Raw genomic sequence first — 41,504 nt, forward strand, 5'->3', positions numbered from 1 at the left:
CCGAGGGTGTAACCGAAGCCCGGCTCCAGCGGCTCGATCACGAACCGGGAACGGAACTCGTCGACGACCTCTTCGGTCAACGAGGGACGCTGAGCGATCAGCATGTGTGGATCAGATCCTTCTGTCGTGGACGCCCGCTATTTGACGCCCGACGGAAACCACGCCATGGAAAGCGTAGGTACTGCAAGGGTACGGGCGATACGCCCCCGAAGGGTCGTACCGCCCGGCTGTTTACCTGTGGGGGACGACCCCCACACCCCCGGCCAACGAGCGCCGGGGGTCAGCGAACCCGTGAAGCGCCAGGTCAGACGCGACGACGCTTCGGGGGACGGCAGCCGTTGTGCGGGGTGGGCGTGACGTCCTGGATGGAGCCGACCTCGAGACCGGTCGCCTGGAGCGAACGGATGGCCGTCTCACGACCCGAGCCCGGGCCCTTGACGAACACGTCGACCTTGCGCATGCCGTGCTCCTGCGCGCGACGGGCGGCCGACTCGGCGGCCATCTGCGCGGCGAACGGCGTGGACTTCCGGGAGCCCTTGAAGCCGACGTGGCCGGCGGAGGCCCAGGAGATCACGTTGCCCGAGGGGTCCGTGATCGAGACGATCGTGTTGTTGAACGTGCTCTTGATGTGCGCGTGGCCGTGAGCGACGTTCTTCTTTTCCTTGCGGCGCACCTTCTTGGCAGCGCCCTGACGACCCTTGGGGGGCATCTGTACTCCTACGGGAGGTGGTCGGTCCTACAGCGAAGACCGCTGGACGGCGAAGTCCGCTGTGGACTACTTCTTGCCCGGCTTCTTCTTACCGGCGATGGCGCGACGCGGGCCCTTGCGGGTGCGAGCGTTGGTGCTGGTGCGCTGACCGCGGACAGGCAGACCGCGACGGTGACGGAGACCCTGGTAGCAGCCGATCTCCACCTTGCGGCGGATGTCGGCCTGGATCTCGCGACGGAGGTCACCCTCGGTCTTGATGTTGTTGTCGACGTACTCACGAATCGCGACGAGCTGCTCCTCGGAGAGGTCGCGAACGCGGGTGTTCGGGTCGATGCCGGTCTCGGCCAGCGTCTGCTGGGAGAGGGTCCGGCCGATGCCGAACACGTAGGTGAGGGCGACCTCCACGCGCTTGTCGCGCGGGATGTCAACACCGGAAACGCGTGCCATTCAATGGCTCCTGGTGATCTTCGGAGGTCTTCCGCAGAACCGGCTCCCGGCCGCCGTACCAGGTACGAACCGGGTCCCCGGCCTCCGACCGGGGGTGTCAGGCACCTTCGGCGCCTGGGCCCTGCGTATGAACATATTCAGCTCGCGTCGCGCGAATCCCTGCGATATCGATGCAGAGGGAGCGGTCGAACGTGCGTCAGCCCTGGCGCTGCTTGTGGCGCGGGTTCTCGCAGATGACCATGACCCGACCGTGACGGCGGATCACCCTGCACTTGTCGCAGATCTTCTTGACGCTCGGCTTGACCTTCATTGGGTGAGGTTCTCCGGGTCAGTGCCACCACCCGCGTCCCGGAGACCGGGGCACGGAGTGCGGGCAAGATCTACTTGTAGCGGTAGACGATCCGGCCACGCGTCAGGTCGTACGGAGACAGCTCCACCACGACCCGGTCGTCAGGGAGGATGCGGATGTAGTGCATGCGCATCTTGCCGCTGATGTGTGCCAGGACCTGGTGGCCGTTCTGGAGCTCGACCTTGAACATGGCGTTCGGCAGAGACTCGACGACAGTGCCCTCGATCTCGATGGCACCTTGCTTCTTGGCCACGCTTCGCCCTTCGAATCGACTACCTTGATCGACTCTCCGCAACCGCATGAGGACACACGGGCACACGAGAGCCGACGAGTCAGTCTACGTCAGCGCCACCAGAAACACGAATTCGGTATGACTGCCCACTCCGGATGATCCTTATTCCGCCGCACGGCAGCGCCCCTTCGACGGGCCGGAAGCCGGTCGAAGGGGCCCTGGACCGCCGGCGTGGGGTTACCCAAGGGTTGTCCCGTGATCCGCGGTGGATCAGCGCACGGCGTCGGATGCCGGGGGCACGTCCCACGCCGTTCAGGCAGTGGGGCAGCATCGCAAGGCGGAGGGGCATCCGCCTGGATGTATGCGGACGTTCCGACAACGCGGCGAGGTGCCGTAGCCGGCGTCGTGCGCCCGCCGGGGATTACGGGACAGCCCTCAGGCGAGCGGGTCGGGCGCCACCGTGATGCCGTGCTCCGACAGCTTCGCCTTGCCGCCGTCGGGTGCCGTCAGCACCAGGGGCCCCTGCTCGGTCAGGGCCACCGAGTGCTCCCAGTGCGAGGACCACGTGCCGTCCGTCGTCACCACGGTCCAGTCGTCCGAGAGGACCTCCGTCCGCGGCGTGCCCAGGGACACCATCGGCTCGATCGCCAGGCAGAAGCCCGGCACCAGCTTCGGCCCCTTGCCGCGCCGCCGCTCGACGTAGTTCAGCAGATGCGGGTCCATGTGCATCTCCGTGCCGATGCCGTGGCCGCCGTAGTCCTCGACGATCCCGTACTTGCCGCCGCCCGGCTTCGGCTGCCGGCGGATGTACGTCTCGATGGCGCGGGAGATGTCGACGAGCCGGTTCCCCAGCCTCATCGCGGCGATCCCGGCCCACATGGACTCCTCGGTGACCCGCGACAGCTCGATCAGCTCGGGAGCGTGGCCCGAGCCCACGAACGCCGTGTACGCGGCGTCCCCGTGCCAGCCGTCGACGATGGCGCCGCAGTCGATGGAGATGATGTCGCCGTCCTTCAGGACGACGTCGTCGCTCGGGATGCCGTGCACGACGACCTCGTTGACCGACGTGCAGATGGTCGCGGGGAAGCCGCCGTACCCGAGGAAGTTCGACTTCGCGCCGTGCTCGGCGAGCACCTTGCGGGCCACGTCGTCGAGGTCCTTCGTGGAGGCGCCCGGCACGGCCGCCTCACGGGTGGCCGCGTGAATGGCGGCGACGACCAGCCCCGCCTCGCGCATCTTGGCGATCTGCTCGGGGCTCTTGATCTGCACCATGGGGTCCTGCGCTCTCCGTCTTCTCCGCCGTCGGGCGTCCACTGTGCCGCTGGGACCGTCCTCGGCCCACGGCTCGTCCTTCTCGGTGTTCTCGGGGTTCTCGGGGTTCTCGGCGTTGCCTACACAACAGTACGGCCGCGGCGCCCCTGACGGGCACCGCGGCCGACGTACCGCTGACGGCTACTGGCCGTCGTCCTCGCGCTTCAGCGCGTCCATCGCGCGCTGGGTGACCTCTTCCACCTTGCCGAGCGCCGAGATCGTCACCACGAGGCCCTGGGCCTTGTAGTAGTCGATGATCGGCTCGGTCTGGGTGTGGTAGACCTCCAGGCGCTTGCGGACGGTCTCCTCGGAGTCGTCGTCGCGCTGGTAGAGCTCGCCGCCGCAGGCGTCGCACACGCCGTCCTGCTGGGGCTTCTTGTACGTGACGTGGAAGACGTGCGCCGAGTCGTTCCGGCAGATGCGGCGGCCGGCGATCCGCTTGACGACCTCTTCCTCGGGGACCTCGAGGTCCAGCACCGCGTCCAGGGTCATGGACTCTTCCTGGAGCGTCACGTCCAGCGCCTCGGCCTGCGAGACGTTGCGCGGGAAGCCGTCGAGCAGGAAGCCGCCCACGGCGTCCGGCTGCTCCATGCGGTCCTTGGCCATCGCGATGGTGACCTCGTCCGGCACCAGTTCGCCCTTGTCCATGTAGGACTTCGCGAGTTTGCCGAGCTCCGTCTGCTTGCTGATGTTGGCCCGGAACAGGTCGCCCGTGGAGATGTGCGGGATGGACAGGTTCTTGGCGAGGAACGCGGCCTGCGTTCCCTTGCCCGCACCCGGCGGCCCGACGAGGACGATTCGCATCAGCGGAGGAACCCTTCGTAATTGCGCTGCTGGAGCTGGCTCTCGATCTGCTTCACCGTCTCCAGACCCACACCCACGATGATGAGGATGCTGGTACCGCCGAACGGGAAGTTCGCGTTCGCTCCGAAACCGGCCAACGCCATCGTCGGCACAAGAGCGATCAGACCCAAGTACAGCGAACCCGGCCAGGTGATCCGGTTGAGCACATAGGAGAGGTACTCAGCGGTCGGTCGGCCAGCCCGGATGCCCGGGATGAAGCCACCATACTTCTTCATGTTGTCCGCGACTTCCTCGGGGTTGAACGAGATGGCCACGTAGAAGAAGGCGAAGAAGACGATCAGGAAGAAGTAGATCGTGATGTGCACCGGTGCGTCCGGTTGCGCCAGGTTCTTCGTGACCCAGGCGGCCCAGCCGGCCGTCGATCCGGAGAACTGGACGATCAGCGCCGGGATGTAGAGCAGCGACGACGCGAAGATGACCGGGATCACACCCGCCTGGTTCACCTTCAGCGGGATGTACGTCGAGGTACCGCCGTAGGACCGGCGGCCGATCATGCGCTTCGCGTACTGCACCGGGATGCGGCGCTGGGCCTGCTCGACGAAGACCACCAGCGCGACCATCACGAAGCCGACCGCGATGACGGTGCCGAACTCGATCCAGCCGTCCGCCAGGTCGCCCTGCTCCTTGATGGCCCACAGCGCGGCCGGGAAGGTGGCGGCGATCGAGATGAACATCAGGATCGACATGCCGTTGCCGATGCCGCGGTCGGTGATGAGCTCACCGAGCCACATGACGAGCGCCGTGCCGGCGGTCATCGTGATGACCATGACGATGGTGGTGAAGATCGCCGGGTCCGGCACGACCTGCTGGGCCTGCGGGCAGTTCGGGAAGAGCGAACCGCTGCGGGCCGTGGCGACCAGGCCGGTGCCCTGAAGGATCGCCAGCGCCACGGTCAGGTACCGCGTGTACTGCGTGATCTTCGCCGTACCGGACTGACCCTCCTTCTTGAGGGCCTCGAGGCGCGGGATCACCACGGTCAGCAGCTGCAGGATGATGCTCGCGGTGATGTACGGCATGATGCCGAGCGCGAAGATCGTGATCTGCAGCAGCGCACCACCACTGAACATGTTGACCAGACCGAAGAGGCCCGTGGTGGACTTCTGCGCATCGATGCAGGCCTGGACAGCGGTGTAGTCGATACCGGGGATCGGGACGTGCGTGCCGATCCGGTAGATCACGATGATGCCGAGCGTGAAGAGCAGCTTCTTGCGCAGGTCGGGCGTCTTGAACGCCCGGGCGAACGCGGTGAGCACGGTTCCTCCTGCGACCCCCGCGACGCGCGCGGTAGGGACTAGTCGTTTCAACAGGGCCCGGTGGGCCGAACGATGTTTTCTACCACCCCGACACCGAACGGCTTTCCTCGCGCGGGCACAGGTGGACCTCACGGACTCTAACAGTGCCTGTGCAGCCAGGTGAAGTTCGCTTGCGCGGCGAGCAATTCGCGGTCACCCGCCGTCCACCGGATCCCGTCACGCGTTCGAACCCCGCACACCGGACGGGATCTTCCGCCGAGCGTCTCCCCCTGTCACCGACCACGACGGCGAACCGGAAGAAACGGCACAGATCACTCGCCGGGCTCCGCACTCGCCGCGCGGAAAGCTACCGCACAGTCACCACGATGTACGACGAATCCTCGTCCGCCGGAGTTCCCGGCCGGACGGCGCCGGGAGGGCCGACCGCGGCCATTTCGCGCCGGGTGAACGCCGAAGGCCGAGCGGCTCCCCCCGTGAGGGGAACCACCCGGCCTTCGTACGTGCTGCGCGGCGCGGCCGCCCGGGCTCAGATGAGCTCGGTGACGCTGCCGCCGGCGGCGGTGATCTTCTCCTTGGCGGAGCCGGAGACGGCGTCGACCGTCACCTGCAGCGCCACGGAGATCTCGCCCTGGCCGAGGACCTTGACGAGGCTGTTCTTGCGAACGGCACCCTTGGCCACCAGACCCTCGACGGTGACCTCGCCACCCTCGGGGTAGAGCGCGGCCAGCTTGTCGAGGTTCACGACCTGGAACTCGGTCTTGAACGGGTTCTTGAAGCCCTTCAGCTTCGGGAGACGCATGTGGAGGGGCATCTGGCCACCCTCGAAGCGCTCCGGAACCTGGTAGCGGGCCTTCGTGCCCTTGGTACCACGACCCGCCGTCTTACCCTTCGAGGCCTCACCACGACCGACACGGGTCTTGGCGGTCTTGGCGCCCGGGGCGGGACGGAGGTTGTGGATCTTGAGCGGGTTGTTCTCCGCCATGATCAGTCGACCTCCTCGACCGTCACGAGGTGGCGGACGGTGTGCACCATGCCGCGGAACTCGGGGCGGTCCTCCTTGACGACCTGCGTGTTGATGCCCTTGAGACCAAGGGAGCGCAGGGTGTCACGGTGGTTCTGCTTGCTGCCGATGTAGGACTTGACCTGCGTGATCTTGAGCTGCGCCATGATCACACACCCGCCCCGGCACGCGCACGGAGAAGAGCCGCGGGGGCGACGTCCTCGAGCGGCAGACCACGGCGGGCCGCGATCTCCTCGGGACGCTGCAGGCCCTTCAGGGCCTCCACGGTCGCGTGCACGATGTTGATCGCGTTGTCGGAGCCGAGCGACTTCGACAGCACGTCGTGGATACCGGCGCACTCGAGCACGGCACGCACCGGACCACCGGCGATAACACCGGTACCGGGGGACGCGGGCTTCAGCAGCACGACGCCGGCAGCCTTCTCACCCTGGATGGGGTGCGGGATGGTGCCCTGGATACGGGGGACCTTGAAGAAGTGCTTCTTGGCCTCCTCAACGCCCTTGGCGATGGCGGCCGGCACCTCCTTGGCCTTGCCGTAACCGACACCCACGGTGCCGTCACCGTCGCCCACCACGACCAGCGCGGTGAAGCTGAAGCGACGACCACCCTTCACAACCTTGGCGACGCGGTTGATCGCGACGACGCGCTCAACGTACGCGGTCTTCTCGGCGGCAGCAGCGCCGCCGTCACGGCCCTTCCGGTCCCGCCGCTCGCCGCCACCGGCACCGCTTCCGCGGCGCTGGGGTCCAGCCATTGGATTACCTCTCTCTTTCCGCTAGCTACAAGCGGCTCAGAACTTGAGCCCGGCTTCGCGGGCGGCGTCGGCCAGGGCCGCGATGCGACCCGCGTACCGGTTACCACCACGGTCGAACACGACGGCCTCGACACCAGCGGCCTTGGCACGCTCGGCGACCAGGGCGCCGACCTTGCCGGCCTGCGCCGACTTGTCGTCGTCGTTGCCACGGATCGACGCGTCCAGAGTGGAGGCCGACGCAAGGGTGTGACCCTTGAGGTCGTCGATCACCTGGGCCACGATGTGGCGGTTCGAGCGGGTCACGACCAGGCGGGGACGCTCAGCCGTACCGTTGACCTTCTTACGGATACGGATGTGGCGCCGCTTGATGGCAGCACGCTTGTAAGCGTCGCCCTTAGCGATCTTCGTGCCGTATGCCATGGCTTACTTACCCGCCTTTCCGACCTTGCGGCGGATGACTTCGCCCTCGTACTTGACGCCCTTGGCCTTGTACGGGTCGGGCTTGCGCAGCTTGCGGATGTTGGCCGCAACCTCGCCGACCTTCTGCTTGTCGATGCCCTCGACCTGGAAGCGGGTCGGGGTCTCCACCTTGAAGGTGATGCCCTCGGGCGCCTCGACGGTGATCGGGTGGCTGTAGCCGAGCGCGAACTCGAGGTTCGAGCCCTTGGCGGTCACGCGGTAACCGACACCGCTGATCTCGAGCTTCTTCACGTAACCCTGGGTCACGCCGGTGATCATGTTCGCCACCAGCGTGCGGGACAGGCCGTGCAGGGCCTTGCTCTGACGCTCGTCGTTGGGGCGGGTGACGTTCAGGACGCCGTCCTCACCCTTGGCGATCTCGATCGGCGACACGACGGTGTGGGTCAGCGTGCCCTTGGGGCCCTTGACCGAGACCGTCTGGCCGTCGATGGTGACGTCCACGCCGGCGGGAACCGTGATGGGGAGCTTGCCAATACGCGACATAGCTGTTTCCTCCGTTCCCTTCCGCTACCAGACGTAGGCGAGGACTTCCCCACCCACGCCCTTCTTGCCGGCCTGCTTGTCGGTGAGGAGCCCGTGGGACGTGGAGATGATCGCCACGCCGAGGCCGCCGAGCACCTTGGGCAGGTTGGTGGACTTCGCGTACACCCGGAGACCGGGCTTGGAGATCCGCTTGATGCCCGCGATGGAGCGCTCACGGTTGGGGCCGAACTTCAGCTCCAGGACGAGGTTCTTGCCGACCTCGGCGTCCTCGACCTTCCAGCCCGTGATGAAGCCCTCCTGCTGGAGGATCTCCGCGATGTGCGACTTGATCTTCGATGCCGGCATCGTCACGGAGTCGTGGTATGCCGAGTTCGCGTTCCGCAGACGCGTAAGCATGTCTGCGATCGGATCAGTCATGGTCATGAATTGGCCTTCGGCCTCTCTCGCCGGGGTTTCCTGGTGCGCCATCCCTCTCCCCGATCCGAGACGGGACGGGTGCGGCGCGGTGGACCTACGGCGTAGTAAGTCGTACGGGCGACTGTCAGGCGCCCAACCCTCCCAGCCTAAGCCATGGAGGGGAGGGCGCCTGACACGCCCAGTGCTTACCGAGAGCTTCCGGAATCCCTAAAAGGCGGGATTACCAGGAGCTCTTGGTCACGCCCGGCAGCTCGCCACGGTGAGCCATCTCACGGAGGCACACGCGGCACAGGCCGAACTTGCGGTACACGGAGTGCGGACGGCCACACCGCTGGCAGCGGGTGTAGCCGCGCACGGCGAACTTCGGCTTGCGGGCAGCCTTCGCGATCAGTGCCTTCTTCGCCATCTCGCTCACGCCTCCTTGAAGGGGAAGCCGAGGTGACGAAGGAGCGCGCGGCCCTCAGCGTCGTTGGTCGCCGTGGTCACCACGGTGATGTCCATACCCCGGGTGCGGTCGATCTTGTCCTGGTCGATCTCGTGGAACATGACCTGCTCGGTGAGACCGAAGGTGTAGTTGCCACGGCCGTCGAACTGCTTGGGGGACAGGCCGCGGAAGTCGCGGATGCGCGGGAGCGCGAGCGACAGGGTGCGGTCCAGGAACTCCCACATGCGGTCGCCACGGAGCGTGACGTGGGCACCGATCGGCTGGCCCTCACGCAGCTTGAACTGCGCGATGGACTTGCGGGCCTTGGTGACGGCCGGCTTCTGACCGGTGATCGTGGTGAGGTCGCGGATGGCGCCCTCGATCAGCTTGGAGTCGCGGGCGGCGTCGCCCACACCCATGTTGACCACGATCTTGACGAGGCCGGGGATCTGCATGACGTTCTCGTACTTGAACTCGTCACGCAGCTTGCCCGCGATCTCCTCGCGGTACTTCGTCTTCAGACGCGGAGTGGTGGTGGTAGCCATCAGATGTCCTCACCCGTCCGCTTGGCAACGCGGATCTTGTTGCCTTCGTCGTCGAAGCGGTAACCGACGCGGGTCACGACCTTCTTGCCGTCCTTCTCCACGACCAGCTGGACGTTGGAGACGTGGATCGGCGCCTCGGTGGTGACGATGCCGCCGGCCTGCGAACCGCGAGCCGTCGGACCGGCCTTGGTGTGCTTCTTGACCCGGTTGACACCCTCGACCAGGACGCGGTCCTCGCGGGGGAAGGCCGCGATGACCTTGCCCTGCTTGCCCTTGTCCTTACCGGTGATGACCTGGACCAGGTCGCCCTTCTTGATCTTCATGCTTACAGCACCTCCGGCGCGAGCGAGATGATCTTCATGAACTTCTTCTCGCGCAGCTCACGGCCGACGGGGCCGAAGATACGGGTGCCGCGAGGGTCGCCGTCGTTCTTCAGAATGACGGCGGCGTTCTCGTCGAAGCGGATGTACGAGCCGTCCGGACGGCGGCGCTCCTTGACGGTGCGAACGATGACCGCCTTGACGACGTCACCCTTCTTCACGTTGCCACCGGGGATCGCGTCCTTGACGGTGGCGACGATGACGTCACCGATGCCCGCGTAGCGGCGACCGGAGCCACCGAGCACACGGATGCAAAGGATTTCCTTCGCACCAGTGTTGTCGGCGACACGCAGTCGCGACTCCTGCTGGATCACGTCTATCTCCTGATTGTCTGCCGGTTCCCTCCGGGAGTTGGCCGGAGAGCCTGGCGGAACCGTCCTGCCGGGATACCCCCGCAGGAATTACGTGCCGGACCGGCCGGGGGGCGGTGAGCGGCTCTCGCGACGAGCGCGAGTGCTTCACGCACCTCGGCCGGGTTCCCGGCGGCGGCTCCGTAAGTCGTTTCACGGAGCTCGCCGGGCGGCGGTCTTCTGTTCGGTCTGGCGAAACCCGCGCCGGGAGCGACCCCTCGGACCGCAGTCCTGGGCCGGTCCCCCGGCGGGGCAGCGGGGCGAACCCCGCTTGATTACTTCGCCTTCTCGAGGATCTCGACGACGCGCCAGTGCTTCGTGGCGGACAGCGGCCGGGTCTCCATCAGGAGGACGCGGTCGCCGACGCCGGCGGCGTTCTGCTCGTCGTGCGCCTTGAGCTTGCTCGTGCTGCGGATGACCTTGCCGTACAGGGCGTGCTTCTTGCGGTCCTCGACGGCGACGACGACGGTCTTGTCCATCTTGTCGCTGACGACGATGCCCTCACGGGTCTTGCGGAAGCCCCGCGCCTCAGTGTTCGTCTCAGTCACGTTGTTCTCGCTCATCAGGCGTTCTCCACCGTTTCGATGCCCAGCTCACGCTCGCGCATCAGGGTGTAGATCCGCGCGATGTCCTTGCGGACCGCCTTCAGACGGCCGTGGTTCTCGAGCTGTCCGGTCGCCGCCTGGAAGCGGAGGTTGAACAGCTCTTCCTTGGCCTCGCGGAGCTTCGCCAGAAGCTCCTCGTTGCCCAGCTCGCGCAGCTCGGACGCCTTGGTACCGGCCGACATCACGCTTCACCTGCCTCGCGCTTGACGATCCGGCACTTCATCGGCAGCTTGTGGGCGGCGCGAGTCAGGGCCTCACGGGCGATCTTCTCGTTGGGGTACGACAGCTCGAACATCACGCGTCCGGGCTTGACGTTGGCGATCCACCACTCCGGAGAACCCTTACCGGAACCCATGCGGGTCTCGGCAGGCTTCTTGGTGAGGGGACGGTCCGGGTAGATGTTGATCCAGACCTTGCCACCACGCTTGATGTGACGCGTCATGGCGATACGAGCGGCCTCGATCTGGCGGTTCGTCACATACGCCGGGGTGAGCGCCTGGATGCCGTACTCGCCGAACGCAACCTGCGTGCCACCCTTGGCAGCGCCGTTGCGCTTGGGGTGGTGCTGCTTGCGGTGCTTGACCCTACGGGGGATCAGCATGTCGGTCAGGCCTCCGTTCCGGAGCTCTCAGACGGAGCAGTGGCGGCGGCAGCCGCCGAGGACTCCGTCTTGGGGGCCTCGGCGCCGGCAGCCTGCTGCGGCTTGCGACCGCGCCGCTCGCCACCGCGGCCACCACGGGCCGGGCGGTCGGCACCACCGCGGGCCGGGCGGTTACCCGCACGGGCAGCGGCGTTCTCGGCGCGGACCTCGGCGATGTTCTTGACGTCGCCCTTGTAGATCCAGACCTTCACACCGATGCGGCCGAAGGTCGTCTTGGCCTCGAAGAAGCCGTAGTCCACGTTCGCGCGGAGCGTGTGCAGGGGCACACGGCCCTCGCGGTAGAACTCCGAGCGGGACATCTCGGCGCCGCCGAGGCGGCCACCGCACTGGATCTTGATGCCCTTGGCGCCGGCCTTCATGGCGGACTGCATGCTCTTGCGCATGGCCCGACGGAAGGAGACGCGGGAGGACAGCTGCTCGGCGACGGCCTGAGCAACCAGCTGAGCGTCGGTCTCGGGGTTCTTGACCTCGAGGATGTTCAGCTGGACCTGCTTGCCCGTCAGCTTCTCCAGCTGACCGCGGATCTTGTCGGCCTCCGCGCCGCGGCGGCCGATGACGATGCCCGGACGCGCGGTGTGGATGTCGACGCGGACACGGTCACGGGTGCGCTCGATCTCCACCTTGGAGATACCGGCGCGCTCCATGCCGGACGTCAGCATCCGACGGATGGCGACGTCTTCCTTGACGTAGTCCTTGTACAGCTTGTCGGCGTACCACCGGGACTTGAAGTCCGTGGTGACACCGAGCCGGAACCCATGCGGGTTAACCTTCTGGCCCATTACCGGGTTCCTTCCTTGCTGCTGACGACCACGGTGATGTGGCTGGTCCGCTTGCGGATCCGGTAGGCACGGCCCTGGGCGCGCGGCCGGAACCGCTTCAGGGTCGGACCCTCGTCGACGTACGCCTCGCTGATGAACAGCGAGTTGGCGTCCGTGTGGTCGTAGTTGTGCGCGGCGTTGGCAATGGCGCTGTCGAGCACCTTGCCGACGGGCACGGAGGCGGCCTGCGGAGCGAATCGCAGGACCGCCTGAGCCTCCGTGGCGTCCATGCCACGGATAAGGTCCACCACGCGGCGGGCCTTCATGGGCGTGACGCGGATGTACCGCGCCTGGGCCCTGGCTTCCATGGTTGTCCCTTCAGTTACTTACGTGTCTGAATGCGATCCGCTACTAGCGGCGCTTCGACTTCCGGTCTTCCTTGACGTGACCCCGGAAGGTGCGCGTCGGCGAGAACTCGCCGAGCTTGTGGCCGACCATCGACTCGGTGACGAACACCGGGATGTGGGTCTTGCCGTTGTGCACCGCGATCGTGTGGCCGAGCATGGCCGGGACGATCATCGAGCGACGGGACCAGGTCTTGATGACGTTCTTGGTGCCGGCTTCGTTCTGGGCGTCCACCTTCTTGATCAGGTGGTCGTCGACGAAGGGCCCCTTCTTGAGACTGCGCGGCATCTAAACCCGCTCCTAGCGCTTCTTGTTCGTCTTGCGGCGGCGGACGATGTACTTGTTCGACGCCTTCTTGGGCGAACGAGTACGACCTTCCTTCTGACCCCAGGGGCTGACCGGGTGGCGACCACCGGAGGTCTTGCCCTCACCACCACCGTGGGGGTGGTCAACCGGGTTCATCGCCACACCGCGAACGGTCGGGCGGACGCCCAGCCAGCGCTTGCGGCCGGCCTTGCCCCAGTTGATGTTGCTCTGCTCGGCGTTGCCGACCTCGCCGACGGTGGCGCGGCAGCGCACGTCGACCAGGCGGATCTCACCGGAGGGCATGCGGAGGTGGGCGTAGGCGCCCTCCTTCGCGAGCAGCTGCACGGAGGCACCGGCGGAGCGGGCGAACTTGGCACCGCCACCGGGACGGAGCTCGATCGCGTGGATCGTGGTACCGACCGGGATGTTGCGGAGGGCCAGGTTGTTGCCCGGCTTGATGTCGGCCCCGGGACCGTTCTCGACGCGGTCACCCTGCTGCAGGTTGCGCGGGGCGAGGATGTAGCGCTTCTCGCCGTCGGCGTAGTGCAGCAGCGCGATGCGCGCGGTGCGGTTGGGGTCGTACTCGATGTGCGCGACCTTCGCCGGCACGCCGTCCTTGTCGTGACGACGGAAGTCGATCACTCGGTAGGCGCGCTTGTGTCCGCCACCCTGGTGGCGAACGGTCACACGACCGGCGTTGTTACGGCCGCCCTTGCTGTGCAGGGGGCGGACCAGCGACTTCTCCGGCGTGGACCGCGTGATCTCGACGAAGTCGGCGACGCTGGAGCCACGGCGGCCCGGCGTAGTCGGCTTGTACTTGCGGATACCCATTGTCTCTCAGTCCTCGGAAGTTTCCGATTATCTGGACGCTCCGACCCGCTTACGCGGTCGGACCGCCGAAGATGTCGATACGGTCGCCCTCAGCGAGGGTCACGATCGCGCGCTTGCTGTCGGCACGCTTGCCGAAGCCCGTGCGGGTCCGCTTGCGCTTGCCCTGGCGGTTGATCGTGTTGACCCCGGTGACCTTGACCGAGAAGACCGACTGCACGGCCTCCTTGATCTGGGTCTTGTTGGCCCGCGGGTCGACGATGAACGTGTACTTGTTCTCGTCGAGGAGCGCGTAGCTCTTCTCGGACACGACCGGCTTGATCAGGACGTCACGGGGGTCCGTGTACGCCTTGCTCGCCGGGGTGACGACGGTGTTCTTGCCCTCGGTGGCGTGGCGGCGCGCCTTGGCGACGCGCGCGGCCTTGGCGGCCTTCGCAGCCTTGGAGGCAATGCTCGGGTGACGCGTAGCCATCAGGCCTCGCTCCCTTCGGTGTCGTTGGCCTTGTTCGGGCCGGACACGAAGGACTCCAGGGCGGCCTGGGTGAAGACCACATCGTCCGAGACGATCACGTCGTACGTGTTCAGCTGGCCCGGCTCCAGGATGTGGACCTGGGGCAGGTTACGGGCGGAGAGCCACGCGGCCTCGTCGGAGCGCTCGGCGACCAGGAGCAGGTTCTTGCGCTCCGAGATCTTGCCGAACAGGCTCTTGGCGGCCTTGGTGGACGGGGTCTCGCCCTCGATCACGCCGGAGACGACGTGGATGCGGTTGTGGCGGGCCCGGTCGGTGAGGGCGTGGCGCAGGGCCGCGGCCTTCATCTTCTTGGGGGTCCGCTGCGAGTAGTCACGCGGCACGGGACCGTGCACGACGCCACCACCGGCGAACTGAGGCGCGCGGGTCGAGCCCTGGCGCGCACGGCCGGTGCCCTTCTGACGGTAAGGCTTCTTACCGCCACCACGAACCTCGCCGCGGGTCTTGGTCTTGTGCGTGCCCTGACGGGCAGCCGCGTTCTGCGCGACGACGACCTGGTGGATCAGCGGGATGCTGACCTTCTCCACGCCGAAGATCTCCGCGGGGAGCTCGACGCTTCCGGTCTTCTCGCCGGCAGGCGAAAGGATGTCAACAGTGCTCATCGGTACCTCAGGCCCCCTTGGCCGCGGTGCGGACCAGGACGAGGCCGCCGTTCGGACCGGGAACCGCGCCCTTGATGAGCAGCAGACCCTTCTCCGCGTCAACGGCGTGGACGGTCAGGTTCTGGGTGGTGACCCGCTCGTTGCCCATGCGACCCGCCATGCGGAGGCCCTTGAACACACGGCCCGGGGTGGCGCAGCCACCGATGGAACCGGGCGAGCGGTGCTTGCGCTGGGTGCCGTGACCGGCGCCGAGGCCACCGAAGTTGTGACGCTTCATGACACCGGCGAAGCCCTTGCCCTTGCTCTTGCCGGTGACGTCGACCTTCACGCCGGCCTCGAACACCTCAGCGGTGATCTCCTGGCCCAGCGTGTACTCGGAGGCGTCCGCGGTGCGGATCTCGACGAGGTGGCGACGGGGGGTGACGTCGGCCTTGGCGAAGTGGCCCTTGAGGGGCTTGTTCACCTTGCGCGGGTCGATCTCGCCGAAGGCGATCTGGACCGACTCGTAGCCGTCGACGTCGTTGGTACGAACCTGGGTCACGACGTTGGGGCCGGCCTTGACGACGGTGACCGGAACAACACGGTTGTTCTCGTCCCACACCTGCGTCATGCCGAGCTTCTCGCCCAGGATGCCCTTGATCTGCTTAGCCATTCTCAGATCACCGCCCTCAGAGCTTGATCTCGATGTCGACACCGGCCGGGAGGTCGAGTCGCATCAGAGAGTCAACGGTCTTGGGGGTGGGGTCGAGAATGTCGATCAGGCGCTTGTGCGTGCGCATCTCGAAGTGCTCGCGCGAGTCCTTGTACTTGTGCGGCGACTTGATGACGCAGTACACGTTCTTCTCAGTGGGCAGCGGCACCGGGCCCGCGACCGACGCACCAGTGCGGGTCACCGTCTCGACGATCTTCTTCGCCGAGGAGTCGATGACCTCGTGGTCGTAGGCCTTGAGCCGGATGCGGATCTTCTGTCCCGCCATGGCTACTCAGTAGTCCTGTCTCTCTAACGCTCTGGAACCCGGTGTTCCCTTGTGCCGTCCTCCGACCCACGCGGTCGGGCGTGTCGCGCTTCCGCTGACACAGATGTCCCTTGTTCGAACATCCCTTGCGCGGGAACGCGGCCCTACCGGAACCGCGGACCGGGGGCGGAGGCCCACCGGGCGCCTGGCCGGTGCCGCGCCACACTTCCCGGAAGATTCCCGTACGTCCGCCCCAGCGCTGCCGTGAGGCAGTTAGAGCGACGAGTACTGTGGGACTCGCTTCCGGTCCCCCCGGCGGGAGGCGTGCAGCATCAACACTCGACCGAGCAACTCCGACAGTCTGCCATATGGGGCAGGCGCTCCGCCAATCGAGCCGGAGAGGTTACCCCGAGAGTGACCAAGGTCAAACACCGAACGGTATCGGCGGGATCCGGGGCGGGCACGTGGAGCGTTCGGGGAGATCCGGGGAGGTTCTGTACACGCCTTGCGACGGCGGCCGGAACCGCGCCACGTGGCGGGAATCCATCGTGTGAGGATCGTCGGTCGACGGACTCTTCGGGGGAGCACCACCAGACATGACCGGCTACTACAAGGTCGAGTTCGAGGCACTGGCCCGACTCGTCGTCGATCTCGCCGAGTGCGCGGACGGTATGCGGTCCGCGATGCGGAGGATGAAGGACATCGGCCCCAAGGGCGCCGGCTCCGCGGACCTCGAGGAGGCCTGCGACGACTTCCAGGACAAGTGGGACCACGGCATCGGCCTGATAGCCGACGCCACGAGCGGCATCGCGGAGAAGGCCGCCCTGTCGGGCCGTCTCTTCCAGGAACTGGAGGACGAGGTCACCGGCCTGGTGTCGGCCGTGAAGGTCGTCGACAAGTCCATGCGGGCCGGGGACCGGTGATGCGCGCTCCCGCCGAGAGGGCTGTTCAGGGGACGGCCGGCGCCGATGCCGTCCCGGTTGCCGCCGGCGCCGGCGACGCGCCGGCTGCGGTCCGCTTCCAGGTGCAGCGGGAATTCCACACCGTGCCGCTGGGCCTCGGTGCCGACGAGGGCGCCTTCGACGCGGACGTACGGCAGTTCGCGCGCGACTACTGGGGCGAGGACGAGGACCTGGAACCGCTGCGCAAGCTGACCACAGCCATGTACGCGGCGAACGCGCGGAACCTCATCGAGGGCGGCGTCGTCCACAACGCGCTCGGCGTCTTCCCCATCGGCGGCACCGCCGACGGCTCCGAGCCGCCCGAGCGCGTCAGCCGCGCCACCCTCACCGTCAGCGTGCGGGCCCTGGACAACCCCGACCCGCACCTCACCGCCGCGGGCATCACGGAGGCGCTGGACAAGGCGGGCGACGGCGGCGAGGTCCAGCTGGTGTCCCTTCCGGCCGGGCCGGCAGTGGTCCATGTCGCGGGGTCCCGCGCGGTGTGGCGGCTGCCGGAGGGAGGAGAGGCCCCGGAGCCGGACGGAGAAGAGGGCCCGGCAGGCGAACAGGAACGATTCTTCGTACGGATCGAGGTGTGGGTGCCGTTCCCCGGCGAGGACCGGCTGTTGCTGATCTCCCTGAGCACCGCCGACGTCCAGGACCTCTTCCGCTATCAGGCGATCCTCGCGGACATCGCCGACACGGTCGCCTTCGGCGAGGCGGAGGCGACCGCGCCCGCGCCCGCGGACCGGACCGCCCCGTCCTCCCCTCCCCCCTCCCCCTTCGGCTCCTACTGAACGCGTCGAGGAGATCACCCCATGAACCCGCAGACGACGGAGTCGTACGACGCGCTCGGCTTCGACCCCGCGCCAGGTGTCCCTGCCTCGGTGCACCTGTTGGTCACGGCGCTCAGCGGCGCGGGCAGGCAGCTCCACGACACCGAGGGGACGTTGAGGCGGCTCGGCCGGCCGGACGGGGCGTGGGTGGGCCGAGCGGCGTCCGCCTTCGCCGAGAAGACCGGCGTACTGCCGAAGTACCTGAAGGACGGACATGACTCGTTCATGGACGCGGCGCACGCGCTGCGTACCTGGGAGTCGCGGCTGACGGAGTTCCAGCAACTGGCACGGAACCACGAGCACGAGGCCGAGATCGCCAGGAAGAACCTGGACGAGGCCCGGAACGATCCGGACCTGGGGCTGGCGGGCCGGTTCTTCGACACGGACGAGGAACTGCGGAGCGCGCAGTCCCGCCTCGACAGGGCGACACGGCGGGTGAACGAGGCCCAGGAGGATCTGGACGCGATCATCAGGAAGGCCCGGGAGCTGTCGCAGGACCATCGGGCGGCGGCGCGGGCCGCCGCCGGTCTGATCCGCGAGGCGTCACAGGCCGCGCCGGACGAGTCCCTCCTGGACATGATCGTCGATGCGATCAAGGGCCTGGGCGAACGGATCAAGGGCCTCGCGAACGACCTCTGGGACTGGATCAAGAAGCACGCGGACACGATCTACGAGATCGGGGACTGGCTCGGCTACGCCAGCGCCCTCTGCGACGTCCTCGCGATCGTCTTCTCCGAGACCATCATCGGCGCCGTCGTGTTCGAAGCCATCGGCATGGTGCTCAACGGCGGCGCTCTCCTCTTCCACGGTGTCGGCTGGGCGGCCGGGGCGAAGAAAGGCAGCTGGACGGATATCGGACTGGACCTCGTGGGCTTCGTCCCGTTCGGCGACCTGCTGCGGCTGGGCAAGGTCGGCAAGGGGATGTTCACGGGCGTCAAGATCCCCATGGAGGTCATCGACTTCGGAGCGAAGGCCGCCGACTCCTGGAAGCGTGCGGAGGACATCGTCCAGCACGTGGGGCAGAGCGCGAGGCTCGGCTCCGACGAGGCGAAGTGGGCGATGCGGACCCTCTTCGGGACCAAGGCGGATGCGATCCACATCACCGCGGACACCCTCGCGGACCGCTTCAAGGTCGCCGTCGCCAAGGAGTTCGGTGATTTCAACCTGTACAAGCACGGCACCCGGATCACCGACATGGCCTTCCAGCGGGTGATGCCCGACCTGATCGAGAACACCCCGCTGAAGCACATCCCCGCGCTCGCGGACTCCGTACGGCCGATCGTCGACGACGCGGGCGAGACGGTCGGCCGCTACATCGACCCCCGGTCCTGGACGGCACGCGGCTACGAGGTGGCCGTCGGCTCGACGAACCTCGCGAAGGAGGGCGTACGGCTCGTCACCGAGGACGTGCAGTACGCGTCGGAGAAGGTCCAGGAGAACATCGACCAGGCCCGCCGGTCGGCGGGCGACGTCCTCGGCCGCCTGGCGGACGCCACCCCGTTGGGATGACACCGTGCACAACACCCCCACCTCGTACGCGCCGTTCTCGTTCCGGGTCTCCGTGGACCATCCCGTCCCGGTCGCCGACCCGCTCTCGCTGGGGCTGCCGCCCGACGCGGAGATGGCATCGACGATCCGGTTGCCGGCCGCGCGTGGTGCGCAGGACGCCCCGCTGGCCAGGGTCTTCGCGCCGCGCTCGGGGCTGCCGGGGGTCCGCGGGACCCCCTCGCCCTTCTGGATCTTCGACGGGCCGAGCGACGCGATGTGGTGCTCCGTCCACCCGGTGGCTCCGGACACCCACGACGTCCACGCCGCCGACGGGACCGTCCTGGCGAGGATCACCCGCCGCGCCGGCCGGGTGCTGCCCTGGCCGCGGCGGATCCGCTGGTCCGCGCGGCCGACGGTCGCACCGCTGTCGGTCACCGGCGAGGAGGGCACCTGGTACTCCTGGTTCCTCTACGTGACGACGTCCCCGCTCTGGGCTGTGTGTCTGCTGGTGATGAAGGTGTACGACTTCTTGAACGGCGAGGTGGACACATACGGTTTCCGGCCCACCCGGACCCGCTGGCGCGTCAAGGGCACCGGCACGGCTCTGGATTTCCGGGGCCTCGGTGAGAAGACCTTTCACGTGGACCCGCGACGCCTGGACATTCGCGTCGCCTACGCCCTGGCGGTCCTCCGGACCTGGCAGGACCGGGACCGGGCCGGTGCCGCACCGCCGGTCGTCCGGGGCAAGGGGTGGCGCGGCGGAGCCGAGCGGAAGATGACCAGGGAGGAGGCCGTCGCGGCGGGAGCCGGTTTTCTGAGGAGCGAGGGCTGTCCGGACCGGGCGGATTCCATCGTCATGCTTCCGGACACCGCTGTGGAATTCGCCTACGGATGGACCGTTCGGTTCGACTTCAGGGAACACATCGAGACGGGGGACCCGGCCCTGGCCCCGTTCAGCGCGGTCGTGGTCGTCCCCCGCGACGGAACGCAGGCCCACCTCGCGCCGACCTTCCCGCCCACCGAGACCTACATGATGTTGCGTGCCAAGGGCGCCTGGCCTCCCGCCTGAAGTCCCTTCCTCACGTGCGCGCTCAGCCCCGCACCGAGGTGCGCTCCGCCGGGGTCGCCCAGTGCGCCGTGCCCAGGCACAGGGCGAGCGCGGCGGGCAGGAGCAGGACGACCGCCGGGTCCACCGCCTCGTCGAGGAGCCAGGCGCCCAGCATGCCACCGGTGAACATCGCGCCGACCGACGCGAGACGGCGGCCCTCGTGGCGGGGGCCGGAGCCGATCCGGGTGTCGGCGGTCGGCGGGAGGCCGCTGAGGAGGGCGGTCAGAGTGCGGGTGGAGAGCGTGGTGGGCACGTCCGGGACCGACGCCCTGAGCGTGGTGACGTTGCGGAGGCCCATGGCCGCGGCCACCAGCGCGATCACCGTGAAGTAGCGGCCGGTCAGCGGCTCGCTCGACCCGGTCGGCGGGTGGATGCCGGCGCGCCACACGACCAGGACGCCCAGCCCCAGCAGCACCGCCTCGGTGAGCAGCGCGACCACGAACCAGCGGCGGCCCCGCCGGTCCACCTCCGACTCCAGCCGGGAACCGAGCACCGCGCCCACCGCGAAACCGGCGATGGAGACACCGGACGCGGCCGGGGACAGTTCGGCGGCACCGGTGACCGCGAAGGCGAGGAAGAGCAGGTTTCCCGTCTGCACCGCGGTGAACACCGGGCCCAGGACGAGAAAGCTCACGGCCTCGATCATGCCGGTCGTCAGCGTGAGCACCATCATCACCGAGGTGAGTGCGACACCCGCTCTGGGTTTCATGGCGGGACCCTAAGAGCTCCGAACAAAAGGGGAGCCCGGCTCGCGGCGTCTGGCACGCACGCTCGCCGCGTTGCCGAAAGCCCCTAGTAGCTCCGCTACGAGGAGCTTCCGGCGCCTTGCGATCGCACGCACCATACGCCGCAAGCTGATCGGACTCCCCTTTTGTTCGGAGCTCTAAGACCGGTTAATCCGTTGGCCCGCCGTCGCCACGCGCTCCTACGCTGATCAGGCACGCCGGCGCTGATCAGGCGCGCCGGCTCGGCGGTCAGGCGGCTGGTCGGAGGTTCCGAACGGCGATCGGGCGGGGGAACATCCATCATGCGTACGCACTACCCGCGGACCCGGCATCTGCCCTGGTCCCCCGGCGCGACCTCGGACGATCTCCGGGTCACGGACCTGTCCGGGCTGCGCGGGCGCGAGGTGGTCGTCACCGAGAAACTCGACGGCGAGAACACGACGCTGTACGCCGACGGCCTCCACGCCCGGTCGCTCGACTCCGCCCACCACCCCTCACGCACCTGGGTCAAGGCGCTCCAGGCGCGGGTCGGGCCGTCCATCCCGGAGGGCTGGCGGGTGTGCGGGGAGAACATGTTCGCCCGGCACTCACTCGCGTACGAAGACCTGGAGAGCTGGTTCTACGGCTTCTCGGTGTGGGACACCGAGGGCCGCTGCCTGGACTGGGACGGCACGGTCCGCTTTCTGCGCGGGCTGGGCATCCCGGTGCCGCGGGTGCTGTGGCGGGGCGAGTTCGACGAGCGGGCGCTGCGTGCGCTGCGGCTGGACCTCGGGCGGCAGGAGGGGTACGTCGTCCGGGTCGCGGACGGCTTCGGCGCGGCGGAATTCGGGGCACGCGTGGCCAAGTGGGTACGGGCCGGGCACGTCCGGACGGACACGCACTGGATGCACGCGGCGGTCGTCGAGAACGGGCTGGGGACGCGGGCCGCCCTGTGGGACGTCCGCTCGGGGGCCCGTGTCGACGCGGAGACGCTGGCGGAGGCGGCCGGACTGCCGGGGCAAGGGGACGCCGGGGCTCTGGCGCGGTTCGGCGCGGCCGGGTTCGCCGGGGACGACCGGCTCGTCGGGGCCCTCGCCGCACTGCTGCACGCCCGGCACGGGCAGCGGGGGTGGCTCGCGGCGCGGCTCGCCGGGGCCGTGGGCCTGCCGCTCGCACGGCGTGTGGCGGATCTCGTCGGGCTGCACCCGGCGCTGCACCGGCCGTATCCGGACGAGGACCGGCGGGCGGGGCTGGTGCGGATGTCGTATGCCGCCGACCTCGGGCTGCTGCACGCGGTCGCCCGGGCCACGGCGGAGACGGGCGAGGCCCGGGAACAGGTGGAGTGGTCCCTGCTGCACGCGGAGGAGATCGGCCGCCCGGAGTGGGCCGTGCTGCGGGGGGCCTTTGCCGACCTGCCGGACGACGCGGCCGTCCGCTGCCGGGCCGAGGCGCGGGAGGCGTATGCGCGGGGGCGGATCAGCGCGATCGCGGGGGACGGCGAAAGCGGCGGGAGCGGTGCCGCCGGCCGGCGCCGCGCGGTGTCCGAGGAGGCCGTGGCCGCGACCTGGCGGTGGCGTTCGGGGAGCTTCCCGAAGCTGATCCAGTTGGTGGGGCCGGCGGGCAGCGGCAAGAGCACGTTCGCACGGGACCTGCCGGGCGTGGACGTGTACGTCTCGCTGGACGACCTGCGCGCGGCCCGGGGTTCGCGCGCCGATCAGCGGGCCAACGGGGAGGTGCTGCGCGCCGGTCTGGACCGGCTGGACGCGGCACTGGCCGCCGGGGGGACGGTGGTGTGGGACGCCACGTCGCTCACCCGGCAGCAGCGTTCGCTCGTGCACGCGGTCGGCCACCGCCACGATGCCCTGCTCACCCACGCCGTGGTTCTCGTCGACGAGGACGAGCTGGTGCGGCGCAACGCCCGCCGGGAGCACCCGGTGCCGCCGGAGGTGCTCACCGCGCAGGTGCGCCGGTTCAGCCCGCCGTATCCGGGCGACGCCCATCGCACCTGGTACATCGGGGCGAGTGGGACCGTGGAGGAAGAGGTCTGAGAACGTGCGTACGAGCGAGGAGATCTACCACCGGGTGCGCTGGGACGCCCGCTTCGACCCGGCCCGCTTCGTGCTGGGCGTGATGCAGCGGGGCGCCGATCCCAAGCGGGTCCCGCTGCCCGCGTTCGTGCCGGGCGGCGAGATCCCGTGGCACCGGGTGCTGTTCGTCGAGGCCGACGGCGAGGTGGTGTGGGACCGGGCCACGGGCGTGGACCGCATCGACGCGACGGACGCCGGGCGCGTCCGGGAGGCACGACGGCTGCGGGCACCGTTCTTCACGCCTCGCACGCCCCACGTCTGGGACGACGCGGAGGAGGACTGGGTGCCCGCGCCACCGGCAGCCCCGGGCATCCCCCGCGAACCGCACAACGGCTCGCCGGCGCCGACCGGCGCCGTACACGTCCTGACCTGGAACACCCTCTGGGACCGGTACGACGCCGACCGCATCGACAGTGCCCGGCGGCGGCCGTTGCTGCTGCGGGCGCTGCGCGACGCCGACGCCGATGTGATCGCGCTGCAGGAGGTCGAGGCGGAGCTGCTGGCCATGCTGCTGCGGGAGCCCTGGCTCCGGGCGGGCTGGACGTTCGGCACGGACCCGCGCGGGCGTGACGTGGACGAGTGCGGTCTGCTGCTCCTGAGCCGGCTGCCGGTGCGTGAGGCGGCGCATCACGCACTGGGCCCGCACAAGGGGGTGACCGCCGTGGTCGTGGAGACGGACGGCGGGCCGCTGGCCGTGGCCGCGACCCACCTCAGCAGCGACCACTCCGAGGACGGGGCCGGTCGCCGTACGGCCGAACTCTCCCGTATCGCGGAGGGCTTGGCCGGTCTGGACGCCGAGCTGGTCCTCCTGGGCGACTTCAACGACGGCGGTGACACACCGCAGGTCACCCTCGGGATGCGGGACGCGTGGAGCGAGGCGCACGGCCCCGGGGACATGACGCCGACCTTCGACCCCGGCGCCAACCCCCTCGCCGCGATCTCCTCCCTGAGCGGCCGGGCCTCCCGGCTGGACCGGGTGCTTCTGCGCTCGGCGGGCGACGGTCTGCGCGTGTGCCGGGCCGAGCTGTACGGCGACCGGCCCACGGCGGAAGGGCTCCACATCTCCGACCACTACGGCGTACGGGTCGAGCTGGCGTGGAACACGTCCGTACCCGCCGCCGACGTCTGCGACATCACGCCGACGGCCCGTACGGCACTGGCGTGGCTGCCGCCCGACGATCTGTGGCCACCGTTGCAGGACATCCGCCGGGAGCACGACCCGCAGATCCACCGCTGGCCCCCGCACGTCAACGTGCTCTTCGGCTTCGTACCGGAACACGCCTTCGAGCAGGCGGCGGCCGTGCTGGCCGCGGCGCCGACGGCCGCGTTCGACGCCCGGCTGGAGGGCGTGCACTGGTTCGGTCACCGGGACGACGCGACCGTCTGGCTCGACCCGGCGGCGGCCGGCGAGGAACCGTGGGCCGAACTGCACCGCACCCTGGTGGGCCGCTTCCCCCGCTGCCGAGGCCGCCGCCACGGCTTCACCCCGCACCTCAGCCTGGGTCGCACCACCGACCCGAACGCCCTGGCCGCCGACTGCGCGGCCCGGCTGGCGCCGATGCCGGTCCGTGTCGGCGAACTGGCCCTGCTGTCCCGGCGCGGGGACGAGCCGATGCGGGTCAGGGGCACAGTGTCGCTGGGCACGGGCGAGGTCCGCTGGGCACGGGAGGAGAGCCGGTCCCCGGCTTACGGGTACGAGACCGACGACGCCGCCGTGGCCGACCGGGTCGTCCGCCGCGTCAGGGACGCGCTTGCCGACGGCGGCGTGCACGTCGTCGGTTCGCGGCGCATGGGCTGCGCGCTGCCCGGGGCGGATCTGGACCTGGTGGCGGCACTGCCTGGCCCTTTCGAACTCTCCTACCTGGCAGGGAAGTTGACGGAAGCCGTCCCTGAGGCGACCGACGTGCGGGAGGTGGTCGGGGCGCGCGTGCCCGGTCTGCGGCTGCGGCTCGGCGGGCTGGACGTGGACCTGGTGGTCGTGGCCACCGGCTCACTGGCCCCCGCCGAGGCGGTGGACCGCCGGGCCGAGCTGGGCGAGGCGGCGGCGATCGCGCTCAGCGCGGTGAGCGACGCCGAGGAGGTGCTCGCCTCGGTGGGCCCCCACCGGGGGGCCTTCGCCCGGCTGGCTGTGCGCGTCAAGGCGTGGGCGAAGGCCCGCGGCCTGGACTCGGCACCGTTCGGCGGCCTGCCGGGCCTGGCCTGGTCCGTCCTGGCGGCCCGCACGGCGCGCGAGGCCGGTGACCTGCCGCCGGCTGACCTCCTGCGGCACTTCTTCGCGACGTGGGCGGCGTGGGACTGGCGAGAGCCGGTGGGTGGCGGGTCGGAGCGCTCTCGCCTCCCCCTCACCATCGCCACCCCCTCGCCCCCGGTCCGTCCCTGCACGGATCAGGTCACGGCGGGCATGCGTGACCTGATCACGCAGGAGCTGTTCCGAGCCTGGGAGTTGCTCGAAGAGGGACACGCGTGGGCCGAACTCCTGGCCCCTCCCCCGCTCCACCGTCGCCACGCCGCATGGGCGATCGTGACGGTGGGCGAGGGGGCGGACGAGGGGCGGGTACGGGGCAGGATGCGGGCGCTGGTCGCCGACCTCGCCGAAGCGGCCCCCGGGTGCCATGCCTGGCCCCGCCCCTTCGGCGCGGCCCCCGCCCGCTTCGCCATCGGTCTGGGTCCGACCCCGCCGGCCGCCGAGACGCTGACCGCCGTGGCGGAACGCCGGCTACGCGGCCTGGCGGGGGTCACGCTCACACGGGCCGAGGGGGGCGAGGTCCCGACCCTGTCCTGAGGTGGTCAGAGCACGTCGACGTAGTCTGCCGCGCTGGTCGCGGTTCCGGTCGTCGAGTTGCCGTAGTACTTCCAGCGGTAGTACCCGTCGGTGGAGGCGGTGACCGTCGCCTTGAGGGAGCCGGTGCTGCCGCTGGTGACCTTCTTGACCGTCTGGAAGGTGTCGGTGCCCTTGGCGCGGAACTGGAGGCTGACCGTGCGGTCGCCGTAGGCGTCGTACGTCTTGGTGCTCCAGTTCGCCCGGGTCAGCCTGCCCGTGACGGTGATCGTGCCGCCCTTGGTGACCGGCTCCGGCGTGGCGTTGGCGGTCACTCTGGCCGCGCGCTTGAGCTGGGCTGTCTGGGACCGCGTCTCCAGCTCCCCGGTCTTGAGACCGCCATCGGCCTTCCACAGCCGCAGTGAGACACCGACCTTCCACGTCGTGGCGTCGCTGTTGGAGTCGACGTGCTCCTGACTCGGGTCCGGGTCGATGTAGAGGCTGCCCTCGCAGCGGGCGCGCTTGGAGTCGATCTCGTAGCAGGTGTAGCCGCCCGGCTGGATGAAGTTCTCCCCGGTGTCGGCCGCCGTCGTGATGGTGCCGCGGTAGAGGAAGGGGTACGCGTCGTAGCGGGACGGGTCGGCCGTGCTGTACCCGGTCGGCAGGGCGATGTTGAAGGAGATGGGCGGCTCCACCACCTGCGACGTGCCGACCACGATCGGCTTGCCCTTGTTGATGACGATGTCCGACACGGTGATACCGGTGTCCGCCGCGTTGGCCGTCGGCGTGTTCAGCACGGAGAGCGCCAACGCTCCCGCGAGCGTGGCCACCGCGACGGACCGTCTGTCTGTGTGCATGCACACCTCTTCGAAGGAGATGGATTCGGGAGGCGGCACGGTACCAATGACGTGCGCACGCCTCAGCGGGGCGTGGCACCCACCGGTACGTCACACTCGTCGCCTTCAGCAGCCGGTTGACATATTCGCGGAAGCGTTATATCAACCGGTCTTTCAGGAGGCTCGCATGTCCAGGACGCTTGTCGACATCGACGACGACATGCTGGCCTTCGCTCAGCAGCGACTCGGCACCAAGACCAAGCGGGACACCATCAATCGGGCACTGGCCATAGCGGCGGCGATCAGCACCGAAGACCGGGCGCGCGCGCTGCGCTGGCTCCAGACGAACGCCGACTCGTTCCTCAACTTCGACGTCCTCGAAGCCAGGGAGCGGGACGGGCTGTGACCTACCTGGCCGACACCTCTGCCGTGTGGCGTCTCCTGCGTGACCAACTCGAGGCTCCATGGCCCGACCGAGTGGCGCGCGGCCTTGTGGCCATCTGCTCTCCCGTCGAGTCCGAACTGATGCCCGGACTACGCGCCGACCGCGACCACGAGCCCTTCTTCACCATGCTCGGCCAGTCCTTCGGCCGGGTTCCCACGATCGACGACCCATGGCCAAAGATCATCGAGGTACAGCGGGACCTGGTGAAGATCGGTCACCATCGCGGCCCGTCTCCGCTGGACATCCTGATCGCACTCACCGCCGAACATCACGGCCTGACCCTGCTGCACGTCGACGACGACTTCGCCGCGATCGCGAAGGTCCGGCCCGATCTCTCCCTCGTCCGCGGACAGCAGCCGGCCCTCTGAGAGGTTCGCGGGGGTCAGCTACCGGACGCGTACGTCACGAAATCCGCCCATGCGTCCCGCGTGAGCGCGAGCTGAGGCCCGGTGAGGTTCTTTGAGTCGCGGACGTGGATGGTGCCGGGAGCCATGGCGACCTCGACGCAGGACTCGCCGTCGGTGCCGCCGCTGTAGCTGCTCTTGAACCAGACCAGTTCGGAGGCGTCCCCGGCGGAAGCCTTGCGCATCATGTCTCTCCCAGCAGTTGCTTGATGAAGGCCAGCGACTCCCGTGGAGGGAGGGCCTGCGCCCGGATGGTGCCATACCTCAACTCAAGGATGCGGAGCTGCCTTGGGTCCGAGACAGGCCGCCCGTTGAACTTGCCGTCGGAGCGCCCCACCGCCGTACCGTCCGGGAACTTCAGCAACTCGATCCTGCCGTCCAGCCCAGGATGCGCCTCAGTGTTCGTCGGCATGACCTGAAGCGTGACGTTGTTCAATCGCCCCACTTCCAGCAGACGTTCGAGCTGCTGTCGCCACACCATTGTGCCCCCGACCTGTCGGTGGAGCGGCGCCTCTTCCAGGACGAAGTGGATGGACGGAGCCGGGTCCCGTTCGAAGACCGACTGCCGGGCCATACGAGCGGCCACCATGCGATCCACATCGTCGAGCGAGTACGGCGGCTGTGCTGCCTCGATCACGGCCCTCGCGTGCTCCGGCGTCTGCAGCAAGCCAGCGATGATGTTGCACTCGTAGAGGCCGATCTCGACCGCCTTCGCCTCCATTTCCCCCAGTGCCCGCACCTTCTTCGGGTATCGGACCTTCTTCACGTCCTCCCAGGTCGCCGCGATGAGCCCGCCCGCGCCCAGCGCCTCGTCTGCCTTGTCCAGATACTCCTGGCGGGGAATCCGTTTCCCGCCCTCGATCTTGTAGACCAGGTCCTCCCCGTACCCGACCGCCCGCCCGAAGTCGGCCGCGCTCATCCCCACCGCCTCCCGCCGCAGCTTCAACTGCCGCCCGACCGTGGCGATGACCGCTACTCCCCACTCGTCGTCCGGGTCCACCTCCCAGCCCGGCTCGTCGGCCTCCGTCTTGAGCCGCCCCGCGTCGCCGTCCACCAACATCGCGCACCTCTCCGCCGTACCGTCGTGCCTCAACGCCCCCTACCCGTACGGCCCTTCCGGACAGGCCCGACACCACCGGACAACGTCCGGACAGTCACCGTACGTATCGGCGCAGTCACTGTGCACAGTAGGTGTGCGCCGCCACGCTGAGTGATGTGAATACGGAAACCGTCGGCCCCGACACCGAACACCGCAGCCCCATCCGCAACTTCAGCGTGCGGTTGTCCTCCACACCACGCGGGGCCCGCCTCGCCCGGCTGCTCGCGACCACGCAGCTGCGCACCTGGGGATTGCCACCCGACCCGGCGGAGCACATCGTCGCGGAGCTGGCGGCCAATGCTGCGACGCACGGGCGGGTACAGGGGCGCGATTTCGACGTGACGCTCTACGTCATCGGCGACACCCTCCGCATCGAGGTCACCGATACCCGCGCCGAACGACTTCCGTGCACCCGACGCCCCGCCTCCGACGACGAGTCCGGACGCGGCATGCTCCTGGTCGAGGCACTCGCAGACCGCTGGGGAACCGCGCCGGGGCGTCCCCCACGGAAGACCATCTGGGCGGAGGTCGACCTCCGCCCGGCACCGGCACCCAGCGGCCCGTGCTTCGGTGGCACGGGCTGTCTTTTCCAAGAAACTCACAGGTGAAAGAACCCCACCAAGCCCCACCCCTCCCGCCCACCGAGCGGCCTCACCCTCGCGAGTGAACATCGCCAACTCGGCTGGCGCCGGGACCGGTTGCGCGCCTTACTCTCAGCGCAACACAACCGCAGACATGCGACGGCCCCCGCCGGGACGGCAATCCCAGTGCGAGGGCCTGACCACCAAGGAAGACGAGACCTTCCCGATGGATACCCAGCACCTTAGCGCGCCCTCACGCGCCCACACCGGGCTTGCCGACAACAAGCACCCGAACCAGCAGAGCCACTCCGGCTCCAACCTCGGCGGCCTGGTCCACGACCACACCCGCCACACAACCCGCTTCACGGTGATCGGCAACCACCTCGCCCAGCATCCGGAGCTGTCCCTCCTGGCGATCGGGCTGGCCACGCACATCCAGTCGCTGCCGCAGAGCGCCCGCGTCGACATCAAGAGCCTCGCGGCCCGTTTCAAGGAGGGCGCGACCCGTATCGCGGCCGCGCTGCGCGAGCTGGAGGCGCACGGCTACCTGCGTCGCGAGCGCGTACGCACCCCCGGGGGCCGCATCGTCACCCGCACGATCTCCTGCAACCAGCCCGGTCGCGGCGGCCACGCGGAGACCGAGCCCGCACGCCACCCGCACCCCTCCCGCCCGGCGAAGAAGCCACCCCGCAAGCCCCTCCCCACCGTCCCCCAACCCGCCTACCGCTCCCCCACCCTCCTCCAGACCGCCACCGACCTCCTCGCCGACCTGCGCCGCACGGACCCCCGCCTCCTCCTCTCGGTCTGCGACACCGACCACCTCGCCCCGGGCGTGGCCGCCTGGCTGGAGCGCGACCTCAGCCCCACCGCCGTACGCCACGCCCTGGCGAAAGACCTCCCGTCGGAGCCGATCCACTGCCCGGCCGCCCTCCTGGCCCACCGCCTCACGGCCCAGCTGCCACCCCCGCCCCCGTTCAGGGCGCCCGCAAGACCACCCGCCGTCCAGTACCCCATGACGAACTGCGACGGCTGCGACCGCGGCTTCCGGGGACCGGAGGGCAGCCGTTGCCGCGACTGTCGGCCCAGCCCCACGCCCGACTGCATGGAGTCCACCTAGCATGAACGTGACGATCCTTGCCCCCGGGCACAGACGACGAGGAGCGAGCGCCATGACCATCGCCCCGGACGACGCACAGCACGGTTCCTCCCACGTCTACCAGGCCATGCGGGACTTCGTTCAGTCGATGGACGACACCCTCCCCGGCAAGTTCGAGATCACCAAGGAAGGGATCGTCCACGACATGATGTCTCCGGGAGGACCTCACGAAGTGACGGCAGCGCACGTCAGCCGCCGTCTGGAGAAACTCATGCCGGAGGAGTTGCTGGCCCACAACGGCACGCCCGACGTGGAGGACGAGCCGGAAGGCATCATGCGCCACCCCGATGTCATGGTGATCGCCTGGGATGATCTGAATGTCACGGGCTCCATCGACCCCCGGACACTCGTCGCCGCGATCGAGGTGGTCTCCCGCTCCAACCCCGAGAACGACTGGGTCGGCAAGATGCGCGACTACCCTCTGCTCGGCATCCCGGTGTACGCGGTCTTCGACCCCCGCACCGGCACGGGCGCCGTCCTCACGGACATCCACTCCACCCCGGACGGCCCCCGCTACGCGACCCGCAAGGACTTCGTCTACGGCGAGGACGTCACCATCGCCGACTGGACCATCTCCACGGAGAACCTGCCCCGCTACCCGGACAAGGGCTGAGGGCGGCTCCGGGTCACCGCCCGGCCTCCAGGGCTGAGGGCGACGCCGGTCACCTCCCCGCCGCCAGCCCCTCCCGCAGCGCCTCGTACGCCGGCTTCCGGCCGTACGTCTCGTCCATCGGCGTCGCCGAGCCCTCTCCGTCGAAGACGCCCGGCACCCAGGAGTACTTGTCCGTGAAGCCCCACACGGTGAACGACCTGCAGCTCCGGGCGCCCAGGCAGGCGTCCAGCAGACGGCGGTAGTAGCTCGCCTGGGTCGCCTGCTTCGTCTCGTCCACCGGCAGGATCATCCGCACGTCGACCTCGGTGAACGCGGTCTGCATGCCCAGCGCCCCGAAGCGGGCGAGATTCTCGGCGACCTGCCCCGGGAAGCCGTACTGGATGGCGAGGTGGCCCTGGATGCCGAAGCCCTGGACGGGGACACCCCTGGCGCGCAACCGCTTCGCGAGTTCGTAGTACGCCGTGGACTTCGCGTTGACGCCCTCGACGTTGTAGTCGTTGAGGAAGAGCCTGGCCTTCGGGTCGGCCGCGTGGGCCCAGCGGAACGCGTCCTCGATGTAGGAGGGGCCCAGCTCACGCAGCCAGATCGAGTTCCGCAGCGAACCGTCCTCCTCGAAGACCTCGTTCACCACGTCCCACTGCTGGATCTTCCCCTTGTACCGCTTCACCTCGGCGGTGATGTGCTCGCGGAGGATCTTCCGCAGTTCGTCCCGCTTGATCGAGCCGTCCTCCACCCCGCTGGTCAGCCAGGCCGGCAGCTGGCTGTGCCAGACCAGGGTGTGGCCCCGGACGACCTGCCCGTGCGCCCGGGCGAAGCGGACCAGGTCGTCGGCCGGCTTCCAGTTGTGGACGCCCCGCTCGGGCTCGACCGACTCCCACTTCATGACGTTCTCGGCGGTGACCGAGTTGTAGTCGCGGATCGTCGTCCTGCGGTACGTCCGGTCGTCCGCGAGCGCCGTCATGTCCACGGCTGTCCCGATGCGTACGCCCGCGCGATCGGCCAGCGCGCGCAGCGACGGCCCTTGTCCTCCCCCACTCGCCGTTGCCGGCTGCACGGCCACCACCGTGGACAGCAGTGTCCCGGCGGCCAGCGCGAGCGCGGGCATGCGGAAGCGGTTCATGTGCCTCATCCGTGGTTCCTCTCTCAGTTCCAGCTCTCAGCGCCGGCAGACGGATACGCCGACTCACAGCCCCGGCTCTCAGATCCGGCGGCTCTCCAGCGGCCCCAGATACGTCGGCGTCAGCCCACCCGTGTCGATCACCAGGCGCTGCAGGATCACCGTCGGGTCGACCATCCAGAACTTCAGGCGCCGCACCCCCGGCCCGGCGACCCTGTGCCGGGTCGCCGTCGCGTTCACGTTGTCGGAGGTGTTGCGCGCCCACTGCTTGTTCATGAGCCCGTCGTCGGCGCCGGTGACGGCGTTGATGTCGACGACCTGTGGTTCCGCGTCGTCGAAGGAGATCCCGTAGCGCAGTCCGCCCGTCGGGAGGGCGGGGTTCCTGGGCGAGACGTACGCCCACACCGTCACCTCGCCGCCCGCCGGCACCGACACCAGCCCGACCTCGTACTCCAGTCGCGGCCCGGCCCCGCCCGGTGTCTGCCGCGCCGCCGTCACCGGCCACGGGGTCATCCCCGCCCCCGTACGCCCGATCCGCTCGATCCGCCGCCACCGCACCCGGCCGCCGGACGACCCGACCGCCCGCGCGTGGTGCTCCGCGTCGATCGCGACGTACCCGCCCGCCTCGACGAAGCCCCGCAGCGCCCTCGCCTGCCGGGCCGACGGCTTCTCGGCGACCGCCTTCACGGTCACCGAGGCCCCCGCCCCGCTCACCGTCAGCGTCCCCTCGGCGCCGCCGGCCGGCACCCGCGCCCAGTCCACCCGCACCGCCACCCGCACCTGCTGGTCGACCCGGCCGCGCGACCGGTCGACGACCAGCCACGGCACCGATGGCTCGATGCGGTACGAGAAGGGTGTACGGCCCCGGTTGAAGATCTCGACGTACTGCCGGGGCCGGGTCTGGTACGGGCTGAACACCGGGAGCACGGCCGCCGCGCCGGACGCGCCGCCCGGCCACCACGCCCCCCGGTCGTCCGCCCCGTCGACCGCGACTCCCAGCTCCGCGGCCTCCGGGACCTCGATCCGCCGCACCTTGGGGAAGATCTCGTCCGGCAACGCCTGGTGGTCCTTCTCGGGCTGCTGCCATCCGGCGTTGGGGCCGTAGCGCTCGACGTCCCCGTACCCGATGTGCGGCTGGGTCTGGAAGCCGCGCCACTTACCGCCGGCGACCTCGGTGTTGAAGCGGTCGGCGAGGGCGAAGTCCCTGGCCAGGCCCGCCTCCGCGGCGGCCGCCCGGTCGTTGGTCGCCGCCCGCCCCTGCCGCGCGTACAGCAGGTTCTTGAACTCGTCCTCCCGTAACCCGTACAGGTTCGCCGTCGCCAGCACCGGGTAGCCGACCAGCTCGAACCACGCGTCCTGGACTCCGGCCGGCAGCTTCCGCCCCAGCCGCTCCGCCCGCCGGGCCAGCGCGCGCCACTCCTCGGTGACGCGTTCCAGCTCCCGGTGCCCGAAGAAGAAGGGCGTCTCCTTGTCGTCGTGGACGATCGCCCGCTCGTCCTTCGCCGGGTCCTTCGACGCGTCGAGGGTGATCCGCCGGTTCAGCAGCTCGGGCTTGCGGCGGGCCTGCAACTGCCCGTACGCGCCCAGCACCTCCGCGATCTCGGCGGCGAACCTCCCCCCGAAGTTCTGCCGGGCGAAGCCCCGCTCCCACTCCTCCAGGCTCTCCAGTCCCCAACGCCCCGGATTCCAGGCGTAGTTCAGGAAGAACTCCGTGGGCAGCTCGTTTCCCTTCAGGTCACCCACGTTCGCCACCCACAGGCCGTGATTGCCGTACGCGTCGGCCTCGTGGAGCTGCTCCCAGAGGTTGGCGAGGTTCGCCGTGTCGACCCACTTGTAGTTGCGGCCGACACCCACGTAGTCGAAGTGGTAGTACAACCCGTACCCCCCGGGGCGGGGCTCCCTCGGGTCGGGATGCTTACGGATGTTCCCCCAGTTGTCGTCCGTCAGGACGACCGTCACATCGTCGGGCGCCCTGAGTCCCCGGTCCCAGTACCGCTGGACCTCCTTGTAGAGGGTCCACACCTGCGGGGTCTCCTTCGCGGGCTTCCCGGTCACCTCCTCGATGATCCGGCGCTGCGTCGCGATGATCTCCGTCATCAGCTCGATGCCGTCGCCGTCGGGCAGGCTCGTGTCGCCGTTCCCCCGCATCCCGAGGGTGACGACGCCCTCGAAGTCCTCGTCCACCATGCGCCGGATGCCGTCCCGCCAGTAGGCCCTGATGGCCTGGGCGTTGCGCCGGTACGACCACTCCCCCGTGCCCCCGTAGGGGTCGCGGCCGGGAGTCACGATCGCCCCGGAGGAGTCCCTGACCGCAGGCACGGCATGGCGGTTCCACTCCTCGATCCCCCTCATCATGGGCGCCTCGTGCGACGTGCCCATGACAATCCCGTACTCCTTGGCGCGCGCGTGGTTCTCCGGGTCGTCCTCCGCGAAGGCCCGCCCCCACACCGCCGGCCAGACGTAGTTCCCCTTCAGCCGGAGCAGCACCTCGAAGACCTTGGCCCAGAAGTCGGCGGTGAACCCGCCGGGATAACCGGGCGCCTTGCCCGGGCCGAAGAACGCCGGCGCCCAGGTCCCGAGCGCCGGGTTCTCGTCGTTGATGAAGACCCCCCGGTACTTCACGGCGGGCGTGCCCTGGCTGTACCGGCCCGGCAGTACGTACACCTCGTCCCGGTGCACCGGCGGCACGTCGTCCCACCAGTACCAGGGGGAGACCCCGATGCCGTACGACACGTCGTACGCCCCGTAGATCGTGCCGCGCGGATCGCTGCCCGCGATGACGAACGCCCGCTTTACGCCGGGCATCGGCCGCTCCACGACCGTCTGCAACGAGGTCTCCCACTTCCCCCGCACCCCGCCGACGTCGAGCTTCCCCGCCCTCACCAGCCCGTCGATCAGCGGACTCCGGCCGAAGGTCCCGACCAGGACCACCTCCCGACCCATCGAGCTCCCCGGGCGCACCCCCGTCACCCGCTCGATGTCGTCCCGCAGGTCCCCCGCGACCCGTACGACTCCGGGGTGGTCCTCGGCACTCACCACGACCGGCGCACCGACCAGCGCAAACGCGCCGGGGGCCGGGGTGAAGGACAGGTACGCCCCCGAGTCGGACACCCGCAGCGCCCTACCCCCACCGCCGACCCCGCCCCCGACGCCGCCGCCGACCGTGGAACCGTCGTCCGCCGACGCGGCCCCCGGCAACGCGGGGCCAACGGCAAGCCCCGCGCCCACTCCCAGAACGGTTCTACGGCTGACGTCCGCGGACATGCCACACCCCTCGACCGATCGTCCCGAAGCCGGGATTTGCTCAGCGACATGACAAATGGTGGAGGGAGTGAAGCGAGGGGACAACGGGTCGAGCGCGTCGAATAGTTTCGAAGGCTGTCACCCGAGGAGCCCGCGCCGTCGGCGGCGTCCGGGCCCCTCGGCACGCTTCACTCCACGGACTCCTCGAAGCCGAGCGGCCCCTCCCAGGGCACTTCGCGGCAGGGCTTCACCTTCCCCTTGGTCGCGTACATGCTCGCGGCAGGGCTGACCGAGCCCTTGACCGGCTCCGGATCCTCGAAGACCAGGGTGTCGCCGGGACGCAGGACGTACGGGCGCTCCACCATGACGTCGCCCGACCCCTCGAAGCTCCAGATCGGCTGGTACATGTCGCCGCGCGGCTGCGCACAGACGAATCCGCTCCGGGGCCTGTCGAAGGTGACGTGGATGCCCTCGGCGCGCAGACGCTCCGCCAGTTCCCGCTTGTCGTCCCCGCTCAGGATGATCTCCTTCATGCTGAGCGTGACACTGCCGTCGTCGTTCCGTTCCACCGCGTACGCCTGCGACCCGCCGGTCGACGACGGCAGCGCGATCACGACCCCCGCCGCCACGGCACAAGCCGCGAGCGCGACCAGCGCCCGCCGAGGCGTGACCCGGCGCCGGAGCACCGGCTCCTCCTCCGTCCGGTCCGCCGCCCGCAGCGCGATCTCCCGCTGGAGTTCGCCCAGCAGCCGGTCCTCGAACGTGATTCCCGTCTTCGTCGTCATGCCTTTCCCCCTGCGTAGCTGAGCCCTGCCGTCTGCTCCGTCGCCGCCGCGGCGGACCGCAGCGCCTTGCGCGCCCGGTGCAGCCGCACCCTGGCCGTGACCTTGCGTATCCCCAGCGCCGTCGCGGCCTCCGTGACGCTGAGCTGGTCGACCGCGACGAGCTCGATCACCGCTCGTTCCCCGTCGGGCAGCCCCGCCAGGGCGGCCAGCGCACGTCGCCCGGCCTGCTCGGCGTCGAGCTTCTCCTCCAGCCGGTCGATGTCGTCGCCGTCGAGCAGCCGGCGGCCCGCGATACGGCTGCCGAGCACGGTCTGGCGGGCGCTGCGCCGGGCCTCCGCGGCCACGACGTTGCGCGCTATGCCGTACAGCCAGGCCGTCCGGCTCCCGAGGTCGGACCGGTAGGCGTGCGCGGAGTCGATGGCCGCGAGGAAGGTCTCGGCGGTGAGGTCGGCGACGGTGTGGGGATCGTCGACCCGCCGGGCCATGAAGCGGGTGACGGCGTCGACATGGCCGCGGTAGAAGTCCTCGAACGCCGCGGGATCGTACATCTCTCCCGGCGGACCGCCCCGGCTTCTGCTCTGCGGTGCCAAGGTGGGTACCTCCCGTCGTCGGTCATGCTGTCACCTGTACTTGGCCGGGGAAGGGGAAAGCGTTACCGGGCGGCAGCCCAGGAACAGCGAAAGGGCCCGTACGACCGAAGTCGTACGGGCCCCTTCTGGAGCTCGTGCTGGAGCTACCAGGTCAGATCAACGGACTTACTTGTTGATCTTGGTGACCTGGCCGGCGCCCACGGTCCGGCCACCCTCACGGATGGCGAACTTCAGGCCCTCTTCCATGGCGACGGGCTGGATGAGCTCGACCTTCATCTCGGTGTTGTCGCCCGGCATGACCATCTCCGTGCCCTCGGGGAGGGTCACAACACCGGTCACGTCAGTCGTACGGAAGTAGAACTGCGGACGGTAGTTGTTGAAGAACGGCGTGTGGCGGCCACCCTCGTCCTTGGACAGGATGTAGGCCTGGGCCTCGAACTCGGTGTGCGGGGTGACCGAACCCGGCTTGATGATGACCTGGCCGCGCTCGACGTCCTCGCGCTTGATGCCACGGAGGAGCAGACCGACGTTCTCACCGGCCTGGCCCTCGTCGAGCAGCTTGCGGAACATCTCGATGCCGGTGACCGTGGTGGTGGTCTTCTCGGTCTTGATGCCGATGATGTCGACGGTCTCGTTGACCTTGAGGACACCACGCTCGATACGGCCGGTGACGACCGTACCGCGACCGGTGATGGTGAAGACGTCCTCGATCGGCATCAGGAACGGCTTGTCGACGTCGCGCTCCGGCTCCGGGATGGCGGAGTCGACGGCGTCCATCAGGTCCAGGACCGACTGGCCCCACTCCTTGTCGCCCTCGAGCGCCTTGAGCGCCGAGACCTTGACGACCGGCAGGTCGTCGCCCGGGAACTCGTACTCGGAGAGGAGCTCACGGACCTCGAGCTCGACGAGCTCCAGGATCTCCTCGTCGTCCACCATGTCGGCCTTGTTCAGGGCGACGACGATGTACGGAACGCCGACCTGGCGGGCCAGGAGCACGTGCTCCTTGGTCTGCGGCATCGGGCCGTCGGTGGCGGCGACCACGAGGATGGCGCCGTCCATCTGGGCAGCACCGGTGATCATGTTCTTGATGTAGTCGGCGTGACCCGGGCAGTCGACGTGCGCGTAGTGACGCGACTCGGTCTGGTACTCGACGTGCGCGATGGAGATGGTGATACCGCGCTGGCGCTCCTCAGGAGCCTTGTCGATCTGGTCGAAGGCCGAGGCCTCGTTCAGGTCCGGGTACTTGTCGTGCAGCACCTTGGTAATGGCGGCCGTGAGGGTCGTCTTACCGTGGTCGATGTGACCGATGGTGCCGATGTTGACGTGGGGCTTAGTCCGCTCGAACTTCGCCTTCGCCACGGGGTCCTCCTGTGGAGTGGTTCTGAACGCCTTGCTTCATCGGCGCCAGGTGATCTTTGCTGGAAAGCCCGGGCCCCGGGGTCAAACATCCGCGTTCGCGGGGGTTTGACCCCGTAAGGCTCCGGAGTCAAGCCTAAAGGCTGGAACTCTGCTGAGTTACTCGCCCTTGGCCTTCGCGATGATCTCCTCGGCGACGTTCCGCGGAACCTCGGCGTAGGAGTCGAACTGCATGGAGTAGCTGGCGCGGCCGGACGTCTTGCTGCGCAGGTCGCCGACGTAGCCGAACATCTCCGAGAGGGGCACGAGGCCCTTCACGACACGGGCACCGGCCCGCTCCTCCATGGCCTGGATCTGGCCACGGCGGGAGTTGATGTCGCCGATGACCTCACCCATGTAGTCCTCGGGCGTGGTGACCTCGACGGCCATCATGGGCTCGAGCAGCACGGGGCTGGCCTTGCGGGCGGCCTCCTTGAAGGCCTGCGAACCGGCGATCTTGAACGCCAGCTCGGAGGAGTCGACCTCGTGGTAGGCACCGTCGAGAAGCGTGACGCGGACGCCCGTCATCTCGTACCCGGCGAGGATGCCGAACTGCATGGCCTCCTGCGCACCGGCGTCCACCGAAGGGATGTACTCCTTCGGGATACGGCCACCGGTCACCTTGTTCACGAACTCGTACGAGGCGTCGCCGCCCTCGATCGGCTCGATCGCGATCTGCACCTTGGCGAACTGGCCGGTACCACCAGTCTGCTTCTTGTGCGTGTAGTCGACGCGCTCGACGGCCTTGCGGATCGTCTCGCGGTAGGCGACCTGCGGCTTGCCGACGTTGGCCTCGACCTTGAACTCACGGCGCATACGGTCGACGAGCACCTCGAGGTGCAGCTCGCCCATACCGCCGATGATGGTCTGGCCGGTCTCCTCGTCGGAGTGGACCTGGAAGGAGGGGTCCTCCTCGGCCAGGCGCTGGATCGCGACGCCGAGCTTCTCCTGGTCGCCCTTCGACTTGGGCTCGATGGCGACCTGGATGACCGGGGCCGGGAAGTCCATGGACTCCAGGATCACCGGCTGCTTGTCGTCGGCCAGCGTCTCACCCGTGGTGGTCTGCTTCAGGCCCATGACGGCGACGATGTCGCCGGCGCCCACCGAGTCGATCTCCTCACGCTTGTTCGCGTGCATGCGGTAGATCTTGCCGATGCGCTCCTTCTTGCCCTTGACGGAGTTCAGCACGGCGGTGCCGGACTCCAGGCGACCGGAGTAGATCCGGACGAAGGTGAGCTTGCCGAGGTGCGGGTCGCTCATGATCTTGAACGCCAGCGCGGACAGCGGCTCGTCGTCGGACGGCTTGCGCTTGATGACCTCTTCCGGGTCGTTGACGGCGTGGCCCTCGATGGCCTCGACGTCAAGCGGCGTCGGGAGGTAGCGCACGACCGCGTCGAGCAGGGGCTGGACGCCCTTGTTCTTGAACGCGGTACCGCAGAACACCGGGGTCACCGTGGTGCCGGTGCCCTTGCCGGACGCGATGGTGATACGACGGATCGCCGCGTAGAGCTGCTCCTCGGTGGGCTCCTCGCCCTCCAGGTACAGCTCCATCAGCTCTTCGTCGTTCTCCGCGACGGCCTCGAGCAGCTTGCCGCGCCACTCCTCGGCGGCCTCGGTGTGCGTGGCCGGGATGTCGACGGTGTCGTACATCTCGCCCTTGGCGGCCTCGGCGGACCACACGAGCGCCTTCATGCGGACCAGGTCCACGACGCCCTTGAAGTCGGCCTCAGCACCGATGGGGAGCTGCATGACGAGCGGCTGGGCGCCCAGGCGGTCCGAGATCATGTCCACGCAGCGGTGGAACTCGGCGCCGGTGCGGTCCAGCTTGTTGACGAAGCAGATGCGGGGCACGCCGTAACGGTCGGCCTGACGCCACACCGTCTCGGACTGCGGCTCCACGCCGGCAACGCCGTCGAACACCGTCACGGCGCCGTCGAGAACGCGGAGCGAACGCTCCACCTCGACGGTGAAGTCGACGTGACCCGGGGTGTCGATGATGTTGATGGTGTGGTCGACACCCTCAAGCGGCCAGTGACAGGTGGTGGCAGCAGAGGTGATCGTGATGCCACGCTCCTGCTCCTGCTCCATCCAGTCCATGGTGGCGGCGCCGTCGTGGACCTCACCGATCTTGTAGCTGACGCCGGTGTAGAAGAGGATCCGCTCGGTGGTGGTCGTCTTGCCCGCGTCGATGTGGGCCATGATCCCGATATTGCGGACCCTGGCCAGGTCAAGTGAAGTGGTAGCCATAAGGCTTCAGTCTTCTCTCGGTCTCGATGGGGTCTGCGACTACCAGCGGTAGTGCGCGAAGGCCTTGTTGGACTCGGCCATCTTGTGGGTGTCCTCGCGCTTCTTCACGGCCGCACCGAGGCCGTTCGAGGCGTCGAGAAGCTCGTTGAGCAGACGCTCGGTCATGGTCTTCTCGCGACGGGCGCGGGAGTAACCGACCAGCCAGCGCAGCGCCAGGGTGTTGGCACGGCCGGGCTTGACCTCGACCGGGACCTGGTAGGTGGCGCCACCGACACGGCGGGACTTGACCTCGAGGGTCGGCTTGATGTTCTCGAGAGCGCGCTTCAGCGTGATGACCGGGTCGTTGCCGGTCTTGTCGCGCAGGCCCTCCATGGCACCGTAGACGATGCGCTCGGCGGTGGAGCGCTTGCCGTTCAGCAGCACCTTGTTGATGAGCGACGTGACAAGAGGAGAACCGTAGACCGGGTCGATGATGACCGGGCGCTTCGGGGCGGGGCCCTTACGAGGCATTCTTACTTCTCCTTCTTGGCGCCGTAGCGGCTGCGGGCCTGCTTGCGGTTCTTGACACCCTGGGTGTCGAGCGAACCGCGGATGATCTTGTAGCGAACACCCGGCAGGTCCTTCACACGGCCACCACGCACGAGCACGATGGAGTGCTCCTGCAGGTTGTGTCCCTCACCCGGAATGTAAGCGGTGACCTCGATCCCGCTGGTCAGACGCACACGCGCGACCTTACGCAGGGCCGAGTTCGGCTTCTTCGGGGTGGTCGTGAACACACGCGTGCAGACGCCGCGGCGCTGAGGGGAACCCTCGAGTGCGGGCGTCTTGTTCTTCTCGACCTTGTCCTGCCGGCCCTTACGGACCAGCTGCTGGATCGTAGGCACTACTTCTCCGGTTTCTGTGTGCCGAATGGTGAAGCTAACCCGGAACATCTCCGACCCACGCGGTCGGGTGTGTCGAATACTGCGGGTCCCGCCGCAAGGCAGAAGGGCGCAGATTACGGCGGCCGCTTACGGCTCCCACCTGTGCGGTTCAAGGCACGCACGAGAGCCAGGGCACACCCCAGGCACAAGGTCTGAGCGTACCTATCGCATTCGCTACGGTCAAAACAAATGGGTAGCCGCTGCGCTGGGCCTGGCCGGGGGCGCCCTGTCGCCATGGGACGAGGGGATGTCGGGCGACTGCGGGCTGTCGGTTACTGCTTGCCGTGGGGCGCGGCGCTGTCGGCGACTGCGGGGCCGTCGGCGACTGCCTGCCCTGAGACGCTGACGCTGCCGGCGACTGCAGGGCCGTCGGCGGCTGCCCGCCCTGAGACGCTGACGCTGCCGGCGACTGCAGGGCCGTCGGCGGCTGCCCGCCCTGAGACGCTGACGCTGCCGGCGACTGCAGGGCCGTCGGCGGT

The 41,504-nt window shown here is 68.8% G+C and carries 52 protein-coding genes and 1 pseudogene; 11 read left to right on the forward strand and 42 right to left on the reverse strand.

Annotated features, from left to right (window positions below):
• From ACZ43N_RS24380 to rpsJ, 29 genes and pseudogenes are all read right to left on the reverse strand, one after another.
• A pseudogene (locus ACZ43N_RS24380) lies at nucleotides 1-104 on the reverse strand (DNA-directed RNA polymerase subunit alpha); the annotation flags it as partial.
• 200 nt (nucleotides 105-304) lie between these two features.
• Complete coding sequence (rpsK, locus tag ACZ43N_RS24385) at nucleotides 305-709, reverse strand: 30S ribosomal protein S11 (protein WP_003956432.1); 405 nt, start codon at nucleotides 707-709, stop codon at nucleotides 305-307.
• A gap of 66 nt (nucleotides 710-775) precedes the next feature.
• A complete protein-coding gene (rpsM, locus tag ACZ43N_RS24390; protein ID WP_030571236.1) occupies nucleotides 776-1,156 on the reverse strand; it encodes a 30S ribosomal protein S13 in 381 nt (126 codons plus the stop codon).
• A 196-nt stretch (nucleotides 1,157-1,352) separates the two neighbouring features.
• Nucleotides 1,353-1,466, reverse strand: a complete 114-nt coding sequence (rpmJ, locus tag ACZ43N_RS24395) for a 50S ribosomal protein L36 (protein WP_003998809.1) — start codon at nucleotides 1,464-1,466, stop codon at nucleotides 1,353-1,355.
• A 70-nt stretch (nucleotides 1,467-1,536) separates the two neighbouring features.
• Nucleotides 1,537-1,758, reverse strand: coding sequence for a translation initiation factor IF-1 (gene infA / locus ACZ43N_RS24400; RefSeq protein ID WP_003948620.1), 222 nt, complete (start codon nucleotides 1,756-1,758; stop codon nucleotides 1,537-1,539).
• Between the two features lie 414 nt (nucleotides 1,759-2,172).
• Complete coding sequence (gene map, locus ACZ43N_RS24405; protein ID WP_468100352.1) at nucleotides 2,173-3,009, reverse strand: type I methionyl aminopeptidase; 837 nt, start codon at nucleotides 3,007-3,009, stop codon at nucleotides 2,173-2,175.
• A gap of 180 nt (nucleotides 3,010-3,189) precedes the next feature.
• Nucleotides 3,190-3,852 (reverse strand): adenylate kinase, encoded by a 663-nt coding sequence (locus tag ACZ43N_RS24410; protein WP_468100353.1) that lies wholly within the window; start codon nucleotides 3,850-3,852, stop codon nucleotides 3,190-3,192.
• Entirely contained in the window at nucleotides 3,852-5,165 is a 1,314-nt protein-coding gene (gene secY, locus ACZ43N_RS24415) for a preprotein translocase subunit SecY (protein WP_468100354.1), read from the reverse strand. The genes ACZ43N_RS24410 and secY overlap by 1 nt, the downstream gene beginning before the upstream one ends.
• Nucleotides 5,166-5,691: 526 nt before the next feature.
• Entirely contained in the window at nucleotides 5,692-6,147 is a 456-nt protein-coding gene (gene rplO, locus ACZ43N_RS24420) for a 50S ribosomal protein L15 (protein WP_055517269.1), read from the reverse strand.
• 2 nt (nucleotides 6,148-6,149) lie between these two features.
• The gene (gene rpmD / locus ACZ43N_RS24425; RefSeq protein ID WP_003974250.1) at nucleotides 6,150-6,332 is read right to left on the reverse strand and encodes a 50S ribosomal protein L30; all 183 of its coding nucleotides are present in this window, start codon (nucleotides 6,330-6,332) and stop codon (nucleotides 6,150-6,152) included.
• A 2-nt stretch (nucleotides 6,333-6,334) separates the two neighbouring features.
• Entirely contained in the window at nucleotides 6,335-6,940 is a 606-nt protein-coding gene (gene rpsE / locus ACZ43N_RS24430) for a 30S ribosomal protein S5 (RefSeq protein WP_058923758.1), read from the reverse strand.
• Nucleotides 6,941-6,976: 36 nt separating this feature from the next.
• Nucleotides 6,977-7,360 (reverse strand): 50S ribosomal protein L18, encoded by a 384-nt coding sequence (rplR, locus tag ACZ43N_RS24435; RefSeq protein WP_468100356.1) that lies wholly within the window; start codon nucleotides 7,358-7,360, stop codon nucleotides 6,977-6,979.
• 3 nt (nucleotides 7,361-7,363) lie between these two features.
• Nucleotides 7,364-7,903 (reverse strand): 50S ribosomal protein L6, encoded by a 540-nt coding sequence (gene rplF / locus ACZ43N_RS24440; RefSeq protein WP_468074821.1) that lies wholly within the window; start codon nucleotides 7,901-7,903, stop codon nucleotides 7,364-7,366.
• 24 nt (nucleotides 7,904-7,927) lie between these two features.
• Nucleotides 7,928-8,326 carry a 30S ribosomal protein S8 gene (gene rpsH / locus ACZ43N_RS24445; protein ID WP_007384075.1) on the reverse strand — a complete coding sequence of 133 codons (399 nt, stop codon included), beginning with the start codon at nucleotides 8,324-8,326 and terminating at the stop codon, nucleotides 7,928-7,930.
• 214 nt (nucleotides 8,327-8,540) lie between these two features.
• Nucleotides 8,541-8,726 (reverse strand): type Z 30S ribosomal protein S14, encoded by a 186-nt coding sequence (locus ACZ43N_RS24450; protein WP_049567381.1) that lies wholly within the window; start codon nucleotides 8,724-8,726, stop codon nucleotides 8,541-8,543.
• 5 nt (nucleotides 8,727-8,731) lie between these two features.
• Entirely contained in the window at nucleotides 8,732-9,289 is a 558-nt protein-coding gene (gene rplE, locus ACZ43N_RS24455; RefSeq protein ID WP_020135807.1) for a 50S ribosomal protein L5, read from the reverse strand.
• Complete coding sequence (gene rplX / locus ACZ43N_RS24460) at nucleotides 9,289-9,612, reverse strand: 50S ribosomal protein L24 (RefSeq protein ID WP_010036713.1); 324 nt, start codon at nucleotides 9,610-9,612, stop codon at nucleotides 9,289-9,291. Before rplX ends, rplE begins: the two co-directional genes overlap by 1 nt.
• A 2-nt stretch (nucleotides 9,613-9,614) precedes the next feature.
• Nucleotides 9,615-9,983, reverse strand: a complete 369-nt coding sequence (gene rplN, locus ACZ43N_RS24465; protein ID WP_003998823.1) for a 50S ribosomal protein L14 — start codon at nucleotides 9,981-9,983, stop codon at nucleotides 9,615-9,617.
• A 311-nt stretch (nucleotides 9,984-10,294) separates the two neighbouring features.
• A complete protein-coding gene (rpsQ, locus tag ACZ43N_RS24470) occupies nucleotides 10,295-10,582 on the reverse strand; it encodes a 30S ribosomal protein S17 (RefSeq protein ID WP_006130775.1) in 288 nt (95 codons plus the stop codon).
• Nucleotides 10,582-10,806, reverse strand: a complete 225-nt coding sequence (rpmC, locus tag ACZ43N_RS24475) for a 50S ribosomal protein L29 (RefSeq protein WP_007494763.1) — start codon at nucleotides 10,804-10,806, stop codon at nucleotides 10,582-10,584. The genes rpsQ and rpmC overlap by 1 nt, the downstream gene beginning before the upstream one ends.
• Nucleotides 10,806-11,225, reverse strand: coding sequence for a 50S ribosomal protein L16 (gene rplP / locus ACZ43N_RS24480; protein WP_055710749.1), 420 nt, complete (start codon nucleotides 11,223-11,225; stop codon nucleotides 10,806-10,808). The genes rpmC and rplP overlap by 1 nt, the downstream gene beginning before the upstream one ends.
• Nucleotides 11,226-11,230: 5 nt before the next feature.
• Complete coding sequence (gene rpsC, locus ACZ43N_RS24485) at nucleotides 11,231-12,064, reverse strand: 30S ribosomal protein S3 (RefSeq protein WP_468100358.1); 834 nt, start codon at nucleotides 12,062-12,064, stop codon at nucleotides 11,231-11,233.
• Nucleotides 12,064-12,411 carry a 50S ribosomal protein L22 gene (gene rplV / locus ACZ43N_RS24490; RefSeq protein WP_055517281.1) on the reverse strand — a complete coding sequence of 116 codons (348 nt, stop codon included), beginning with the start codon at nucleotides 12,409-12,411 and terminating at the stop codon, nucleotides 12,064-12,066. Before rplV ends, rpsC begins: the two co-directional genes overlap by 1 nt.
• Before the next feature lie 43 nt (nucleotides 12,412-12,454).
• Nucleotides 12,455-12,736 carry a 30S ribosomal protein S19 gene (gene rpsS, locus ACZ43N_RS24495; protein ID WP_004984529.1) on the reverse strand — a complete coding sequence of 94 codons (282 nt, stop codon included), beginning with the start codon at nucleotides 12,734-12,736 and terminating at the stop codon, nucleotides 12,455-12,457.
• Nucleotides 12,737-12,748: 12 nt separating this feature from the next.
• Complete coding sequence (gene rplB, locus ACZ43N_RS24500; protein WP_055517283.1) at nucleotides 12,749-13,585, reverse strand: 50S ribosomal protein L2; 837 nt, start codon at nucleotides 13,583-13,585, stop codon at nucleotides 12,749-12,751.
• A gap of 49 nt (nucleotides 13,586-13,634) precedes the next feature.
• Entirely contained in the window at nucleotides 13,635-14,054 is a 420-nt protein-coding gene (gene rplW / locus ACZ43N_RS24505) for a 50S ribosomal protein L23 (RefSeq protein ID WP_468074815.1), read from the reverse strand.
• Nucleotides 14,054-14,713 carry a 50S ribosomal protein L4 gene (rplD, locus tag ACZ43N_RS24510; protein ID WP_468100360.1) on the reverse strand — a complete coding sequence of 220 codons (660 nt, stop codon included), beginning with the start codon at nucleotides 14,711-14,713 and terminating at the stop codon, nucleotides 14,054-14,056. The genes rplW and rplD overlap by 1 nt, the downstream gene beginning before the upstream one ends.
• Nucleotides 14,714-14,720: 7 nt before the next feature.
• On the reverse strand, nucleotides 14,721-15,365 hold the full coding sequence (gene rplC / locus ACZ43N_RS24515) for a 50S ribosomal protein L3 (protein ID WP_103781446.1): 645 nt from the start codon (nucleotides 15,363-15,365) through the stop codon (nucleotides 14,721-14,723).
• A 16-nt stretch (nucleotides 15,366-15,381) separates the two neighbouring features.
• Nucleotides 15,382-15,690 carry a 30S ribosomal protein S10 gene (rpsJ, locus tag ACZ43N_RS24520; RefSeq protein ID WP_003948644.1) on the reverse strand — a complete coding sequence of 103 codons (309 nt, stop codon included), beginning with the start codon at nucleotides 15,688-15,690 and terminating at the stop codon, nucleotides 15,382-15,384.
• A 575-nt stretch (nucleotides 15,691-16,265) separates the two neighbouring features.
• On the opposite strand from rpsJ, the gene ACZ43N_RS24525 reads away from it, so the two are divergent.
• The 4 genes from ACZ43N_RS24525 to ACZ43N_RS24540 are packed head-to-tail and all read left to right on the forward strand — an operon-like array spanning nucleotide 16,266 to nucleotide 20,003.
• Nucleotides 16,266-16,592, forward strand: a complete 327-nt coding sequence (locus ACZ43N_RS24525; RefSeq protein ID WP_468100362.1) for a hypothetical protein — start codon at nucleotides 16,266-16,268, stop codon at nucleotides 16,590-16,592.
• Nucleotides 16,592-17,407, forward strand: coding sequence for a hypothetical protein (locus tag ACZ43N_RS24530; RefSeq protein ID WP_468100364.1), 816 nt, complete (start codon nucleotides 16,592-16,594; stop codon nucleotides 17,405-17,407). The genes ACZ43N_RS24525 and ACZ43N_RS24530 overlap by 1 nt, the downstream gene beginning before the upstream one ends.
• A 21-nt stretch (nucleotides 17,408-17,428) precedes the next feature.
• Nucleotides 17,429-18,955 (forward strand): putative T7SS-secreted protein, encoded by a 1,527-nt coding sequence (locus ACZ43N_RS24535; RefSeq protein WP_468100365.1) that lies wholly within the window; start codon nucleotides 17,429-17,431, stop codon nucleotides 18,953-18,955.
• Between the two features lie 4 nt (nucleotides 18,956-18,959).
• A complete protein-coding gene (locus ACZ43N_RS24540) occupies nucleotides 18,960-20,003 on the forward strand; it encodes a YrhB domain-containing protein (protein ID WP_468100366.1) in 1,044 nt (347 codons plus the stop codon).
• A 22-nt stretch (nucleotides 20,004-20,025) separates the two neighbouring features.
• Here the strand turns inward: ACZ43N_RS24540 and ACZ43N_RS24545 are convergent, their stop codons facing one another.
• The gene (locus ACZ43N_RS24545; protein ID WP_468100368.1) at nucleotides 20,026-20,751 is read right to left on the reverse strand and encodes a YoaK family protein; all 726 of its coding nucleotides are present in this window, start codon (nucleotides 20,749-20,751) and stop codon (nucleotides 20,026-20,028) included.
• Between the two features lie 318 nt (nucleotides 20,752-21,069).
• On the opposite strand from ACZ43N_RS24545, the gene ACZ43N_RS24550 reads away from it, so the two are divergent.
• Nucleotides 21,070-22,794: an RNA ligase family protein gene (locus tag ACZ43N_RS24550; protein WP_468100369.1), complete on the forward strand. Its 1,725-nt coding sequence runs from the start codon at nucleotides 21,070-21,072 to the stop codon at nucleotides 22,792-22,794.
• A gap of 4 nt (nucleotides 22,795-22,798) precedes the next feature.
• Nucleotides 22,799-25,615, forward strand: coding sequence for a poly(A) polymerase (locus ACZ43N_RS24555; protein WP_468100371.1), 2,817 nt, complete (start codon nucleotides 22,799-22,801; stop codon nucleotides 25,613-25,615).
• Between the two features lie 5 nt (nucleotides 25,616-25,620).
• On the opposite strand, the gene ACZ43N_RS24560 is transcribed toward ACZ43N_RS24555, so the two are convergent.
• The gene (locus ACZ43N_RS24560; RefSeq protein ID WP_468100372.1) at nucleotides 25,621-26,448 is read right to left on the reverse strand and encodes a hypothetical protein; all 828 of its coding nucleotides are present in this window, start codon (nucleotides 26,446-26,448) and stop codon (nucleotides 25,621-25,623) included.
• Between the two features lie 166 nt (nucleotides 26,449-26,614).
• Between ACZ43N_RS24560 and ACZ43N_RS24565 the strand changes: the two genes are divergently transcribed.
• Together ACZ43N_RS24565 and ACZ43N_RS24570 are read left to right on the forward strand one after the other, a co-directional pair.
• Nucleotides 26,615-26,833 (forward strand): type II toxin-antitoxin system VapB family antitoxin, encoded by a 219-nt coding sequence (locus tag ACZ43N_RS24565; RefSeq protein WP_468100374.1) that lies wholly within the window; start codon nucleotides 26,615-26,617, stop codon nucleotides 26,831-26,833.
• On the forward strand, nucleotides 26,830-27,240 hold the full coding sequence (locus tag ACZ43N_RS24570) for a PIN domain-containing protein (protein WP_468100376.1): 411 nt from the start codon (nucleotides 26,830-26,832) through the stop codon (nucleotides 27,238-27,240). The genes ACZ43N_RS24565 and ACZ43N_RS24570 overlap by 4 nt, the downstream gene beginning before the upstream one ends.
• A 14-nt stretch (nucleotides 27,241-27,254) precedes the next feature.
• On the opposite strand, the gene ACZ43N_RS24575 is transcribed toward ACZ43N_RS24570, so the two are convergent.
• Entirely contained in the window at nucleotides 27,255-27,464 is a 210-nt protein-coding gene (locus ACZ43N_RS24575; protein ID WP_468100378.1) for a DUF397 domain-containing protein, read from the reverse strand.
• Nucleotides 27,461-28,336, reverse strand: a complete 876-nt coding sequence (locus ACZ43N_RS24580) for a helix-turn-helix domain-containing protein (protein WP_468100380.1) — start codon at nucleotides 28,334-28,336, stop codon at nucleotides 27,461-27,463. Before ACZ43N_RS24580 ends, ACZ43N_RS24575 begins: the two co-directional genes overlap by 4 nt.
• Before the next feature lie 155 nt (nucleotides 28,337-28,491).
• Between ACZ43N_RS24580 and ACZ43N_RS24585 the strand changes: the two genes are divergently transcribed.
• The 3 genes from ACZ43N_RS24585 to ACZ43N_RS24595 all read left to right on the forward strand — a co-directional run bounded on the left by ACZ43N_RS24585 (nucleotide 28,492) and on the right by ACZ43N_RS24595 (nucleotide 30,725).
• Complete coding sequence (locus tag ACZ43N_RS24585; protein WP_468100381.1) at nucleotides 28,492-28,983, forward strand: ATP-binding protein; 492 nt, start codon at nucleotides 28,492-28,494, stop codon at nucleotides 28,981-28,983.
• Between the two features lie 199 nt (nucleotides 28,984-29,182).
• Nucleotides 29,183-30,073 (forward strand): helix-turn-helix domain-containing protein, encoded by an 891-nt coding sequence (locus ACZ43N_RS24590; protein ID WP_468100692.1) that lies wholly within the window; start codon nucleotides 29,183-29,185, stop codon nucleotides 30,071-30,073.
• A 52-nt stretch (nucleotides 30,074-30,125) separates the two neighbouring features.
• A complete protein-coding gene (locus ACZ43N_RS24595) occupies nucleotides 30,126-30,725 on the forward strand; it encodes a Uma2 family endonuclease (RefSeq protein WP_468100383.1) in 600 nt (199 codons plus the stop codon).
• A 49-nt stretch (nucleotides 30,726-30,774) separates the two neighbouring features.
• Here ACZ43N_RS24595 and ACZ43N_RS24600 read toward each other — a convergent pair whose 3' ends face one another.
• The 9 genes from ACZ43N_RS24600 to ACZ43N_RS24640 all read right to left on the reverse strand — a co-directional run.
• Nucleotides 30,775-31,854, reverse strand: a complete 1,080-nt coding sequence (locus ACZ43N_RS24600; RefSeq protein WP_468100384.1) for an endo-1,4-beta-xylanase — start codon at nucleotides 31,852-31,854, stop codon at nucleotides 30,775-30,777.
• 69 nt (nucleotides 31,855-31,923) lie between these two features.
• A complete protein-coding gene (locus ACZ43N_RS24605; RefSeq protein ID WP_468100386.1) occupies nucleotides 31,924-35,106 on the reverse strand; it encodes a glycosyl hydrolase 115 family protein in 3,183 nt (1,060 codons plus the stop codon).
• A 167-nt stretch (nucleotides 35,107-35,273) separates the two neighbouring features.
• Entirely contained in the window at nucleotides 35,274-35,870 is a 597-nt protein-coding gene (locus tag ACZ43N_RS24610) for a hypothetical protein (protein WP_468100387.1), read from the reverse strand.
• On the reverse strand, nucleotides 35,867-36,418 hold the full coding sequence (locus ACZ43N_RS24615; protein WP_468100389.1) for an RNA polymerase sigma factor: 552 nt from the start codon (nucleotides 36,416-36,418) through the stop codon (nucleotides 35,867-35,869). The genes ACZ43N_RS24610 and ACZ43N_RS24615 overlap by 4 nt, the downstream gene beginning before the upstream one ends.
• Before the next feature lie 207 nt (nucleotides 36,419-36,625).
• On the reverse strand, nucleotides 36,626-37,819 hold the full coding sequence (gene tuf / locus ACZ43N_RS24620) for an elongation factor Tu (protein ID WP_055537301.1): 1,194 nt from the start codon (nucleotides 37,817-37,819) through the stop codon (nucleotides 36,626-36,628).
• 156 nt (nucleotides 37,820-37,975) lie between these two features.
• On the reverse strand, nucleotides 37,976-40,102 hold the full coding sequence (gene fusA, locus ACZ43N_RS24625; RefSeq protein WP_055537300.1) for an elongation factor G: 2,127 nt from the start codon (nucleotides 40,100-40,102) through the stop codon (nucleotides 37,976-37,978).
• 39 nt (nucleotides 40,103-40,141) lie between these two features.
• A complete protein-coding gene (rpsG, locus tag ACZ43N_RS24630) occupies nucleotides 40,142-40,612 on the reverse strand; it encodes a 30S ribosomal protein S7 (protein ID WP_009330725.1) in 471 nt (156 codons plus the stop codon).
• A gap of 2 nt (nucleotides 40,613-40,614) precedes the next feature.
• A complete protein-coding gene (rpsL, locus tag ACZ43N_RS24635; RefSeq protein ID WP_003948652.1) occupies nucleotides 40,615-40,986 on the reverse strand; it encodes a 30S ribosomal protein S12 in 372 nt (123 codons plus the stop codon).
• Nucleotides 40,987-41,297: 311 nt separating this feature from the next.
• On the reverse strand, nucleotides 41,298-41,504 hold a 207-nt coding region (locus tag ACZ43N_RS24640), incomplete at its 5' end, for a hypothetical protein (protein WP_468100390.1).

This window comes from Streptomyces sp. NPDC030814, from assembly GCF_055572155.1.

What these genes read in the sequence shown, in the direction of transcription:
- rpsK (WP_003956432.1), bottom strand. Translation starts at nt 709, where the DNA reads ATGCCCCCCAAGGGTCGTCAGGGCGCTGCCAAGAAGGTGCGCCGCAAG.
- rpsM (WP_030571236.1), bottom strand. Translation starts at nt 1,156, where the DNA reads ATGGCACGCGTTTCCGGTGTTGACATCCCGCGCGACAAGCGCGTGGAG.
- rpmJ (WP_003998809.1), bottom strand. Translation starts at nt 1,466, where the DNA reads ATGAAGGTCAAGCCGAGCGTCAAGAAGATCTGCGACAAGTGCAGGGTG.
- map (WP_468100352.1), bottom strand. Translation starts at nt 3,009, where the DNA reads ATGGTGCAGATCAAGAGCCCCGAGCAGATCGCCAAGATGCGCGAGGCG.
- ACZ43N_RS24410 (WP_468100353.1), bottom strand. Translation starts at nt 3,852, where the DNA reads ATGCGAATCGTCCTCGTCGGGCCGCCGGGTGCGGGCAAGGGAACGCAG.
- rplO (WP_055517269.1), bottom strand. Translation starts at nt 6,147, where the DNA reads ATGGCGGAGAACAACCCGCTCAAGATCCACAACCTCCGTCCCGCCCCG.
- rpmD (WP_003974250.1), bottom strand. Translation starts at nt 6,332, where the DNA reads ATGGCGCAGCTCAAGATCACGCAGGTCAAGTCCTACATCGGCAGCAAG.
- rpsE (WP_058923758.1), bottom strand. Translation starts at nt 6,940, where the DNA reads ATGGCTGGACCCCAGCGCCGCGGAAGCGGTGCCGGTGGCGGCGAGCGG.
- rplR (WP_468100356.1), bottom strand. Translation starts at nt 7,360, where the DNA reads ATGGCATACGGCACGAAGATCGCTAAGGGCGACGCTTACAAGCGTGCT.
- rplF (WP_468074821.1), bottom strand. Translation starts at nt 7,903, where the DNA reads ATGTCGCGTATTGGCAAGCTCCCCATCACGGTTCCCGCCGGCGTGGAC.
- rpsH (WP_007384075.1), bottom strand. Translation starts at nt 8,326, where the DNA reads ATGACCATGACTGATCCGATCGCAGACATGCTTACGCGTCTGCGGAAC.
- ACZ43N_RS24450 (WP_049567381.1), bottom strand. Translation starts at nt 8,726, where the DNA reads ATGGCGAAGAAGGCACTGATCGCGAAGGCTGCCCGCAAGCCGAAGTTC.
- rplE (WP_020135807.1), bottom strand. Translation starts at nt 9,289, where the DNA reads ATGGCTACCACCACCACTCCGCGTCTGAAGACGAAGTACCGCGAGGAG.
- rplX (WP_010036713.1), bottom strand. Translation starts at nt 9,612, where the DNA reads ATGAAGATCAAGAAGGGCGACCTGGTCCAGGTCATCACCGGTAAGGAC.
- rpsQ (WP_006130775.1), bottom strand. Translation starts at nt 10,582, where the DNA reads ATGAGCGAGAACAACGTGACTGAGACGAACACTGAGGCGCGGGGCTTC.
- rpmC (WP_007494763.1), bottom strand. Translation starts at nt 10,806, where the DNA reads ATGTCGGCCGGTACCAAGGCGTCCGAGCTGCGCGAGCTGGGCAACGAG.
- rplP (WP_055710749.1), bottom strand. Translation starts at nt 11,225, where the DNA reads ATGCTGATCCCCCGTAGGGTCAAGCACCGCAAGCAGCACCACCCCAAG.
- rpsC (WP_468100358.1), bottom strand. Translation starts at nt 12,064, where the DNA reads ATGGGCCAGAAGGTTAACCCGCATGGGTTCCGGCTCGGTGTCACCACG.
- rplV (WP_055517281.1), bottom strand. Translation starts at nt 12,411, where the DNA reads ATGGAAGCCAGGGCCCAGGCGCGGTACATCCGCGTCACGCCCATGAAG.
- rpsS (WP_004984529.1), bottom strand. Translation starts at nt 12,736, where the DNA reads ATGCCGCGCAGTCTCAAGAAGGGGCCCTTCGTCGACGACCACCTGATC.
- rplB (WP_055517283.1), bottom strand. Translation starts at nt 13,585, where the DNA reads ATGGGTATCCGCAAGTACAAGCCGACTACGCCGGGCCGCCGTGGCTCC.
- rplW (WP_468074815.1), bottom strand. Translation starts at nt 14,054, where the DNA reads ATGGCTACGCGTCACCCGAGCATTGCCTCCAAGGCTGCGAAGGCCGCC.
- rplD (WP_468100360.1), bottom strand. Translation starts at nt 14,713, where the DNA reads ATGAGCACTGTTGACATCCTTTCGCCTGCCGGCGAGAAGACCGGAAGC.
- rplC (WP_103781446.1), bottom strand. Translation starts at nt 15,365, where the DNA reads ATGGCTAAGCAGATCAAGGGCATCCTGGGCGAGAAGCTCGGCATGACG.
- rpsJ (WP_003948644.1), bottom strand. Translation starts at nt 15,690, where the DNA reads ATGGCGGGACAGAAGATCCGCATCCGGCTCAAGGCCTACGACCACGAG.
- ACZ43N_RS24525 (WP_468100362.1), top strand. Translation starts at nt 16,266, where the DNA reads ATGACCGGCTACTACAAGGTCGAGTTCGAGGCACTGGCCCGACTCGTC.
- ACZ43N_RS24530 (WP_468100364.1), top strand. Translation starts at nt 16,592, where the DNA reads ATGCGCGCTCCCGCCGAGAGGGCTGTTCAGGGGACGGCCGGCGCCGAT.
- ACZ43N_RS24535 (WP_468100365.1), top strand. Translation starts at nt 17,429, where the DNA reads ATGAACCCGCAGACGACGGAGTCGTACGACGCGCTCGGCTTCGACCCC.
- ACZ43N_RS24545 (WP_468100368.1), bottom strand. Translation starts at nt 20,751, where the DNA reads ATGAAACCCAGAGCGGGTGTCGCACTCACCTCGGTGATGATGGTGCTC.
- ACZ43N_RS24550 (WP_468100369.1), top strand. Translation starts at nt 21,070, where the DNA reads ATGCGTACGCACTACCCGCGGACCCGGCATCTGCCCTGGTCCCCCGGC.
- ACZ43N_RS24560 (WP_468100372.1), bottom strand. Translation starts at nt 26,448, where the DNA reads ATGCACACAGACAGACGGTCCGTCGCGGTGGCCACGCTCGCGGGAGCG.
- ACZ43N_RS24565 (WP_468100374.1), top strand. Translation starts at nt 26,615, where the DNA reads ATGTCCAGGACGCTTGTCGACATCGACGACGACATGCTGGCCTTCGCT.
- ACZ43N_RS24575 (WP_468100378.1), bottom strand. Translation starts at nt 27,464, where the DNA reads ATGATGCGCAAGGCTTCCGCCGGGGACGCCTCCGAACTGGTCTGGTTC.
- ACZ43N_RS24580 (WP_468100380.1), bottom strand. Translation starts at nt 28,336, where the DNA reads ATGTTGGTGGACGGCGACGCGGGGCGGCTCAAGACGGAGGCCGACGAG.
- ACZ43N_RS24590 (WP_468100692.1), top strand. Translation starts at nt 29,183, where the DNA reads ATGGATACCCAGCACCTTAGCGCGCCCTCACGCGCCCACACCGGGCTT.
- ACZ43N_RS24595 (WP_468100383.1), top strand. Translation starts at nt 30,126, where the DNA reads ATGACCATCGCCCCGGACGACGCACAGCACGGTTCCTCCCACGTCTAC.
- ACZ43N_RS24600 (WP_468100384.1), bottom strand. Translation starts at nt 31,854, where the DNA reads ATGAGGCACATGAACCGCTTCCGCATGCCCGCGCTCGCGCTGGCCGCC.
- ACZ43N_RS24605 (WP_468100386.1), bottom strand. Translation starts at nt 35,106, where the DNA reads ATGTCCGCGGACGTCAGCCGTAGAACCGTTCTGGGAGTGGGCGCGGGG.
- ACZ43N_RS24610 (WP_468100387.1), bottom strand. Translation starts at nt 35,870, where the DNA reads ATGACGACGAAGACGGGAATCACGTTCGAGGACCGGCTGCTGGGCGAA.
- ACZ43N_RS24615 (WP_468100389.1), bottom strand. Translation starts at nt 36,418, where the DNA reads ATGTACGATCCCGCGGCGTTCGAGGACTTCTACCGCGGCCATGTCGAC.
- fusA (WP_055537300.1), bottom strand. Translation starts at nt 40,102, where the DNA reads ATGGCTACCACTTCACTTGACCTGGCCAGGGTCCGCAATATCGGGATC.
- rpsG (WP_009330725.1), bottom strand. Translation starts at nt 40,612, where the DNA reads ATGCCTCGTAAGGGCCCCGCCCCGAAGCGCCCGGTCATCATCGACCCG.